This window comes from Flavobacterium hiemivividum, assembly GCF_004349145.1.
Taxonomy (GTDB): domain Bacteria; phylum Bacteroidota; class Bacteroidia; order Flavobacteriales; family Flavobacteriaceae; genus Flavobacterium; species Flavobacterium hiemivividum.
Genome location: NZ_SMFO01000001.1, coordinates 749730 through 807400, shown reverse-complemented (window position 1 = coordinate 807400; position 57671 = coordinate 749730). Strand labels below are relative to the sequence as shown.

48 protein-coding genes and 1 pseudogene (2 of these 49 cut by a window edge) are annotated in these 57671 nt (G+C 34.9%); 29 read left to right on the top strand and 20 right to left on the bottom strand.

Annotated elements, in window-relative coordinates; translation table 11 throughout:
- Both metG and E0F98_RS16005 read right to left on the bottom strand, forming a co-directional pair.
- On the bottom strand, nucleotides 1–526 hold the start of the coding sequence (metG, locus tag E0F98_RS03570; RefSeq protein WP_132109213.1) for a methionine--tRNA ligase. It extends 1532 nt beyond the left edge of the window; the window shows 526 of its 2058 coding nt (coding positions 1–526); its start codon is at nucleotides 524–526; its stop codon lies beyond the left edge, outside the window.
- A 250-nt stretch (nucleotides 527–776) separates the two neighbouring features.
- Nucleotides 777–926, bottom strand: a complete 150-nt coding sequence (locus E0F98_RS16005; RefSeq protein WP_165929274.1) for a hypothetical protein — start codon at nucleotides 924–926, stop codon at nucleotides 777–779.
- Nucleotides 927–976: 50 nt separating this feature from the next.
- On the opposite strand from E0F98_RS16005, the gene E0F98_RS03565 reads away from it, so the two are divergent.
- From E0F98_RS03565 to E0F98_RS03515, 13 genes and pseudogenes are all read left to right on the top strand, one after another.
- Nucleotides 977–1294 (top strand): hypothetical protein, encoded by a 318-nt coding sequence (locus E0F98_RS03565; protein ID WP_132109212.1) that lies wholly within the window; start codon nucleotides 977–979, stop codon nucleotides 1292–1294.
- A gap of 137 nt (nucleotides 1295–1431) precedes the next feature.
- A complete protein-coding gene (locus tag E0F98_RS03560) occupies nucleotides 1432–1794 on the top strand; it encodes a hypothetical protein (protein ID WP_243699189.1) in 363 nt (120 codons plus the stop codon).
- 72 nt (nucleotides 1795–1866) lie between these two features.
- Nucleotides 1867–2040: a hypothetical protein gene (locus E0F98_RS16000; protein ID WP_165929273.1), complete on the top strand. Its 174-nt coding sequence runs from the start codon at nucleotides 1867–1869 to the stop codon at nucleotides 2038–2040.
- 185 nt (nucleotides 2041–2225) lie between these two features.
- Nucleotides 2226–2765, top strand: coding sequence for a DMP19 family protein (locus tag E0F98_RS03555; RefSeq protein ID WP_132109211.1), 540 nt, complete (start codon nucleotides 2226–2228; stop codon nucleotides 2763–2765).
- Between the two features lie 216 nt (nucleotides 2766–2981).
- A complete protein-coding gene (serS, locus tag E0F98_RS03550) occupies nucleotides 2982–4253 on the top strand; it encodes a serine--tRNA ligase (RefSeq protein ID WP_132109210.1) in 1272 nt (423 codons plus the stop codon).
- A 92-nt stretch (nucleotides 4254–4345) separates the two neighbouring features.
- Complete coding sequence (locus E0F98_RS03545; RefSeq protein WP_132109209.1) at nucleotides 4346–6124, top strand: tetratricopeptide repeat protein; 1779 nt, start codon at nucleotides 4346–4348, stop codon at nucleotides 6122–6124.
- A 118-nt stretch (nucleotides 6125–6242) separates the two neighbouring features.
- Nucleotides 6243–6554 (top strand): DUF4286 family protein, encoded by a 312-nt coding sequence (locus E0F98_RS03540; protein WP_132109208.1) that lies wholly within the window; start codon nucleotides 6243–6245, stop codon nucleotides 6552–6554.
- A gap of 169 nt (nucleotides 6555–6723) precedes the next feature.
- Nucleotides 6724–7503: a 16S rRNA (adenine(1518)-N(6)/adenine(1519)-N(6))-dimethyltransferase RsmA gene (gene rsmA, locus E0F98_RS03535; protein ID WP_132109207.1), complete on the top strand. Its 780-nt coding sequence runs from the start codon at nucleotides 6724–6726 to the stop codon at nucleotides 7501–7503.
- Complete coding sequence (gene mgtE, locus E0F98_RS03530; RefSeq protein WP_132109206.1) at nucleotides 7493–8845, top strand: magnesium transporter; 1353 nt, start codon at nucleotides 7493–7495, stop codon at nucleotides 8843–8845. Before rsmA ends, mgtE begins: the two co-directional genes overlap by 11 nt.
- A gap of 77 nt (nucleotides 8846–8922) precedes the next feature.
- The gene (gene proC, locus E0F98_RS03525; RefSeq protein ID WP_132109205.1) at nucleotides 8923–9699 is read left to right on the top strand and encodes a pyrroline-5-carboxylate reductase; all 777 of its coding nucleotides are present in this window, start codon (nucleotides 8923–8925) and stop codon (nucleotides 9697–9699) included.
- Nucleotides 9700–10212: 513 nt separating this feature from the next.
- Nucleotides 10213–11151, top strand: a pseudogene (locus E0F98_RS03520) (2-hydroxyacid dehydrogenase); the annotation flags it as partial.
- A 36-nt stretch (nucleotides 11152–11187) separates the two neighbouring features.
- Nucleotides 11188–11562: a VOC family protein gene (locus E0F98_RS16300; RefSeq protein ID WP_394345843.1), complete on the top strand. Its 375-nt coding sequence runs from the start codon at nucleotides 11188–11190 to the stop codon at nucleotides 11560–11562.
- Nucleotides 11563–11609: 47 nt separating this feature from the next.
- Entirely contained in the window at nucleotides 11610–11891 is a 282-nt protein-coding gene (locus E0F98_RS03515) for a TM2 domain-containing protein (RefSeq protein ID WP_132109204.1), read from the top strand.
- Nucleotides 11892–11961: 70 nt separating this feature from the next.
- Here the strand turns inward: E0F98_RS03515 and E0F98_RS03510 are convergent, their stop codons facing one another.
- On the bottom strand, nucleotides 11962–13764 hold the full coding sequence (locus E0F98_RS03510; protein WP_132109203.1) for a GNAT family N-acyltransferase: 1803 nt from the start codon (nucleotides 13762–13764) through the stop codon (nucleotides 11962–11964).
- A gap of 137 nt (nucleotides 13765–13901) precedes the next feature.
- On the opposite strand from E0F98_RS03510, the gene E0F98_RS03505 reads away from it, so the two are divergent.
- From E0F98_RS03505 to E0F98_RS03495, 3 genes are all read left to right on the top strand, one after another.
- The gene (locus E0F98_RS03505) at nucleotides 13902–14666 is read left to right on the top strand and encodes an exodeoxyribonuclease III (RefSeq protein ID WP_132109202.1); all 765 of its coding nucleotides are present in this window, start codon (nucleotides 13902–13904) and stop codon (nucleotides 14664–14666) included.
- Nucleotides 14667–14706: 40 nt separating this feature from the next.
- Nucleotides 14707–15648 carry an OmpA/MotB family protein gene (locus tag E0F98_RS03500; protein WP_132109201.1) on the top strand — a complete coding sequence of 314 codons (942 nt, stop codon included), beginning with the start codon at nucleotides 14707–14709 and terminating at the stop codon, nucleotides 15646–15648.
- Between the two features lie 169 nt (nucleotides 15649–15817).
- Nucleotides 15818–16855, top strand: coding sequence for an aldo/keto reductase (locus E0F98_RS03495; protein WP_132109200.1), 1038 nt, complete (start codon nucleotides 15818–15820; stop codon nucleotides 16853–16855).
- 76 nt (nucleotides 16856–16931) lie between these two features.
- On the opposite strand, the gene E0F98_RS03490 is transcribed toward E0F98_RS03495, so the two are convergent.
- The 6 genes from E0F98_RS03490 to panC form a co-directional block, all read right to left on the bottom strand.
- Nucleotides 16932–18893, bottom strand: coding sequence for a transglycosylase domain-containing protein (locus E0F98_RS03490; protein WP_132109199.1), 1962 nt, complete (start codon nucleotides 18891–18893; stop codon nucleotides 16932–16934).
- A gap of 199 nt (nucleotides 18894–19092) precedes the next feature.
- On the bottom strand, nucleotides 19093–19506 hold the full coding sequence (locus E0F98_RS03485; RefSeq protein WP_132109198.1) for a hypothetical protein: 414 nt from the start codon (nucleotides 19504–19506) through the stop codon (nucleotides 19093–19095).
- Nucleotides 19507–19588: 82 nt separating this feature from the next.
- Complete coding sequence (locus E0F98_RS03480) at nucleotides 19589–19963, bottom strand: hypothetical protein (protein WP_132109197.1); 375 nt, start codon at nucleotides 19961–19963, stop codon at nucleotides 19589–19591.
- A gap of 154 nt (nucleotides 19964–20117) precedes the next feature.
- Nucleotides 20118–21482, bottom strand: a complete 1365-nt coding sequence (gene radA / locus E0F98_RS03475; protein ID WP_132109196.1) for a DNA repair protein RadA — start codon at nucleotides 21480–21482, stop codon at nucleotides 20118–20120.
- Between the two features lie 112 nt (nucleotides 21483–21594).
- Nucleotides 21595–21945 carry an aspartate 1-decarboxylase gene (panD, locus tag E0F98_RS03470; protein WP_132109195.1) on the bottom strand — a complete coding sequence of 117 codons (351 nt, stop codon included), beginning with the start codon at nucleotides 21943–21945 and terminating at the stop codon, nucleotides 21595–21597.
- Between the two features lie 14 nt (nucleotides 21946–21959).
- Nucleotides 21960–22838 carry a pantoate--beta-alanine ligase gene (gene panC / locus E0F98_RS03465; protein ID WP_132109194.1) on the bottom strand — a complete coding sequence of 293 codons (879 nt, stop codon included), beginning with the start codon at nucleotides 22836–22838 and terminating at the stop codon, nucleotides 21960–21962.
- A 78-nt stretch (nucleotides 22839–22916) separates the two neighbouring features.
- Between panC and E0F98_RS03460 the strand changes: the two genes are divergently transcribed.
- The 7 genes from E0F98_RS03460 to E0F98_RS03430 all read left to right on the top strand — a co-directional run bounded on the left by E0F98_RS03460 (nucleotide 22917) and on the right by E0F98_RS03430 (nucleotide 33948).
- Entirely contained in the window at nucleotides 22917–23729 is an 813-nt protein-coding gene (locus E0F98_RS03460; protein WP_132109193.1) for a glycogen/starch synthase, read from the top strand.
- Nucleotides 23730–23745: 16 nt separating this feature from the next.
- The gene (locus E0F98_RS03455) at nucleotides 23746–25302 is read left to right on the top strand and encodes a DUF4270 domain-containing protein (protein WP_132109192.1); all 1557 of its coding nucleotides are present in this window, start codon (nucleotides 23746–23748) and stop codon (nucleotides 25300–25302) included.
- A 16-nt stretch (nucleotides 25303–25318) separates the two neighbouring features.
- A complete protein-coding gene (gene glmS / locus E0F98_RS03450; RefSeq protein WP_132109191.1) occupies nucleotides 25319–27166 on the top strand; it encodes a glutamine--fructose-6-phosphate transaminase (isomerizing) in 1848 nt (615 codons plus the stop codon).
- 297 nt (nucleotides 27167–27463) lie between these two features.
- On the top strand, nucleotides 27464–30271 hold the full coding sequence (locus E0F98_RS03445; RefSeq protein WP_132109190.1) for a TonB-dependent receptor: 2808 nt from the start codon (nucleotides 27464–27466) through the stop codon (nucleotides 30269–30271).
- 29 nt (nucleotides 30272–30300) lie between these two features.
- A complete protein-coding gene (locus E0F98_RS03440) occupies nucleotides 30301–31827 on the top strand; it encodes an SGNH/GDSL hydrolase family protein (protein ID WP_132109189.1) in 1527 nt (508 codons plus the stop codon).
- Between the two features lie 251 nt (nucleotides 31828–32078).
- Nucleotides 32079–33590 carry a F0F1 ATP synthase subunit beta gene (gene atpD, locus E0F98_RS03435; protein WP_132109188.1) on the top strand — a complete coding sequence of 504 codons (1512 nt, stop codon included), beginning with the start codon at nucleotides 32079–32081 and terminating at the stop codon, nucleotides 33588–33590.
- A 76-nt stretch (nucleotides 33591–33666) separates the two neighbouring features.
- Nucleotides 33667–33948 (top strand): F0F1 ATP synthase subunit epsilon, encoded by a 282-nt coding sequence (locus E0F98_RS03430; RefSeq protein ID WP_132109187.1) that lies wholly within the window; start codon nucleotides 33667–33669, stop codon nucleotides 33946–33948.
- 312 nt (nucleotides 33949–34260) lie between these two features.
- Here the strand turns inward: E0F98_RS03430 and E0F98_RS03425 are convergent, their stop codons facing one another.
- A complete protein-coding gene (locus tag E0F98_RS03425) occupies nucleotides 34261–35760 on the bottom strand; it encodes an aminotransferase-like domain-containing protein (RefSeq protein ID WP_207917081.1) in 1500 nt (499 codons plus the stop codon).
- Between the two features lie 81 nt (nucleotides 35761–35841).
- Between E0F98_RS03425 and E0F98_RS03420 the strand changes: the two genes are divergently transcribed.
- Nucleotides 35842–37665, top strand: coding sequence for a TonB-dependent receptor plug domain-containing protein (locus tag E0F98_RS03420; RefSeq protein WP_132109185.1), 1824 nt, complete (start codon nucleotides 35842–35844; stop codon nucleotides 37663–37665).
- Between the two features lie 149 nt (nucleotides 37666–37814).
- Here the strand turns inward: E0F98_RS03420 and E0F98_RS03415 are convergent, their stop codons facing one another.
- Nucleotides 37815–38288: a regulatory protein RecX gene (locus tag E0F98_RS03415; RefSeq protein ID WP_132109184.1), complete on the bottom strand. Its 474-nt coding sequence runs from the start codon at nucleotides 38286–38288 to the stop codon at nucleotides 37815–37817.
- A gap of 223 nt (nucleotides 38289–38511) precedes the next feature.
- Between E0F98_RS03415 and E0F98_RS03410 the strand changes: the two genes are divergently transcribed.
- Nucleotides 38512–41964: a T9SS sorting signal type C domain-containing protein gene (locus E0F98_RS03410; RefSeq protein ID WP_132109183.1), complete on the top strand. Its 3453-nt coding sequence runs from the start codon at nucleotides 38512–38514 to the stop codon at nucleotides 41962–41964.
- A gap of 658 nt (nucleotides 41965–42622) precedes the next feature.
- Nucleotides 42623–45409 (top strand): T9SS sorting signal type C domain-containing protein, encoded by a 2787-nt coding sequence (locus E0F98_RS03405; RefSeq protein WP_132109182.1) that lies wholly within the window; start codon nucleotides 42623–42625, stop codon nucleotides 45407–45409.
- Nucleotides 45410–45511: 102 nt separating this feature from the next.
- On the opposite strand, the gene E0F98_RS03400 is transcribed toward E0F98_RS03405, so the two are convergent.
- The 4 genes from E0F98_RS03400 to E0F98_RS03385 all read right to left on the bottom strand — a co-directional run bounded on the left by E0F98_RS03400 (nucleotide 45512) and on the right by E0F98_RS03385 (nucleotide 50676).
- The gene (locus E0F98_RS03400; RefSeq protein ID WP_132109181.1) at nucleotides 45512–46315 is read right to left on the bottom strand and encodes an NAD-dependent epimerase/dehydratase family protein; all 804 of its coding nucleotides are present in this window, start codon (nucleotides 46313–46315) and stop codon (nucleotides 45512–45514) included.
- Nucleotides 46316–46383: 68 nt separating this feature from the next.
- Nucleotides 46384–48780, bottom strand: coding sequence for a M28 family peptidase (locus E0F98_RS03395; protein ID WP_165929271.1), 2397 nt, complete (start codon nucleotides 48778–48780; stop codon nucleotides 46384–46386).
- Between the two features lie 22 nt (nucleotides 48781–48802).
- Nucleotides 48803–49150 carry a hypothetical protein gene (locus E0F98_RS03390; RefSeq protein WP_132109180.1) on the bottom strand — a complete coding sequence of 116 codons (348 nt, stop codon included), beginning with the start codon at nucleotides 49148–49150 and terminating at the stop codon, nucleotides 48803–48805.
- Nucleotides 49147–50676, bottom strand: a complete 1530-nt coding sequence (locus E0F98_RS03385) for a carbon-nitrogen hydrolase family protein (RefSeq protein ID WP_132109179.1) — start codon at nucleotides 50674–50676, stop codon at nucleotides 49147–49149. Before E0F98_RS03385 ends, E0F98_RS03390 begins: the two co-directional genes overlap by 4 nt.
- Before the next feature lie 215 nt (nucleotides 50677–50891).
- Between E0F98_RS03385 and E0F98_RS03380 the strand changes: the two genes are divergently transcribed.
- Nucleotides 50892–51224, top strand: a complete 333-nt coding sequence (locus tag E0F98_RS03380; RefSeq protein ID WP_132109178.1) for a single-stranded DNA-binding protein — start codon at nucleotides 50892–50894, stop codon at nucleotides 51222–51224.
- Between the two features lie 323 nt (nucleotides 51225–51547).
- Here E0F98_RS03380 and E0F98_RS03375 read toward each other — a convergent pair whose 3' ends face one another.
- The 5 genes from E0F98_RS03375 to E0F98_RS03355 all read right to left on the bottom strand — a co-directional run bounded on the left by E0F98_RS03375 (nucleotide 51548) and on the right by E0F98_RS03355 (nucleotide 56428).
- Nucleotides 51548–52054 (bottom strand): ferritin, encoded by a 507-nt coding sequence (locus tag E0F98_RS03375; RefSeq protein ID WP_132109177.1) that lies wholly within the window; start codon nucleotides 52052–52054, stop codon nucleotides 51548–51550.
- 339 nt (nucleotides 52055–52393) lie between these two features.
- The gene (gene sufD, locus E0F98_RS03370) at nucleotides 52394–53710 is read right to left on the bottom strand and encodes a Fe-S cluster assembly protein SufD (protein WP_132109176.1); all 1317 of its coding nucleotides are present in this window, start codon (nucleotides 53708–53710) and stop codon (nucleotides 52394–52396) included.
- Nucleotides 53711–53782: 72 nt separating this feature from the next.
- Nucleotides 53783–54535: a Fe-S cluster assembly ATPase SufC gene (gene sufC / locus E0F98_RS03365; RefSeq protein WP_132109175.1), complete on the bottom strand. Its 753-nt coding sequence runs from the start codon at nucleotides 54533–54535 to the stop codon at nucleotides 53783–53785.
- Between the two features lie 33 nt (nucleotides 54536–54568).
- Entirely contained in the window at nucleotides 54569–56017 is a 1449-nt protein-coding gene (sufB, locus tag E0F98_RS03360) for a Fe-S cluster assembly protein SufB (RefSeq protein WP_132109174.1), read from the bottom strand.
- Nucleotides 56018–56098: 81 nt separating this feature from the next.
- Nucleotides 56099–56428 carry a HesB/IscA family protein gene (locus tag E0F98_RS03355; RefSeq protein WP_132109172.1) on the bottom strand — a complete coding sequence of 110 codons (330 nt, stop codon included), beginning with the start codon at nucleotides 56426–56428 and terminating at the stop codon, nucleotides 56099–56101.
- Between the two features lie 252 nt (nucleotides 56429–56680).
- Here E0F98_RS03355 and E0F98_RS03350 point away from each other — a divergent pair, with 252 nt between their 5' ends.
- Together E0F98_RS03350 and E0F98_RS03345 are read left to right on the top strand one after the other, a co-directional pair.
- Nucleotides 56681–57541, top strand: coding sequence for an MBL fold metallo-hydrolase (locus tag E0F98_RS03350; RefSeq protein ID WP_132109170.1), 861 nt, complete (start codon nucleotides 56681–56683; stop codon nucleotides 57539–57541).
- Nucleotides 57542–57615: 74 nt separating this feature from the next.
- Nucleotides 57616–57671, top strand: partial view of a S8 family peptidase gene (locus E0F98_RS03345; RefSeq protein ID WP_132109168.1) — the beginning only. Its footprint extends 1570 nt past the window's final position; only the first 56 of its 1626 coding nucleotides appear in the window; its start codon is at nucleotides 57616–57618; its stop codon lies off the right edge, out of view.

The following is a 57671-nucleotide window of genomic DNA, read 5'->3' as shown; positions in this document are numbered from 1 at the left end:
TTGGATTAATCAAATCAGTAGCGTTCAAGGTAGATCCACATTTTTCGCACTGATCTCCGTATGCTTCTTCGTTACCGCATTTTGGACAAGTACCAATTACAAAACGGTCTGCAAGGAATTGATCCGCTTTCGCATCATACAATTGTTCGGTTACTTGTTCTATGAAGTCGCCTTTTTCATATAATTTTGTAAAAAACTCCGAAGCCGTGTCGTGATGAATTTTTGCCGAAGTTCGAGAGTAATTATCAAACGAAATTCCGAAGTCAATAAACGATTTTCGAATAATTCCATCGTATTTGTCAATCACTTCTTGAGGCGTGATACCTTCTTTTTTTGCTTTCATCGAGATAGCAACACCGTGTTCATCGCTTCCGCAAACAAACAAAACGTCTCTTCCTTGCAATCTCAGGTAACGGGAATAAATATCAGAAGGCACGTAAACTCCCGCCAAATGACCAATGTGAATTGGTCCGTTTGTGTAAGGCAATGCCGCTGTAATCGTATATCTTTTTGGATTCTGTGTCATAAAATTGATTTTAGATTCTGAAATTAATGCAGAATTCGGTGCAAAAATAAGCAATAGAATTTTTATTTGAAGCAATTTCCCGCTATCCGTTGCAATCTTTTCTTTTTTGAAGAAAAAAAGAAAAGGATTTTCTCCCGAAACATCAGGATTATCGGGGCTAGGAATTTGGGATTTCCACCATATATTTTCACAAACTTGTCATTCTAACGAAGGAAGAATCTCGGCAAGGATATCATGCATTGTGAATTGATTATGTGATTCCTCGTCCTTCTGAAAGATCAATATAGCGGGAGTACTCTGAGTTAGAATATGCTGGTTGGAGAATTAAAAATCCCAAGCTGTTGGCGTCCAGTCCGTCTATTGAAACAATACTACTGTATTGAAACAGATTAATTTTCATAACTTTGATTTCAAAAACACAAGGCCGAATTCAGATTAAATACAAGCAGAGTGAGCAAATCGTATATAAAGTGTTTAGAGTGTGGTACAGTTAATTTAAACAATGAGAATTGTAGTAATTGCGGTGCGATTTTAGACGTGGTTCTCAAGCGAAGACTAGAAAGTGAGAAAAAGAGGCTGCAGAAAATCGAGGAACAAGAAAAAATAAATAAAAAGCCAAACAAAATCGAAGCGTTTTTAAAAAACGGTGCGGAACACCCAAATATCTTAATGCGAATTCTGTTTCAAGTAGTTTACTCCATTTGGATTTTCTTTGCACTTATTGTTGGAGGTCTTATTGCATTGTTTACAGCGGCTGTAGCGGGTTAAGATAAAATAGATAGGATGCTATTAAATTAAAATCGTCTGCATTAATATTTTAATAACATTCATGAAAGCTTTTAGTAGGTATGGAGCATTTTTAGTCCTTTTTGCGGTTGTTTCAGCTTTATTACTCAGTATTTTGTATGTCTAAAACGGTTGTTTATATTATAATGTTTCTAACTGCTCTGACAATTTATGTCATGCAGCGATTGAGGGTACCGTTACCAGATTTGGTCAATAATTATGTCAATGATTTGCTGTATCTTCCGTTAGTGCTTGGTGCGATTGAATTTATAATCAGAAGATTAAAAAATGATAATTCGTTTAAATTGCCCATAACAGTGGTCGTTTTTTTAGCCAGCTTCTATTCTTTTTATTTCGAATATTATCTTCCTACAATTGACCCAAGATACACCGCAGACTGGATTGATGTAGTCCTATATTTTTTGGGAGGATTTGCTTTCTTCTTCATTGAAAAGATTGACATTAGAGTAGTTTCAGAATAGGACTTTTAAATTTTTGAGTGACTTTAAGTCCTTTCTTTATATTTGTAAACGTATTTAAATAAAATTTGAAACATGGCAAAAGGACCCGAAAAAAACACTAAAAACAAGGCTTTACATACTAAATTGCTAAATCGGAAAAATGCGAAACTTCAACAAGAAAAGAAGGAAAAGGCACTGCGATTGAAGGCTTTAGTTGCTAAAATGAATCAGAAAAAGAATAGTGAGGATTCTGAAAACAATCTGTGAAATCCGTGGCAAAAAAAATATTTTTATTTTAAATGAAGCAAAAAATAATTTGCGCTAATTTGTGGTTAGAAAAAGCTTTTATACTTAAAAGCACCTCAAAATAATCCTCGTAATTTGCAGTTAAAAGTACACGCAACTCAATTATTTCTCCGAAATTTGCAGTCAACTTTTTAAAATAAAATCTCATGGAATTTGGTAAAATAATTATTTCAGAAACGGCAGCAGCCAGCGAAAACCCGCAAGATGTTATCAACTCAAATATTTCTGTAATCAACTTAATGCGTGAGGAAAAAATTGACGATGATTTGATTCATGAAGATGCGTTGATGAGTTATTATTTAGATTATTACACTTCCCAATATACAGAAGGTAATTTTGCGCAATTTGTGTATAATTCCCGATGGAATACTGAACTTAACGAATTAATAGCAGAAGGATTGCAGTTATTGGGTGCCGAAAAACATTTGGAGTTATTCCAACAACAATGCAAGAAGGTTAAATTGATGAGCAGTGTCAAACGCGATAAATTCTTTAAAGGAAAATTGGAGGGCGTAAATCCAATTAGAGATTTGATGAACAACGATACTTTTTATGAAATTGAAGAAAATTTAGTACAACTTAATGCTGAATTTTTAAAATCTCATCCTGATTTAGAAGTGCTCTCGGTTGATGAAATGTTTGCGACCTTAGAAGAGTTTGTGGGACATGAAATAAAAAGGGCTTAAGAAGCATTTTTCGTACAATTTGTCATTCCGACGAAGGAGGAATCTCATCAAATTGTTCAAGTGAAGGGGGTTCCTCCTTAGTAAGTATGACAAGACAATTCTATTTATTTACTGTTCTACTCTTTTACCCAAAACTTTGTCTCATAAGTCTCAAACATTTCCTTAAATTTGCTTTCTTTATAGAGATAAAAACCCAAGAATTATAAAATTCAAGCTATGTTACAAATTGCATTTATTAGAGAGAATCAAGAGAAAGTAATCCAGGCTTTGGCAAAAAGGAATATGGATGCCAAAAGTGTTGTGGAAGAGGTGATAAAACTAGACGAACAACGTCGTGCTACACAAGTTGAGTTGGAAGGAATTCTATCGGAATCTAATAAATTATCCAAAGACATTGGCGAACTGATGAAAAACGGTGAGAAATCAAAAGCCGCTATTCTAAAAGAAAAAACAATCTTAAATAAGGAGAAAAGTAAGAAACTGGCTGAAACCGCAGATGCAATTACTGCTGAACTAACAGAGAAACTTTATACTTTACCTAATCTTCCAGCAGATATTGTTCCGGTTGGGAAAACGCCTGAGGAGAACCTAAATATTTTTGAAGCGGGCGAAGTTCCTGTTTTGCATGAAGGCGCACAGCCGCATTGGGAATTGGTGAAAAAATACGACATCATTGATTTCGAACTAGGAAATAAAATTACAGGAGCTGGTTTTCCTGTGTACAAAGGAAAAGGGGCGCGATTGCAACGTGCTTTGATTAATTATTTTTTAGATAAAAATGTTGCAGCTGGATACAATGAAGTGCAGGTGCCTCATTTTGTAAACGAAGCTTCGGCTTATGGAACAGGACAATTGCCAGACAAAGAAGGCCAAATGTACCATGATGCGACGGATAATTTATATTTAATTCCTACAGCTGAGGTGCCGGTAACAAACTTGTTTAGAGACGTTATTCTAAACGAAAGCGAATTGCCAGTTCTAACGACAGCTTACACGCCATGTTTTCGTCGTGAAGCAGGTTCTTACGGAGCGCACGTTCGTGGATTGAATCGTTTGCATCAGTTTGACAAAGTAGAAATTGTACGCGTGGAGCATCCTGATAAATCATACGAAGCTTTGGAGGGAATGGTAGAACACATTAAAGTGATTCTTGACGAATTGAAATTACCGTATAGAATTTTACGCCTTTGTGGTGGAGATATGGGATTCACATCGGCTTTGACTTATGATTTTGAAGTATTTTCTACCGCTCAAGACCGATGGCTAGAAATCAGTTCGGTTTCTAATTTTGAAACTTTCCAAGCAAATCGCTTGAAATTGCGTTTCAAAGACAAAGACGGAAAAAACCAATTAGCACACACCCTAAACGGAAGTTCATTGGCTTTGCCAAGAGTTTTGGCAGGAATTTTAGAAAATTACCAAACTACCGAAGGAATTGTAATACCTGAAGTATTGCGCCCTTACTGTGGGTTTGATATAATAGACTAATTAGTGTTCAGTCCTCAGTGGTCGGTGTTCAGTTTGTTTCTGAATAATACATCGGTTCGCAAACTGAACACTGAATACTGAACACTTTTAACATGAAGCACTTTTTTCTATATATCACTTTGTTATTCTCGCTGTTTTCGTTTGCTCAAAACGAGCAGTTAGCACAGTATTATTATGACAAAGGTGATTTTGAAAAAGCGAAATTGGGATATGAGGAGTTGTTACTTAGCGTTCCTCAAAACATGCAGTATTTTATAAGAACGATTGATTGTTACCAGCAACTACAACAATTTGAAAGTGCAGAAAAAGCAATTCAAAACCGACTTGATAAATACAATCAGGGGAGTCTTTTAGTAGAATTAGGGTATAACTTTCAGTTGCAAAAGAATGAAGCTAAAGCTAAAAGTTATTACGATCTAGCAATAGACCGAATCAAGAAAAATCCAAATGAAGTGTATGGCATTGCTGGCACATTTGAGAAAAAAGTATTATTAGAATATGCTTTGCAGGCCTATCAAATTGCTTCAGAATTAGAACCAAAATATAATTTTAATTACCAGAGAGGATTGCTTTACGGGCAATTAGGGAACATCGAAATGATGATTTCCACTTTTTTGGATGAATCGTATGCAAATCCGCAAAATTCGATTTTAATTCAAAATCAATTGTCTCGTTTCATGTCAGATGATAGTGATGCTGCTTTTAATGACCAAATTAGAAAAGCATTGATTGTTCGTGTCCAAAAAAATCAAGACCTATTTTGGAATCATTTTTTAAGCTGGTTTTACGTACAACAAAAGGAATTTTCGAAAGCCTTTATTCAAGAAAAAGCAATCTACAAACGTAATCCTGAATCATTGGGAAATATTGTGAACTTAGTACATCTGGCTGTTGAAGAAGACGATCAGGAAATTGCCGTTGAAATTTTAGGGTTTGTTCTGGAAAACACTAACGATCTCGAATTACTTGTCCAGGCAAATACTTATCTAATCAAAATGAAAATTGAAAAAGCGAAGGAAAAAGACTTTGCAAATATCAATGCCGAAATAGAAGGTTTGCTAGCAGAATATGAAATCAGCCCTTTTACCTTATCTTTGCAAATAATTCAGGCACATTTTGTGGCTTTTAATTTAAAAAATCCGGAAAAAGGAAGGGCAATTATCAAACAAGCGCTTGACTTAGAATTGGATGATTATAAAGTCGCACAGGCCAAAATGGAATTAGCGGATATTTTACTTTTCGAAGAAAAATTCAATCAGGCATTGATCTACTATTCTCAGATTGAGATGGATTTAAAAAATGATGTGGTGGCGCACGAAGCCAGTTTAAAAGCAGCCAAAACGAGTTATTTTAAAACTGATTTTGTGTGGGCATTGAAACAGTTTAAGGAACTAAAATCGGCTAATACACAATTGATTGCAAATGATGCATTAGAATATTTCTTATTGATAAATGACAATACAGTGGCTGATTCGACACAAACAGCCCTAAAAGAATTTGCAAAAGGAGATTATCTTTTATATCAAAATAGAAATCAGGAAGCGATAGATCAATTTCAATCGATCTTGAAAAATCATAAGGGAGAGGAAATAGAAGCGGTCACTCTATTGCGTTTAGGGCAAATTTATGAGAAAACCGCGGACTATAATTTGGCTTTAAGCCAATATCAAGAAATTATTGACCATCACGGTGACGGAATTTACATCGATGAGGCTTTATTTTTTTCGGCAGAGATTTATAATAAAAAACTGAAAGAAGTAGAAAAGGCGAAATCATTCTACGAAAAGATAATTTTTAATCACGAGGACAGTATCTACTTTGTAGAAGCCAGAAAAAGTTTTAGGCAATTGCGAGGCGATACTAATTTATAAAATATCGTAACGTTTGAAGGGAAATTAGGGCATAATAATAGAATAATATAATATAGAATAACGAGTTTGAGTTAGAATGTAAAATCCTAAATCTAAATTCTTAAATCCTAAATATAAAATGATAATATACAACGTTACCACAAACATACACGAAAGCGTTCACGATCAATGGATGATCTGGATGCAGCACAAACATATTCCTGAAATTCTGGCTACGGGCAAATTTACTGCTGCTCGATTAGTCCGCGTTTTAATTGAAGAAGAAATGGGTGGTGTAACTTATTCTGCTCAGTATACCACTGATAGTAAAGAAACATTGGAGAAATATTATCAAGAAGATGCTCCAGGATTTCGTGAAGAAGGAACCAAGTTGTTTGGCGATAAAATGCTTGCGTTTAGAACCGAGTTAGAAGTGATTTCTGAACACTAGATTTAGTGATCAGTATTTTTGCGAGTTTCGACAGCAATCGGAATCAAGTAATATCATGTCATTTTTCAATTGAATATTAAAAGTGATAAATTTTAAAACAAATAATAAATATTTTGGCTCTTAGTGCCTTCGTGGTAAATAAAGATACTGAAATAAATTCAGCATAAAAATGGAAAAAGTAAAAGCCAAAAAACACCTCGGTCAACATTTCTTGAAAGATGAGAGTATAGCAAAGGATATTGCTGATACGCTAAACTTGGAAGGCTATGATGATATATTAGAGATAGGACCTGGAATGGGTGTTTTAACTAAATATTTATTAGACAAGCCGGTTACGACGTATGTGATCGAAATCGACACGGAATCAGTGACGTATTTGGATGAGAATTATCCAAAATTAAAGGATAAAATTATATCAAAAGATTTTTTGAAATACAATATCAACGAAATTTTCGAAGGCAAACAGTTCGCGATCATTGGGAATTTTCCTTATAATATTTCTACGCAAATTGTTTTTCGAGCATTAGAATACCGCAATCAAATTCCTGAATTTGCAGGAATGTTCCAAAAAGAAGTGGCACAGCGCATTTGTGAAAAAAAGGGAACTAAAGCATACGGAATTCTCTCCGTTTTAGTGCAAGCGTTTTATGATGCTGAGTATTTGTTTACCGTAGATGAAAATGTGTTTATTCCGCCACCAAAAGTAAAATCAGGTGTTTTGCGTTTGCGCAGAAAAGAAAATTATAGCTTGCCTTGCGGCGAAAAATTATTTTTCACGGTGGTTAAAACGGCTTTTCAACAACGTCGTAAAACCATGCGAAATAGTTTAAAAACCATGAATCTTTCTGATAGTTTAAGAGAAGATCCCGTTTTTGATCTTCGCCCAGAACAGCTAGACGTAGCGCAATTTATTGAACTTACCCAAAAAATAGAAGCGGATGGAATTTAAAATCAGCAAAAACTTAATACTCGAATTAGAGCAACACATTGTCAATAAAAACGATAAGGAACTGGAAGCCTTATTGAATGACATGCACCATGCCGATATTGCTGAGATTTTGGATGAGCTTGATTTTGACGAAGCGACTTATATATTTAAAGTATTAGACAGTGATAAAACCGCCGAAATTCTTCTTGAACTAGAGGATGATTTGCGTGAAAATATACTAAGCCGGCTTTCGCCAAAAGAGATCGCCGAGGAATTAGATGAGCTGGACACGAACGATGCGGCCGATATTATCGCCGAGCTTTCTCAGGATCTAAAAGCCGAAGTAATTTCGGAGCTGAATGACGTCGAGCATGCAAAGGACATTGTTGACTTATTGCGTTACGACGAGAATTCTGCAGGTGGATTGATGGGGAAGGAGTTAGTGAAGGTAAATGAAAACTGGAATGTGCTAACCTGCGTTAAAGAAATGCGTATCCAAGCTGAAAATGTTTCTAGGGTTCATTCTATCTATGTGGTTGATGATGAAAACAGACTAAAGGGTAGGCTTTCATTAAAAGATTTATTGACGACTTCGACAAAAACACAAATAAGTGATATTTATATCCGTAAATACAATTTTGTCAATGTAGATACTGAAGATGTTGAAGTGGCTCGAATTATGCAGCGATATGATCTAGAGGCTATTCCTGTTGTTGATGAAATGGGCCGTTTAGTAGGTCGTATCACTATTGACGATATTATTGACGTCATCAGGGACGAAGCGGATCAAGATTACCAGTTAGCGGCGGGTATCTCTAAAGATGTAGAAGCAGATGATAGTATTTTAGAGCATACAAAAGCGCGTTTACCTTGGTTGGTTTTAGCGTTGCTTGGAGGTTTTATTTCTGTGAAAGTTCTTGGGTTATTTGAGGGCGCTATGCTTGAACATGGCGAACTATTCTTCTTTACACCGCTTATTGCCGCAATGGCTGGAAATGTTGGGGTGCAGTCATCGGCTATTATTGTGCAAGGTTTAGCAAATAATACCTTAACGGGGTCCTTGTTCAGTAGGTTAATGAAAGAGGTGTCTCTTAGTTTGCTTAACGGATTCATTCTTGCTATTATATTATTCATAGGAAGTCATTTTCTTTTGGATGTCGAAATTGTCATTGGTGTAATTGTCACCACGGCCTTAGTTTCGGTAATTATAATTGCATCGCTCATAGGAACATTTGTACCATTGTTGCTGGATAAATTTGGGATTGACCCTGCATTGGCGACGGGTCCGTTTATTACGACTAGTAATGATATTTGCGGAATTCTTATCTATTTCTCCATCGCAAGAATTATTTTAGGCTTTTAAATACGGAATGAAAATTCGTTTCTAAAAAGCAAATTATTGACTAAAAAAACTAAAAAACCAAAAAACTAAAAATTGAAATGAGAGTACATATAATAGGAGGGGGAAACCTTGGAACTTCGGTTGCAATAGGAATATCTAAATTTTCGAAAAATAATCAGGTTACTATCACTCGAAGAAATACAGCTAGTATTGCCTATCTTGAAAAATCGGGAATAACGGTTTCATCTGATAATACACATAATATTGAAGAGGCTGATGTAATTATCCTAACCATAAAACCCTATCAAGTAGATGTGGTTTTGGCTGATATCCTACTTAAAATCACAAACAAAACGATCGCATCGGCAGTAAGTGGATTGTCTATCGAAGCGCTGCAAGCTAAGATAGGGGATCAAAATCATGCTATAAGAATCATGCCTAATATTGCAGCGCAATTTGGAGAGTCTGCAACCTGTATTTCATTTACCGAAAATAACAAAGCGAAGGCTGAGGATGTAATTTCATTATTTGAAGATTTAGGTACAGCACCAGTTATTGACGAAAAACTAATGGATGCAGCTACAGTTTTGGCAGCGAGCGGAACTGCATTTGCATTGCGTTACATTCGAGCATCAATGCAAGCAGGAATCGAAATAGGATTTGATTGGAAAACGGCTTTGGCGATTTCGGCACAAACTGTAAAAGGCGCTGCGGAAATGCTCATGGAAGAGCAAGTACATCCAGAACAATTAATCGATAGGGTGACTACGCCAAAAGGTTGTACGATTGCTGGACTTAACGAAATGGAGATGCACGGGTTTAGCTCCTCATTGATAAGAGGAATAAAAACTTCCTTAAAGCAAATACAAGGCTGATTTTATGTTCGAAAAATTCAGCTATTAAATAACTAATTATTAGTAGGTTATAATTTACAAAGCTACTTAACAGCCTGTAATTCATCGGATTAAAACGTAGTTAATCGAGAACAATGTGTAGTATTTTTTTTGATATATAATTAAACGTAAATTTGTAATAGCCCTACTAATCTACTCTTTCTTTTCTTATTAATGGTATAATTGAGTATCAACAATAAATATACATTATGATGAAAAAACTACTTTACATGCTTTACGAGCGAATTTCTGATTTTTTATTTGGAGGACAAACTACTCCATTTTAAAAGATTAAAACGGTGTTTAAAAAGACAAAATTTAAATAGTTTTCAATTTGAATGCTATTAGATTGAAAACCATTTCTGAATTTAGATATTTTGGAAATGGTTTTTTTTTATTTATTCAGTTGGTAGAAATAGAAATCTATTTTTTTTCTTAAAACAATAAATTGTGTTTTTTTCGCTAATTTTGATTTCTAACTTAGAAATCATTTTTATGGATATTAAAATTCTTCATATTGACAGCAATAATGCCATTTTAATGAGCCAATTGCAAGATATGGGTTTTGAAAATCACGAAGATTTTACTTCCTCAAAAGAAGAGATTGAGGCCAAAATACATGCTTACCAAGGGATTGTAATTCGAAGCCGATTTAAAATTGACAAAGCCTTCCTCGACAAAGCCACTAACTTGCAGTTTATAGCCCGTGTAGGTGCTGGTCTGGAAAGTATCGATTGCGACTATGCAGTATCAAAAAACATTACGCTCATTGCTGCTCCCGAGGGGAATCGCAATGCAGTTGCTGAGCATACTTTAGGAATGATTTTATCGCTTTTTAATAATCTGAATAAGGCTGATCGAGAAATTAGATCGGGACATTGGAACCGAGAAAGCAATAGAGGTCATGAACTGGACGGTAAAACCGTAGGTATTATTGGCTATGGCAATATGGGGAAATCCTTTGCTAAAAAACTACGTGGCTTTGATGTAGAAGTGCTGTGTTATGATATTCAGGAAAATGTGGCTGATGCCAATGCGAAACAGGTTACGCTCGAAGAATTACAGCAAAAATCAGATGTGTTGAGTTTACATCTTCCCTGGACACCGGAAACTGATAAAATGGTTGATGCTGCGTTTATTAACGCTTATGAAAAGCCTTTCTGGATTTTTAATACCTCTCGAGGTAAGAATATAGTAACCGCAGACTTAGCGAATGCTTTAAAATCAGGGAAGGTTTTAGGCGCGGGACTTGATGTGTTGGAATATGAAAAATTATCCTTTGAAACGCTATTTCAAGATAAGAATACGCCAGAAGCATTTCAATACTTATTAAATGCAGACAACGTTATATTATCACCGCATGTGGCTGGATGGACTTTTGAGAGTCACGAGCGACTGGCTCAAGTAATTGTAGATAAAATTAAAGCGAAGTATTTTACTGAGGATAAAGCTATAGTCAATGAAAAGCGTGTGACAGGAATCGGAGGGTTCTTTTTTAAATGCAAAAATTCTAAAGAGTTGGTTGCTTGGTACGCTAAGCATTTAGGTTTAAAAACGGATGATTATGGTTCTACTTTTTGGTGGAAAGATGGTAAGGCGAATGATTGTTCTACGCAGTGGTCTCCATTTGCTGAGGAAACGACCTACTTTGCTCCAAGCGAAAAACAATTCATGCAAAACTTTAGAGTGGATAATTTAGAGAATTTGCTGCTACAATTAAAAGAGGAAGGCGTGACCATTGTAGGGGAAATGGGGAGCTATGATTATGGTAAATTTGGCTGGATATTAGACCCTGAAGGAAATAAAATTGAACTTTGGGAGCCAATAGATTACATTTTTAAATAAAATTCAATACATTTATTATTCGAATATTGATCAAATAATCAACCACTATGCAAAATTCAAAAAAGGAAGCTTGGAATACGTCACAGCCAGTTCATGAGGACAACAAAAAATTAGCCGCTGGTATATTGGCTATACTTCTAGGTCCATTTGGGATTCATAAATTCCTTTTAGGGTATACCACAGAAGGAATAATCTGGCTTGTAATTAGTCTTGTTACTTGTGGTTCAGTTACTGCAATCCTTGGACTTATTGAAGGAATTATATATTTAACAAAATCAGACCAAGAGTTTTATCAAACTTATCAGGTGAATAAGAAAGCATGGTTTTAGTCATAAAAAAAGTCTCGGAATTCCGAGACTTTTTTTATGACTATTATTGTTTTAAGATGATTAGGCTATACTAATCTTCTTTTTCAGATAATTTTCTTTCTAGTTCTGCCTGAAATTCTTCCATCACTGGTTTCATTGTACTTTCAGGAATATCTGCGATTCTAATGTACATCAGTCCATCAACCGCGTTGTTGAATAAGGGATCGACATTAAAAGCAACTACTTTTGCGTTTTGCTTGATGTATTTTTTAATTAATACAGGTAATCTTAAAACTCCTGGTTCGAGTTCGTCAATAATTTTGTCAAATTTATTTAAATCAGCTTCCGTTTCATTAAAAATAAAATCTTTGTCTGCATCTTTCAGTTTTACTTTATAAGCTTTCTTAGGATAGATGTACTGAGCGATATAAGGATCGTAATAATTCGATTTCATGAATTCAATCATCAGAGATTTTGAAAAATCAGAGAATTGATTACTGATACTTACGCCACCAAGAAGGAATTTGTGTTCTGGAAAACGCAAGGTCGTATGAATGATTCCTTTCCAAAGCAAGAAGAGCGGCATTGGTTTTTGTTGGTATTCTCTGATGATGAAGGCTCGTCCCATTTCGATAGATTTATTCATCATATCATGAAGTTCTGGCTCAAAGCGAAAAAGCTCATTCAGATAAAAACCTTCAATACCATATTTCGGGAAAATCTCTGATCCTAATCCCATTCTATAAGCTCCAGCAATTTTTTTTGCTTCGTCATCCCACAAAAATAGGTGGTGGTAATATTGATCAAATTTGTCTAAGTCGATGGATTCATTGGTTCCTTCCCCCACTTCTCTAAAAGTGATTTCTCGTAACCGTCCAATTTCATGAAGTACTGTTGGGATTTTAGTTGCTTTCGCAAAAAACACCTCATAATTCTTACTTTGTAACAATCTGCAATCGGTATCTCGTAAAGCATCTACTTCGGCAATTATTTTTTCGCCATTTCCTGGAGTCGCTATTTCCTTAGGACTTCTAGGTAGTTTTAAATTTGGCGTAGTTAATAATTTACTTTCCTTCTCGTACGGATTAGCCAACATATAGGTCTTCTTTCTCAAGAATTCTGAATACAATTCGATTGTTTTGTATTCGTTTTGTTCTGCTACAGAAATTGCTTTTCCAATTCTTACTTTGACCACACGATGTTTCTGACTGAAAACCTCTGACGGTAGTTTAGCCGTACGCAAGGTTCCACTAATTTTAGAAAGGAAATAAAATAACCAGCTGTTTTTAGCATGGAAATAAATAGGTACAACGGGAACTTGTGCTTTTCGAATCACTTTAATAGCTCCTTCTTCCCATGGTTTGTCGACCATGTGCTTTCCGTCCTTGTAACTAGAAACTTCTCCTGCTGGAAACATTCCAAGTGGTTTTCCATCGCTTAAGTGACGTAAAGTTTCTTTGATTCCTATTACACTTGACTTTGCATCCTTATGATTTTCAAAAGGATTTACGGGCATGATGTATTTTTTGAGTGGCTCAATTCGATGCAACAAGAAATTGGCTATTATTTTGAAATTTGGCTCTCTTTCGAGCATTAATTTCAACAGCAAAACACCATCTATTCCTCCTAAAGGATGATTAGAAATGGTTATATAAGCACCTTCTTTTGGTAGTCGTTTAAAATCTTCTTCAGGGATCTCAAATTTTATTTGTAGGTCGTCTAATATCGCATTTAAGAAATCAACGTCTTGTAAATGTTTATTGCTATCGTAGAATTGATTGAGCTTCGAAATCTTTAATACTTTCATCAATAGCCAACCGGAAAAAGTTCCCAGCACTCCGTATTTTTCAGTATTTATTGCCTTTGCAACTTCTTTTGCGGTTACTAAACCCATGTAAGTATTGTTTTTGAGCGAGGTACAAAGATAGTTAAAAAGTCCATTATTAGCCTACTGCAGTATTGGATTTTGTGGTTTTTTATATGGTTTCATTTTTATTTTTTAGTACTTTTGAAATTCAAAATTTTAAAAAAATGAAGATTATTTCTTATAATGTAAACGGGATTCGTTCTGCAATTTCCAAAGGATTCATTGAGTGGCTTCAACAAGCAAATCCTGATGTAGTTTGTCTTCAGGAAATTAAGGCGACTCCTGAGCAACTTCCCTTATTGGATTTTGAATTAGCAGGTTATCCTTATCACTATTGGTTCCCAGCTACAAAAAAAGGCTATAGTGGCGTGGCCATTTTATCGAAAATAAAACCGAATAATGTCGTTTTTGGAACTGGTATTGAGCATATGGATTTCGAAGGAAGGAATGTCCGCGTCGACTTTGATGATTTATCAGTAATGAGTTTGTATCTGCCTTCGGGGACAAATAATGAGCGATTAAGTCATAAATTCATGTATATGGATGATTTTCAAAATTACATTACTGACTTGAAGAAAGAGATCCCTAATCTAGTTATTTGTGGTGATTATAACATTTGCCACGAGGCAATTGACATTCATGATCCTGTTCGAAATAAAAAAGTATCTGGATTTTTACCCGAAGAAAGAGCTTGGTTGGATCTATTTCTAAATAATGGGTTTATAGATAGTTTTCGTTTTTTAAATAAAGAACCAGACAATTATACATGGTGGACTGTACGTGTTCCCACAGCGCGACTTAATAACAAAGGATGGCGAATTGACTATTGTTTAGTGAGCGAACCACTCAAAGACAGAATAAAAAGAGCGCTTATTTTACCAGAAGCAAAACATTCTGACCATTGTCCCGTTTTAGTGGAGGTAGAGTAGATTAATAATAAAACAGATTATAATTTTTAAAGAATAAAAAATGATAAAGAAAATTTCACTAGGACTGTTAATTGTAGCGCTTTCAACTTCTTGTGTTTCCAAGAAAATTTACAATGAATTAGAAAATAAGTTCACGGATTTAAAGAAAGAAAATAGAACCTTATCTGACGAGAATTCAGATCTTTTGCAAGCAAAAAACCAACTGCAATTGGAGCAAGATGCCTTAAATACTGAGCTAAGTAAAGTAAAGTCGGAGCGCGACAAATTACTTGCTGATTACGGTGCTTTAAGTAATAAAATGGATGTAATGCAAGAATCGTACGATGCATTAGAAAAAAATAGTAACGAAGCATTGAAGACTAACATGAGTAAAAATCGTGATTTGCTTAGTCAATTAGATGCTAAAGGTAAGGCACTTGCAATTGAACAAGAGCGATTAAGTAAAAGTGCTCAAAGACTTCAAGAATTAGAGTCATTGATTGCTGCCAAGGAAGCAGCTATGAAAAAACTTAAAGAAACGCTTTCAAATGCTTTGAATAGTTTTGAAGGAAAAGGATTAACAGTGGAGCAAAAAAACGGAAAGGTTTACGTTTCCATGGAAAATAAATTACTGTTTAATTCTGGTAGTTGGGCTGTAGGTTCAGAAGGGAAAAAAGCGGTGGTAGAACTAGGGAAAGTATTGGGTGACAACCCTGATATTTCAGTGTTAATTGAAGGTCATACTGATGACGATCGTTTTAGCGCATCTGGGCCTATCGCTGATAACTGGGATTTATCTACTAAAAGAGCGACTGCTATTGTTGCAATTTTAAGCGAAAATAAAAATATCAATAAGCAAAACTTAACTGCTGCAGGAAGAGGAGAATTTTCGCCATTGGCTAGTAATTCCACAGCAGATGGAAAAGCAAAAAACAGAAGAATCGAGATTATCTTAACGCCAAGACTAGATGAAATCGCTGAAATGTTGAATGAAATAAACTAAGCTGTAAAGCTTTTGATTAAGAGAGGTTCAGTGGTAAAACGCTGAACCTTTCCTTGTTTAAAAGCGCAAAGACTTTCTAAAAAATCTGTTAACGCTATATCGTGAACTATCAATAAAAGGTACATTTGTATCATTATGCTTTTTGTTTTTTTTAATTTTAATCCAATAAATGAAATATACTGCCCTACCTAATACTGAAATAAAAGTTAGCAAAATATGCTTAGGTACCATGACTTTTGGTCAACAAAATACGGAAGCCGAAGGGCACCAACAAATGGATTACGCGCTGGAAAAAGGAGTTAACTTTTTTGATACTGCCGAGATGTATTCTGTTCCAGCACGTGAAGAAACCTATGGAAGCACCGAAAGGATCCTTGGAACATGGTTCAAAAAAACGGGAAGAAGAGAAGAGGTTGTTTTAGCTTCAAAAATTGCGGGTCCAAATCCTAATTTTACTTACATGCGCGAAAAGAATGATTTCTCGCCAGCAAGTGTAAAATATGCATTAGACAATAGTTTGCAACGTCTTCAAACTGATTATATTGATTTGTATCAATTGCATTGGCCAGAACGAAAAACTAATTATTTTGGACAAAGAGGTTTCAAAGTGCAAGAAGACGGCTGGGAAGACAATGTCCATGCGGTTCTAGATACTTTGGGCGATTTTATAAAGGAAGGAAAGATCAAACACATCGGACTTTCTAATGAAACTCCATGGGGGATTATGCGTTTTCTGGAAGAAAGCAAATATCACAATTTACCAAGAATAAAAACAATTCAAAATCCTTATAATTTGCTGAATAGGCTTTATGAAGGTGGTTCGGCAGAAATAGGGCTTAGAGAAAATGTGGGTTTATTAGCTTATTCTCCAATGGCTTTTGGTGTGTTATCTGGAAAATTTCTAACGGGAGAAAGTCACCCGAACGCAAGGCTTAATTTATTTCCTCAATATTCAAGATACAATAGCGACCAGTGTACGGAAGCAACAAAACTTTACCAGGAAATTGCTCGTAAAAATGGGTTGAGCTTAACGGAATTGTCATTGGCTTTTATAGAGCAGAAATCGTTTGTAACCAGCACCATTATTGGAGCGACGACAATGGAGCAGTTAAAAGAAAATATTGATACGATTCAAGTTACATTGTCAGAAGAAATACTGAATGCAATTGATGAGGTACAAGCTATTATTCCTGATCCAGCGCCATAATTATTTATATTCACATCATTCTAACAAAAACCCGATATGTTAAAATAGCTATCGGGTTTTTGTATGTAATGGATTTTTAGAATTCAAATTCTTTACTAGTCGAAAGGGAATCAACTGGAATTGAATCTTGCTCTTTTATTCGAAGATAAGACTTAGCAGCACCAGAAATAAGAAGTGGTTGCGATTTGTAAATCGTATCATCAGTAGTTAGTAATCCTCTTTTAATCATGATATTTGTTAAAAAAGATTCTTGTTTCGCAGCAAAATCTCTCAGTTTTCCCTGGTCATTAAACTGATACATGAATTTTCGCGGACTAGGAATAATTCGAGCTAGAAACAAGCATTCGTTGAACGTTAATTCAGAAGGGCTTTTCTGGAAGTAGAAACGACTTGCTTCTCCTATTCCATAAACATTTGGTCCCCATTCAATAATATTAAAATAAACTTCGAGCATGCGTTCCTTACTGACTATTCGATTATTTTCTAAAATGTAAACCAACAAAATTTCTTCCAGTTTTCTAGACAATGTTTTCTCTCTGGTTAGAAATGCGTTTTTTACTAATTGCATGCTTATCGTGCTAGCACCACGGGCGAATTTTTTGGTTTTTATGTTTTTGATAATCGATTGTTTAAAGGCTTCGTTTATAAATCCGTGATGGGAGAAAAAGGAAGGGTCTTCAGTAGTTAAGACACTTTTCCGTAAATAAGGTGAAATTTGCTCTGTTGGCGTGTAATTTGGATTGGATGTTCCAACTAAAATTGGACGTTGCAATACATTATTTATAATTGCTCGGTATACAAACTCTCCATTCAATTTGGTGAGATTTGCTTGTCCGTATTTTGTGATTTTTAAGTTTTCTTTTTTCAAATGACTGTCAAAAACGAGTTGGTCTGGTTGGTTTTGATTGAATTTAAAATCAAGTGTGTAATCGAAAGTGCCTTCGGCCTGCATTCCTTGAAAATTAGTAAATAAGCCATCAGGAAGGGAAGAAATAAACTCCTGCGCTTTCATTTTAGGGATTGTCACTTTGAGTTTGTAAATGGTATCCGTTTCTGTGCTATAAGAGAGGTAAGGTCTAAATTTCACCTGATTGAATTGGGCTGTAGAACTGCTGTCTATTGATATGAAATCAGCGCCTAGCAGGAAGTGATAGTCAAATCGCGCATTTTTTATTACAACATCTTTATTGGCTATTTTTGGGTGGTTTACACTAAAGTTGGTAAACGAAGTGAAGCCGTCAATGTGTAATTTACCACTACTTTTTTCTATATTTTCAACGTTCAGCCTGATGGAATCAAAGCTGGATTTTAAACCGTATCGTTCGTCAAAATAGGGTACTTTTATTGGTCCGGTGTCTTTATTAAAAATTCTAATATCAGCTTTTTTATTTCTTGGATCTGCAAAACCGCTAATTTCCCATCGTTGAGCAAAAGTATTGGTTTGTACGTCAATCGAAGTTTCAAGCTCTTTATTTGAGAGCGTGAGCTTTTTTATGTCAATAGTTGCTTTTTTTCCGTTGTCATCTAATTTAAATTTGAGGTTTTCGACACTCATATCAGTGGGAACTAAGTTTAGCACTTTCGAAATAATTCTATAAGCAAAAGTGGCATAATCTCTTTTGTTATCGCTGCTGGATTCACTATTATCTTTCTTGAGGAATGCGGCGAAATTTTTCACGTTCCCTTTTTTTACAAGTTGAACCCTTCCGTTTTGAATTTCCAAAGTGCCCAGTTGCACATCGCCTAACAGTAAATTCCAAAAGTTAATACTGGTTTTCATTTTTTGAATTCTAAAAAGTGTATCTGCATCTTTAGGGGTCAAGGAGATTTCAGTTAGGCTGATTCCAGAAAATCCTTCAAAACCGGCATTTTTTACAGTTAAATTACTATTGTATTGCTGCTCAATTTTAGTCGAAGTTTTTTCAATTGCTTGCTGTAGTAAATAATCTCTAAAAACATAAAAACCGATAGCGATAAGTAGTAGGAATACTGCAAGCGATTTCAGTACAATAATTATCTTCTGTTTTGTGGTATTCATGAATTGTAGGTTATTTTAGGAGTCGATTGAAACACAAATTTAAATGATAAAATGCTAAACCTCTTTTTTAAGCTGAGTTTATTAGTCGGGCAGTAGTTGATTTTTCGTTTTGGGCATAAAAAAACTACAATAGTTTTTTATTGTAGTTTTATAAAATTACGAATTTTATTGCTGCGACAAATTGCTTGAATAAAGTAATTTATTTTTGATGGTAGAATTTTTTTACCTGTGCAATAATTTGATTCGAAGACATGCTATCTGCTGTTTCGACAGATTTAAGTTTGCTGGCAATAGTTGATTTTTCTTCGTTAATTCTTTTCTCAAGTTTTGTTTTTGTGTCTGCTGGGCCAAAGATGTACAATTCATCTGATTCACTAATAGTGGCTATTACATCTTTTAAATAGTTGTTAATTTGATGTTTCTTTCTTTCGTCAAAAGTTTTTTGAGAATCAATGTGTTGGCCACCAAAAAAACTTCCTTTGTCGCCTTCTTTATCATGATATACACTATTCTCTAAATCAGATTGAATTTCACTTACTGCTTCTTTTCCATCTTCAAGAGTTACAATGACTGCTTTTTTTGAGTCAATCCAAATACCAGTTTGCTTTTTCATGTTTTTTATTTTTTAAAATTATATAGATTAATTTTTAGTAATAGTCGTTAATCCGTTTCTTCAAGGATGCTTTTTAATTGGCTTAGTAAAACCTGTTCCGATTTATTTTGCCAGAAAAAGAGTTAGCAATTGCTGAGGCTGTTTTTAGAATTGAAGCATTTACTACTGGGTTAAACAAGCTTTTATGTTCTAACTTGAAGTTTTTGAATTCAGGTCTGATTTGTTCGTATTCGCAATCATTTTCTACTAGCCAATCAAAAACGATTTCAATTTGATAGGCAGATTCTGAGCCAAAGATATCAGAGCTATCCTCTACAGGAAGCCATTCTTTTTGAACAAGTTCTTTTAATTTTTCTATCTCTTCTTTTTGTACAGTTTTGTCTACCATAGCAATGCTATAGAATGTTTTACCTAATAAGCGGTAAAAACGTACCACTGTATCGTCAGAAAGTTTCAAGATGATTTTTATATAAAGATTAGTAGAATGCTCGAAGCATAAATTTACAACAATACATTGTAATTCACTACTGTGTTAACATCTAAATAACTTTAAATCAGTATTTAAGCTGCGTTTTTGGCAAGCTTCTTAAGTGGTAGTTGGTTTTTTACTTTTATCCAAATAGCATACTGGCAACATCTTCTATTTTTGCGACAAGTTGAATTTTTATTCCGGTATTTTTTAATGTAATTTTATTGTATTTAGATACAAAAATAGTGGAGAAACCCAGTTTTTCGGCCTCTTGAATTCTTTGATCTACACGGTTCACAGGACGAATTTCTCCTGATAATCCTACTTCGCCAGCAAAACAAAAATCTTTATTAACCGCGATATCTTCATTAGAGGATAAAATGGCTGCCACAACCGCTAAGTCGATTGCTGGATCATCAACACTTATTCCTCCCGTTATATTAAGAAAGACGTCTTTGGATCCAAGCCTAAAGCCAGCTCTTTTTTCTAAAACGGCCAATATCATGTTGAGTCTCTTGGCATTATATCCCGTGGTGCTGCGTTGCGGTGTTCCGTAGACAGCAGTGCTAACTAGGGACTGGATTTCGATCATTAAAGGGCGCATTCCTTCCAGGGTGGAAGCAATGGCAGTACCGGAAAGTTCTTCGTCTTTATGCGAAATTAATATCTCTGATGGGTTTGATACTTCGCGAAGTCCGCTTCCTAGCATTTCATAAATACCAATTTCGGCTGTAGAACCGAAACGGTTTTTTAAAGAGCGTAAAATACGGTAAACATGGTTGCGATCGCCTTCAAATTGCAAAACAGTATCGACCATGTGTTCTAATATTTTTGGTCCAGCAATATTTCCGTCTTTGGTAATATGACCAATTAGAATGACCGGAATGTTTGTTTCTTTGGCAAATTTTATCAGTTCTGCTGTGGTTTCCCTGATTTGCGAAATGCTTCCCGCTGTAGATTCTATATAATCGGTATGAAGTGTTTGAATCGAATCTATAATTACAATTTCGGGCTCAATAGCTTCAATTTGTTTGAAGATATTCTGCGTTTTCGTTTCGGTAAGGATGTAGCAGTTGTCACTTGAAGTAGTGATTCTTTCGGCTCTCATTTTTATTTGTTTTTGACTTTCTTCGCCAGAAACATATAAGGTTTTGTAAGGTAGTTTTAGTGAAATTTGAAGCAATAGCGTACTTTTTCCTATTCCTGGTTCACCACCAAGTAAGATTAAAGATCCAGGTACGATTCCGCCACCAAGCACACGATTTAACTCAGAGTCCGTCGTGTCCATACGGATTTCCTGAGTTGAATCAATTTCATTGATTTTTAAAGGTCGCGGTGCTTTACTGGTTGTCGTTGCTTCGCTTTTCCAGGCTACTTTTTCTTGTTTTTGTATAATTTCCTCGGCTATGGTATTCCATTCTTTACAGGAGTTACACTGTCCTTGCCATTTGGCATATTGGGCGCCACAATTCTGACAGAAAAAAGAAGTTTTTACTTTAGTAGCCATAGCGAGTTTAATTGGTTTGTTTATATTGAAATAAAAAAAGACAATAGATAAAGTAACTATTGCCTTTTAGATTGTAATGATAAAATTACATTTATTTTTGAACTTATCTACTTTAAGTTAAAGAGTTGTCATTTTCATTTGGAAAAATAATCCAAGGCTTGAAGGTTTTTGCTTCTTCGAATTCTAATGTGGCGTAGGAAATGATGATAATAATATCATCTTTTTGAACTTTTCTTGCGGCAGGTCCGTTTAGGGTTATTTCACCAGAATTACGTTGGCCTTTTATGGCGTAGGTTTCAAATCTTTCACCATTATTGATATTTACAATGGATACTTTCTCGCCTTCAATAATATTTGAGGCTTCTAACAGGTTTTCATCAATGGTAATACTCCCGATATAATTTAAATCGGCTCCGGTTACTTTTACCCGATGAATTTTTGATTTTAATACTTGAATTTGCATGCTACAAAAGTAAATTAATTTAATGAAATGGTATCAATCAATCGAATGTTATTGACGATAACGGCGATAAAAGCACGGTATTTTTGAGTGCTTATTTTATTTATGCAAGGTGTAAGTGTGGTTTCGTCGGCAATTTGAAAGTATTCTAATTCAAATAGAGCATTTGTTTCGAATGATTTTTCAACCCATTCCTTTACTTCCGCTGCACTATTTGTTTTAAATTTTTCTTTTGCAAGATTTAATATTTCGAAAATTAAAGCTGCGTCTGCGCGGTTTTGCGCTGTCAATCGTTCGTTTCGGGAGCTCATGGCGAGACCGCTCGGCTCTCTGTAGATGGGACAACCAATCACGTTGACACTAAGATTGTTTTTCGAAACCATCTTCTTTACAATTTGGAACTGTTGGAAATCTTTTTCTCCAAAATAAGCATTGGTAGGAGTAACAATTTCGAAAAGACGCTTAACGATTGTTCCAACACCATTAAAATGACCTGGTCTAAACTTTCCTTCCATTTGATTCTCTAAACCGTCAAAATCGAATTCTTGAGATAGTACTTTTCCCTCATAAATATCTTCAACAGAGGGAGCGTATAAAATAATATCAGTACTTAATCCCGCTATTTTTTCTATGTCTGCTTCAAGTGTTCGTGGATATTTTGATAAGTCCTCAGGATTGTTAAACTGAGTTGGATTTACAAAAACACTAACTACTGTATTTTGATTCTCTGCTAATGACTGTTGCATTAAGGAAAGATGTCCTTGATGCAATGCACCCATGGTGGGAACAAAACCAATAGTAGAATTTGGGGTTTTGATAGATTTTAAATAGTCTATCAAAGCTGCTTTTCCATAGAAAATGGGCATAGGTATTTTGTTTAAATTTAGTGCAAACATAATATATTAGTTAATAACTGCATAAATTTTTGTAATTTTGCGTGGTTTTTATTACCAATAAATTAAGCAAATTACAATATGAAAGATAAGAGGATATTATATGTATCATCTGAAGTGGTGCCTTACCTAGCTGAGAATGAGGTCTCTTTGATGTCTTACGACGTGCCAAAGATGATTAACGATCAAGGTGGGCAAATCAGAATTTTTATGCCAAGATATGGGAATATTAATGAGAGAAGACACCAATTGCATGAAGTAATTAGGCTTTCAGGGATGAATTTAGTTGTGAATGACCTGGATATGCCTCTAATAATTAAGGTGGCAAGTATTCCTAAAGAAAGAATTCAAGTCTATTTTATTGACAATGATGAATATTTTAAGAGGAAAGCTACATTTACTGACGAAGAGGGAGTGATGTATGCTGACAATGACGAGCGCGCGATTTTCTTTGCGAAAGGAGTTGTTGAGACCGTTAAAAAACTAAACTGGGTTCCTGATATTATACATGTTCATGGCTGGATGGCGGCAATGTTGCCTATCTATATGAAACATTATTATAAAAATGAGGCCTTATTTTCTGATACAAAGATTGTTACTTCTGTCTATAGTCAGTCCTTTGAGGGGACTTTAGATGTAGAAATGATTAATAAAATAAAACTTGACGGAGTTCCTTTGGATGCGATTGCTGATTTAGAAACGCCAGATTATGAAAGTATCATTAAAGCGACAATTAAACATTCTGATGCTGTTATTATCGCATCGGATAGTCTGTCTCCAAGTTTAACAAAATATATAGAATCTTCAGGAAAACCTTTTTTACCTTTCGTCCCTAAAGATGAATTCGCAGAAGCGTATACTAATTTTTACAAAGACGTAGTCCTATCAATTTAAACATTTATTTTCGAATATGTACAATAATTTTTTTAAGAAAATTCTATTAGTTTCGTGTGTTGTTTTTCTTTATTCCTGTGATAAAGATTATAATTCAATTGGAGGTGACTTAATAGGTGAAAATCATTTTGATTTTGCAAAATACACTTCAAATGTTGTCGCTTACAATCAAAAAATAGAGCCTATACAGTCAAATAATCTCAATGTTAACGCATTAGGGATTTTTGATAATTCTGCTTTTGGTACAACTACAGCAAGTTTTGCAACACAAATAGTGTTAGAAAGTGTTAATCCTACGATAGGTAAGAACCCTGTAATTGAAAGTGTTGTTTTAAGCATTCCTTATTTCAGCACCTTAAAATCTACGGATACAAATGGAGACAGAACGTTTCAGTTAGACTCAATACAAGGTCCTTTAGACGGTAGAATTAAATTGAGCGTTTACGAGTCTGGTTATTTCATGAGAGATTTAGACCCTGCTGGAAGTTTTAAAGAGACACAGAAATATTATACCAATCAAAATGCTGATTTTGACAACGTGAAAGTAGGAAGTCGTTTGAATAATTCTACTAGTATTGCTCAGAATGATGCTTTTTTCTTTAGCGCTGCCGAATATAAGACGACAACCACTACAGATGGAAAGGATGTAGTAACCCGTGTAGATCCAGAAATGCGTTTAGATTTAAACGCTGCTTATTTTAAAACTAAAATTATTGACGCTGCTGCTTCAGGAAAGTTAGTAACTAATGATGTGTTTAAAGAATACTTTAGAGGACTTTATTTTAAAGTGGAAAAATCTGGAAGTAGCCCTTCAAATATGGCTTTGTTAGATTTTAAGGAGGGAAAAATTACCGTTAAATACAAAGAAGACACTTCAGATACAGATGCAACAAGAGTTGAAAAGTCAATCGTACTTAAATTTACTGGCAACACGGTGAGTTTATTAGAGCAAAGTAATACTAATGCTGCTTACGCTAGTGCAACGACGACTGCAAACATTAATACAACACTAGGCGATGAGAAATTATACCTTAAAGGTGGTGAGGGATCAATGGCTATTTTGGAAATTTTCAAGGGAGATGAATTAAAAACGATTAGAGAAAATGGATGGTTAATTAATGAAGCGAATCTTGTATTTCATCTTGACGCTACGGCTTTAGGAACTGTACCGAAGCCTAATAGAATTTATCTCTATGATTTAAATAATAATCGTCCAATTGTAGATTACAGTGATGGAACTACAGGGACGAATGAAAAAAACGGAAAACTTGTTTTTGGAGGTATTCTAAATACGGATAAGACAGATGATAATACTTACAAAGTAAGAATTACAAATCATGTTAGAAACTTAATTAAAAATGCTGACTCTACAAATGTGAAATTAGGTGTTGTTATTACAGAAGATATAAATATTTTTAATTCCTATAAATTAAGAACGGCTAATAGTACAATCTCGCAAGCGCCTAAGGCGTCAGTTATGAGTCCATTGGGAACAATTTTGTACGGAAGTAAAGCAACCGTTGCTGATGATAAAAGATTAAAATTAGAAATTTACTATACCAAACCTAATTAAATAAACTAGAAATTATATGTGTGGAATTGTTGGATATATTGGTTACAGAGAGGCTTATCCTATTGTAATAAAAGGATTAAAAAGGCTTGAATATAGGGGGTATGATAGCGCTGGAGTTATGATATATGACGGCGAAGCTGTTAAATTGTGTAAGACAAAAGGAAAGGTTGTGGATCTTGAGGAAAGAGCTTCAAAAGAGATTACAACTAATGGAACAATAGGAATTGGTCATACACGTTGGGCAACACATGGTGTGCCTAATGATGTAAATTCACATCCACATTTATCTAATTCTGGAGATTTAGTAATCATTCACAATGGGATTATTGAGAATTATGCTCCGTTAAAGGTAGAATTGATAAAAAGAGGTTACGTTTTTCATTCAGATACAGATACTGAAGTACTTGTTAATCTTATCGAAGAAGTACAAAAGAACGAAAATATAAAATTAGGAAAAGCAGTTCAAATAGCACTTAATCAAGTGGTAGGTGCATATGCGATTGCTGTTTTTGATAAAAAAAATCCTGATGAAATTGTAGCGGCTCGTTTAGGTAGTCCGCTTGCAATTGGAATTGGAGAAGGGGAATATTTTATTGCTTCTGATGCTTCTCCGTTTATAGAATATACTTCTAATGCGGTATATTTAGAGGACGGTGAGATGGCTAACATTAGATTGCATAAAAAAATGAAAGTAAGAAAAATCCAAGATGACTCTTTGGTTGATCCTTATATTCAGGAGCTTCAAATGAATTTGGAGCAAATTGAAAAAGGGGGTTACGATCATTTTATGTTAAAAGAGATATACGAGCAGCCTAATGTAATAAAAGATACTTACAGAGGTCGTTTACATCCTAATGAAGGAATTATTCAGATGGCCGGTGTGGAGGATAATTTAGAAAAATTCTTAAATGCAGACCGAATTATTATCGTGGCTTGCGGTACATCATGGCACGCTGGATTAGTGGCTGAATATATTTTTGAAGAGTTCGCGAGAATATCTGTAGAAGTAGAATATGCTTCAGAATTTAGATATAGAAACCCTATCATTAATAGTAAAGATGTGGTAATTGCAATTTCTCAATCTGGAGAAACAGCTGATACAATGGCAGCTATTAAATTAGCAAAAGAAAACGGAGCTTTTGTTTTTGGAGTTTGTAATGTTGTAGGCTCTTCCATTTCAAGAGAGACTCATGCTGGTGCTTATACACATGCTGGTCCAGAAATTGGAGTTGCGTCTACTAAAGCGTTTACAACGCAAATTACAGTTTTGACGATGATTGCTTTGCGTTTAGCAAAAGCTAAAGGGACATTGTCTCATTCTGATTTTAACAGGTATTTGCAAGAATTAGAATTGATTCCTGAGAAAGTAAAAGAGGCGTTGAAAACTAATGATCGTGCAAAAGAAATTGCGGCTGAATTTAAAGATGCACCTAATTGTTTGTATTTAGGACGTGGTTATAATTTTCCAGTAGCATTAGAGGGAGCATTAAAACTAAAAGAAATATCGTACATTCATGCTGAGGGTTATCCTGCTGCAGAAATGAAACACGGACCAATTGCTTTGATTGATGATCAAATGCCAGTTATCGTAATTGCTCCAATACAAGGACATTATGATAAAATTGTAAGTAATATACAGGAAATTAAATCTAGAAGCGGAAGAATTATTGCTGTTGTAACAAAAGGCGATACTCAAGTAAGAGAATTAGCAGACTATGTGATAGAGATTCCTGAAACTTCAGATGCTTTGTCGCCATTAATCACGACAATACCATTGCAACTTTTATCATACCATATAGCAGTGATGAGAGAATGTAATGTTGATCAACCAAGGAATTTGGCGAAATCAGTAACAGTGGAATAAGAAATTAAATATATTAAGTTAAAAAAATGCAAGATGTAAATCTTGCATTTTTTTTTGCTCAAAATTTTTTGAACACAATACTTTTATGATAAATGCATTATTTTAACTTAAATTATATGTATGCATAGTATTTTTATGATTTTCGACCAAAATATTAAATATAATTTATAATATTATAATATTGAATATGTTAAAATAGAATTAAAAAGATAACAATAATGAAATATTTTTAACGTTTTTTTAATAATATTAAAATTAATTGTACTTTGGTGATCTAAATCAATAAAATCTAGCCAAATGAAAATGTATTTTCTTTTTTTGTCATTGTTTTTTTGTAGCATAAGTTTTGCTCAGACTTCAATTTCAGGTGCCGTTACTGATAGTGACAACCAACCAGTTTTTGGAGCTAACATTAAAGTCATTGGAGGTGCCGCTGGCACAGTTACTGATAATGATGGAAAATTTAATTTAACAGCTTCGAGTAAACTGCCTTATGTTATTGAGATTTCAAGTGTAGGGTTTGTTTCGGTTAAAGTAACGATCACTTCAAATAATCAAAAGGTAAATGTTGTTCTAAAAGATGAGTCGAACTTACTAAATGAGATTGTAGTATCAGCTTCAAGAACTCCTGAAAGAGTTTTAGAATCTCCAGTTACGATTGAGAGAATGGGTACTGCTGAAATAAAGAAATCAGCTTCGCCTACCTTTTATGACGGTCTAGAGAATTTAAAAGAAGTACAAATGAATACTAGTAGTATGTCATTTAAATCTATAAATACTCGTGGTTTTGCAACTGTAGCTAATACTCGTTTCATGCAGTTAGTTGACGGAATGGATAATTCCTCTCCTTTACTAAACTTTGTACTTGGAAACTTAATAGGTGTTTCTGAAATTGATGTTCAAAGTGTGGAGTTGTTACCTGGTGCTTCATCTGCATTATATGGTGCGAACGCTTTTAACGGGATTTTGTTTATGACAAGTAAAAGTCCATTTACAAGTCCTGGAATTACCGCTTATGCAAAATTTGGGCAAACAACTCAAAAGGCTGCAGGTACTAATGATTATGTTGATTATGGTATTCGTATGGCACATGCTTTTAGCCCTAAACTTGCGGCTAAAGCTAACTTCACTTACATGAAAGCAACTGATTGGTATGCTACTAATTATGATGATAGAACAATTGAAGGTAGAGATAGAAGTCATCATAATTATGATGGAGTAAATGTTTATGGTGATGAGGTTAGTACTAACTTAAAAGGCGTTGGTCAATCATTAGCGGTATTAGGTTTAATTCCGGCGTCGGCAGTGAATTTATTACCTAGCTATAATATAAGTAGAACTGGTTATAATGAAGTTGACTTGACGGATAATAAGGCAACCAATACAAAAATTGATTTCTCAGTTCATTATAGACCTTTTGGAAATGAAAATGTGGAGGTTATTTTCCAAAGTAAATTTGGTTTTGGAAATGCAGTTTATCAAGGAGCTAACAGGTATTATCTAAATAATTTTTTTATGCAACAGCATAAAATTGAGGTAAAAGGTAAAAACTTTTTCTTAAGAGGTTACACTACCACAGAAGATGGAGGGCAATCTTATGACATGTTGTTTACAGGTATCAACATTAATAGAGAGTGGAAAGACGATAAAACTTGGTTTGGTCAATATGCGGGAGCTTACGTTCAAACGGCATTAGCTGGCGCGACTCCTGAAAATTCCCATTTAATAGCGAGGCAAACAGCTGATCAAGGGAGATTTCTTCCAGGTACGCCAGAATTTAAAACAGCATTCAATAAAGTAACGAATGAAGCAAGTGTTTTGACGGGCTCTAAACTAGTGGATAACTCTAAAATTTACCACTCAGATGCTAATTACAACTTTAAACATCTTATTGATTTTGCCGAAATCCAAGTGGGTGGATCGTACAGACAATATCAATTAAACTCTAGTGGTCGAATTTATACTGACGCTGATGGACCAATATTATATAACGACTATGGTGCTTACACTCAGCTAACAAAAAAATTTATTGATGATCGTTTGAAATTTACAGGATCTGTACGTTATGATAAATCACAAAATTTTGATGGTAATATCTCGCCAAGAGTATCTTTCGTGTATTCAGGTGGTGAAAGTAGGAGACATAACTTTAGAACTTCGTTTCAAACCGGTTTTAGAAATCCATCTACTCAAGATCAATACATAGGATTTAATGTAGGAAGTGCTATTTTATTAGGGTCAGCGCCAGATAACTTGACCCGATATACTGAAACATTACCAATCGCTACAACTGTAGGTCAGGGATTTGCAAATGGTACTTCGGTTACTATTAATGGTACAAACGCTTATAATAATTCTTACCTCGCTTCTTCGGTTATCGCTTTTGCTGCAGCTGGAAATCCTGCATTATTAAAGAAAACAAATGCTAATCTTGTAAAGCCGGAAGAAGTGAAAGCTTTTGAACTTGGATACAGATCATTTATAAATAAAACATCGATCGATATCAATGGTTACTACAATATCTACAATAACTTTATTGGTAATTTAAACGTTGTTACACCTTTATATGGAGATGCTTTAGATGGAGGTGGATTAACAAATCCAGAGGGTCAAAAAGCTTTACACGCTATACAAAACGGTAACACAAGAACTTTTCAATTGTACACTAATACAGAATTGGAGATTAAATCTTTAGGTTTAGGTATTGGCTTGTCTCGAAAAGTATACAAGGATTTTGAAGTAGGAGCAAATTATAACTATGCTGAATTTAAATTCGACCAAGCGAAAGATCCTAGTTTTGAAGCTGGATTTAATACACCAAAACATAGAGTTAAAGCATCATTTGGAAACGAAAAATTATTTGAAAACTTTGGTTTTAATATTAGTGGAAGATGGAACAGTGAATATTTATGGCAATCAACAATGGTAGACGGTATGATTGATGCTGCTACGGTAATCGATGCTCAAATCAATTACAATATTCCTAAATTAAAATCAACTCTTAAAATAGGAGCTTCAAATCTTGGTGGAAAAGAGTATGCACAAGTTTTAGGTGCTGGACTAATTGGGCAACAATATTTTGCTTCTTGGACGCTTAACCCGTAATTCTTACAAAAATTAAAAAACACATAACCATGATAAAAAATTTCAAATGGCTACTACTGGTTTCCTTAAGCTTTGTAGCATGTAATAATGATGATGCCGTAGTTGTAGATGCAAATTCATCTGACGGATTGCCTTTGACGGCTGGGACTGCAGATTTTTCAAAATTTGTTTCATTAGGAAACTCTTTAACAGCAGGTTATTCTGACAATGCCTTGTTTATTGAAGGTCAAAAAGTATCGTACACTAATATAATGGCGCAACAATTTGCTGAAGTTGGTGGTGGAACTTTTAAAATTCCCTTTATGGCAGACAATGTTGGAGGATTTAAAATTAACGGTACTGTAATGGGTTTTCCTAGGTTAGCTTCGACAGGTGGTGTAGCTCCAGTGGCAGTTGTGGGAACTCCTTCAACAGAGATATTAACCTCTATAGTTTCAGGAGGTCCTTACAATAACTGTGGTGTGCCAGGGGCTAAAAGTTTTCATTTGTTATCGCCAAGCTACGGTAGTGCAGCAGGTCTTTCTCTTGGAACTGCTAATCCATATTATGTTCGCTTTGCTCCAAATGCTACGACTTCTGTGGTGGCATATGCGATGTCTCAAACACCAACATTCTTCTCTCTTTGGATAGGAAACAATGATGTTTTGGGGTATGCAACAACAGGTGGAGATGGGACAAATCCAATCACGCCTTCGGCAGGTCCTGCAGGAGCTGGTTTTGATGCTACATACGATGCTTTAGTAAATACTCTAACTTCTGGAGGAGCGAAAGGAGTTGTGGCAAATATTCCTTATGTAAATACAGTACCTTTTTTTACGTTCATCGCGACAAATCCAGTTCCATTAAACGCAACGCAGGTAGCGCAATTGAATCCGCTATTTGGAGCAATGAACAGTATTTTAGCCATGGCCTCACAGCCTGCTCGTTTTCAAACACTAACAGCAAGTTCTACAAATCCACTTTTAATTGCTGATGAAATGTTAGCTTATGATGCTACGGCCTTATTTACTACCGCTTTTCAAGGAGCTCCGTTTAATTATCCGTTAGCAACAGCTAGTTTTTTAGGGACTCTTTATGGGAAAGCGCGCCATGCTAGTAATGCGCCAGCAACAAGAGATTATATATTATTAACCGCAGGCGGTTCAATAGGGGCAGCTCAACCAGGATATCCAGCTAATAATAGTACTATTGGGATAACATTTCCTATGGAGGACAAAGCAACTTTAACAGCCAGTGAAGTAGCTTTGGTAAAAACAGCGACGGATGCTTACAATGCAAAAATTAAAGCCGTTGCAACAGCAAAAGGATTGGCTTTTGTTGATGCTAATGCTTTAATGACCTTAGTTGCTGGCGGTGGATTTTCGGCAAATGGATTTAGTGTAACAGGCGCTTTTATTACAGGTGGTGGATTCTCAACAGATGGGGTACATCCTTCTCCAAGAGGTTATGCAATGATTGCAAACAAATTTGTTGAAGCAATTAATATGACTTACGGTTCAAATCTAAAAGGAGTTAATTTAGGTGATTATCGTATCTTGTTTCCAAAATCACTTTAATTTAAAGTTGTTTGTTTAAGATATGAGAAGCCATTCGTCGAAAGTCGAATGGTTTTTGTTTTTTTGCCGCTTTATTGGGGTATTTTTACATTTTTAAACACCTTTTTATTTTTTACTGTTTTTTATATAAAAAATTATTGATTTTTTATTTTAAAAAATTATCTTTGCAAACTGAAAAAAGCATGTAATCGATACATTTCGGTTGATACTAATTCATAAACCTAAATAGCTATTTAATAAACACATAAGTAATGTCAAAAGTAATAGGAAAAGTTGCCCAAATCATTGGACCAGTAGTTGACGTAGTTTTCAACGGCGCAGATGTTGAACTTCCAAAAATTTATGATTCATTAGAAATCACAAAAAAAGATGGTACTTTATTAGTACTTGAAGTGCAATCTCACATTGGTGAAAACACAGTTCGTACCATTTCGATGGACTCAACAGATGGTTTGAGTAGAGGTTATGAAGTAGTTGGAACAGGAAATCCTATCCAAATGCCGATTGGTGCCGATGTTTACGGTCGTTTATTCAACGTAATCGGAGATGCAATTGATGGACTAGGAGACTTGCCAAAAACAGGAGAAAACGGAATGTCAATTCACCGTCAAGCTCCAAAATTTGAGGATCTATCAACTTCATCTGAAGTTTTATTCACAGGTATTAAAGTAATTGATTTAATTGAGCCTTACTCAAAAGGGGGTAAAATTGGATTGTTCGGTGGTGCAGGTGTTGGTAAAACAGTATTGATCCAAGAATTAATTAACAATATCGCAAAAGGTCACGGTGGACTTTCTGTATTCGCAGGAGTAGGAGAAAGAACACGTGAAGGAAATGACTTACTTCGTGAGATGTTAGAGTCAGGAATTATAAAATACGGTGATGAATTCATGCACTCTATGGAAAATGGAGGATGGGATTTATCTAAAGTAGATATGCCAGGAATGAGAGAGTCTAAAGCTACTTTCGTTTTCGGACAAATGAATGAGCCACCGGGAGCTCGTGCTCGTGTAGCACTTTCTGGATTATCTATCGCTGAATATTTCCGTGATGGAGCAGGAACAGATCAAGGAAAAGACGTTTTGTTTTTCGTTGATAACATCTTCCGTTTTACACAAGCAGGATCTGAGGTTTCGGCACTTTTAGGTCGTATGCCATCTGCAGTAGGATACCAACCAACATTAGCTACTGAAATGGGGGCGATGCAAGAACGTATCACATCTACAAACAAAGGTTCTATTACATCTGTACAAGCGGTTTACGTACCTGCAGATGATTTAACTGACCCGGCACCAGCAACAACGTTTGCTCACCTTGATGCAACAACAGTATTGTCTCGTAAGATTGCTGAGCTAGGTATTTATCCAGCGGTTGACCCGTTAGATTCTACTTCTCGTATCTTGACACCACAAATTCTTGGTGATGAGCATTATGACTGTGCACAAAGAGTAAAAGAAATTCTTCAAAAATACAAGCAATTGCAAGATATTATAGCGATTCTTGGTATGGAAGAATTATCAGAAGAAGATAAATTAGCTGTTTCTAGAGCACGTCGTGTACAACGTTTCTTATCTCAACCTTTCCACGTTGCTGAGCAATTTACAGGATTAAAAGGAGTGTTAGTAGATATCAAAGATACTATCAAAGGATTTAATATGATTATTGACGGTGAATTAGATCACTTGCCAGAATCAGCTTTCAACCTTAAAGGTACTATTGAAGAAGCTATCGCAGCTGGAGAAAAAATGTTGGCAGAAGCTTAATAAGTTATGAGTTATGAGTTATGAGTTTTTTAGTAAACTTATAACTCATAATTTATAGTTCATAACTCAAAAAATTATGATTTTAGAAATAGTATCACCGGAAGCATCATTATTTAAAGGGGAAATAACGGCAGTATCTGTACCAGGTGTTGATGGAAGTTTCCAAATTTTAAATAATCACGCACCCATAGTTTCGTTACTTAATAAAGGAACGATTACTATTACGGCTCCAAATTTAGTATTTAGTAAAGAAGTTGCTGCTTTGTTTACAAAAGTAAATGACCAGAATTACACGCTAACTATTGCATCTGGAACCTTAGAAATGAAAGACAATAAAGTAATTGTTTTAGTTGACTAAAATAATACTTTCGATTTTAAAATAAAAGAAAGCCTAACGGAAACGTTAGGCTTTTTTTGTGTCCAGAATCTTGCGATAGACCCCATAAACCGAACTACTAATTGTATACTAAATTTTCACGAACACAATTCTAATCACCGAAGTAAATTCCCCTCCTTTGGAGGGTTGCCCGTAGGGTGGGGTGGTTTTTCTATGCTAAATGTCAATACTTCTTCAACTGCTTTTGCGGGGTGGTTTTTCTATTTTGAATGTTAATACTTCTTCAACTTATAAGGCGGGCGCATTTTTCAATTTCAACCCAAACCCCCCAATTCATATTCTTCCCACTACAGTATCATACCCTAATTTCAACTTTTTAATTACAATTTCAATCTCTTCTTCATCTAAACGACCAAAACCAAAACGAATCGCACAAGTGTTTTTATTCTGATAAAGAATAGTTTTAGGAAGTAATAAATCAATTTTAAGGACTTCCTCAGCTAATTGAACTAAAGATATTTTGGGTTCAAATTCTAGCCAAATCGCCAATCCACCACTTGGTTTTTTCCACTGTATCGTTTCTTTAAAATAGTGTGTTAGCATCACGCACAAAAAATCTCTTCTTTTCTTATAATTAATGATGTTTTTCTTGATTAATCGATGAATTTCACCTTCGTAAATTAGTTCCGATAACATTTGTTCTTGGATGACATCACCTTGCTTATCTAGCATCTGCAAGTAGTTTTTAGCTTCAATAATTAAATTAGTTGGAGCGACTACAAAACCGGTTTGAAAACTAGGAAAAAAAGATTGCCCTAGTTTCCCCAAATAAATAACATTTCCATTCGCATCAGAACTCGCCATGGGTAACATGGCTGAACCTTCAAATTGAAAGTCATAATCATAATCATCTTCAATTATGGCAAATTCATATTCTTTGGCCAATTCTAATAACTCTAATCTTCGTTTTGCACTCAGCGTATTGGTAGTTGGATAATGGCGATGTGTACAAACATAAACGCAGCGAATTGACTTTTTTACATAATTTTTTCTGATGTAATCTATGTCTAAACCATTTTTATCAATTGGAATAGTTCGAATACTTGCTCCAACTTGTTGAAAAATCATGTTTGCTGCATAATTACTCCAGTTTCCTACCAATACAAGATCTTTAGGTTGTAATAGGAGCTGCGAAACGATGTATAAACTCATTTCGGTACTTCTGGTGCTGATTAAGTTATTTGGTTTAATATGAAAGCCACGCGTTGCATTTAAGTAATTACACAGTTGATTTTCATAAACGGAATAGGAACTATTTGAAGTTTGATTCCATTTTGACAGTACCGTTTTTCGTTTCATTGAGGCACTATACCATTTAGAAAATTGATGTGTGGGATGCAATCTCAAATCGGGTTGACCATCGTTTATACTATATTTTGTTTCTTTAGTTTCAATAGTGGAAGCCAAGTGGAAGGAGGGTTTAAAATCAAATCCTGTTGTTTCTATGTATCTATTTGCCTGGTTTTCAGGATAGGTTATGGCTTTGATTGGGACTGTTTTTTGTTCTGGGACAATTACAAACGTTCCCTTGTTTGGTATGATTTCTACCCAACCTTGCGAGGCCAGTTCGTCGTAAACAGCGACGACAGTGTTCCTGTGAATGTGTAATAACTGACTCAGCGATCTACTTCCCGGTAAAGCCGTTCCTTTTGTTAAATAACCGCGCTGAATGGCATCAATAATTTGATGTGAAATTTGAATAAATACTGCTGTTAATGTATTTTTTTCGAACTGAATTAATTGTTTTAAAAGTGTTTCAACCGGACTATTCATAATTTAAATACTGGACTAGATTACTCGTCCGGAAAGTTACGAATTTTGCAACGGTTTAAAAATAAACAAAAAATATAATTTATGAAAAATACAATGGCAGTAGCTTCTTTAGTACTTTGTGCTTTAGTTGGAAAAGCACAAGAGGCAAAACAGAAAATGGACTCACTGAATGAAGTTGTAGTGACTTCCTCAAGAATTGATTTGCCTTTTGATGAAAATTCAAGAACTATTCAAATTGTTACCGCTAGTGACATAAAAAAATTAGGTGTGACAAATGTGGCGGATGCTTTACAGCAAGTTGCAGGTGTTGATGTAAGAAGACAGGGTGTAAACGGAATGCAAGCCGATTTATACATTAGAGGTGGCAGTTTTGATCAAACATTATTGCTGATTGATGGAATAAAAGTAGATGATGCTCAAACGGGACATCACACTTTAAACTTGGCTTTGCCAATTGAAGTGATTGAAAGAATCGAAATTATAAAAGGGCCGGCTGCACGTGTTTTCGGACAAAATGCTTTTTCGGGAGCGGTAAATATTGTTACTAAAAGCGCTCCTCGAAATGCTTTGGTAACCAAATTGCAAACGGGTTCTTATGGACAATTTTTAGGAGAAGCCACTGCTTCTATTAATTTAGATAATAGCAGTCATATTGTTCATTTTAGCAAGAACTTTTCAAACGGGTACAGAGAAAATACTGATTTTGACAATCAAAACTTATTTGTAAAAAGTCAGTTCAATAAAAGCAAACTTCCTATTAATTTTATCGCAAGTCATTCTGAAAAGAAATTTGGAGCCAATGGATTCTACGGAATTCCATCAGCTACAAAACAATATGAAGAAACCCAAGCGACTTTAATTGGATTTTCGACTGTTATTAAAAACGGAAATTTCACTTGGAAACCAAGAGTATATTGGAAGCGAAATCAAGACGAATATTTATATGTTAGGAACAATCCCGCTGCGTATAGGAATTTGCATTTAACGAATAAAATGGCGGTGGAGCTAAACGGTTCTTATACGTCAAATGCTGGAATTACTGGTTTTGGTGTTGAATTTTCAAAATATTTTATCACAAGTAATCGATTGGGAGACAATCAAAGGGAAATTGCAACTTTGTTTCTAGAGCATCGTTTTCAGTTTTTGGATGATAAATTAGATGTAACTCCTGGTGTTGCTGCTTCTTATTTTTCAGACTTTGATAATAAATTATTTCCTGGAGTCGATGTAGGTTATGCGGTTTCTGATGATGTGAGAGTTTACGGAAATATCGGTTACACCTACAGAGTTCCTACTTACACTGATTTATATTACATAGGTCCGCAGGCGATAGGAAATCCGAATTTACAAGCAGAAGATGCCTTAGCGCAAGAGATAGGAATTCGATGGAGTACCAATCGTTTTGGTCTTTCGGTAGCTGGTTTTAATAGAGATTCAAATAATTTAATTGATTATGTAAGAGTAAATGCTAGTGATGTTGTTTTCTCTCCACAAAACATTCAGGATGTGAATACCAAAGGTGTTGAAACACAATTGGATTATAAGTTTACATTGAATAATCTAAATCAAAAAATCAGCTTTGGGCATACTTTTATTGACGATGAAATCAAAAAAACAACAGCTGTTGAATCGAGATATTCCATCAATTCCTTGAAGCATCAAATGGTTAGTTCGTACCAAATGCAATGGTTTGAAAACTTCACTAATTCAATTGCGTATCGTTATATGGAACGAACTTCTGGAACGAGTTACAATGTGGTAGATCTTAGTGCGGCTTATAACTGGAACGACGTGGAGTTGTCAGTTTATGCTAATAATATCTTTAATACAGACTATTCAGAAAGTAGTTTGATTCCAATGCCAAAAGGGAATTTACTTTTTGGATTAAAATACACGTTTAAGTAGTAAATGGCTTTTCTTTTATCATAAGATCGCTTAAAATTTATTTTATGCAGACATTGCCTTGTTAGTTCAGGGCAATGTTTTTTTATAATACTAATGGGGATTTTCTTTTCAAAACCTAAATTTCACAACACACAACAGAAAACCACTCACTACTCACTACTCTCCATTTCCTTCATTTTCTCATAAACGAGATTACTCTCAAATCCCTTTCTTAGCAGAAAATCGCAAAACTTCTTTTTCTTTTTTAATGCGTCACTTTCCCGTATCGCTTCCCATTGCCTTTCGGCAAAGGAATGAAATGTATCTAGATATTCCTCCGGTGGTATTTCTTTGAGTGCCAAATTAATATTATAGGTCGTAATCTTGCGAAATTTTAATTCGTTTACAATTCTAATTTTTCCCCAATGCTTGATGCGGTGTTTTCCTCTGGTAAAACTACAAGCAAACCGACTCTCGTTAAGAAAATTAGATGAGATTAGATGGATAATAATTTCATCAATTTCGCTAGAATCCAGTTTCATGGTACGCAATTTACTAACTACTTCCTCATGGCAACGCTCTTGATAAGCACAGTAATGCTCAATTTTATTGATAGCTTCTTTTATGGAATAGACTTCTTTCATTTTAGTATTTCGAAAAAGTGAATTTAAGAATTAAAATTGGTAAGTTATTTTAATTAGTTAGATGTTAAAAAAAACTTTAAACATAAGTAAATGAGTTAGTTGGCGATAAAACGAACATGTGAACGAGTTTGTTTTGTTAGGGTTGTTATTTTGTTAAACTTAGTATTAAAATCGAAATGTATGCTGCAACACAGTATTGTTTTATTTATAAAAAAACTAAGGTATGAAGATAATATTTACCATTTTTCTTGTTTTATGTCAAACATTTGTTTTTGCAGTACCAAAAACTTATAGCGGAGCAAATGGGCTTTGGAATACTGCAGCGAATTGGAGCCCAAGTGGAGTTCCAACAGGTTCTGATGATGTTGTAATACCAAGTGGGAAAATCGTTGCTATATCTGTTAATATAGAGGTAAAAAGTATCTCTGTTTCAGGCGCATTGAAAATTAACGATGGATTACTTTTCACTGTTGGGAGCAATTTAACTTCAGGTAGTTTTACGGTTAATTCCGGAGGAAGTTTCACAATGGGTTCAGGTAATGATGTTGCGACTCTAGTAATTTTTGGAGATTATAGTAATAGTGGGATAACCGACTTTTGGAAAAGTACAGTGGTAATTAGTGGTAATTTGTTTAGTTCTTCAACCTCGGAACTACAAAAACAGGGTAATGTCGTTGTAGGAGGTAATATAATTGGACAATTTGATACGACTGGCGGTAATGGAGCTGGGCAGATTTATGCAGTAAACCCTAATGCAACAGTAATTATAGCACCAACTTCTATAGACAATAATGTCATTCCTGGAACTCAGGTTGTAGTTCCAACTGAATCGCAAATTTTGGTGGATTTAGTTAATAATGCAATTTATGGAGGAAGTTGTTCGTTTACTATTAGTGATACATCTAATATTAACGTTTGCACTTCAAGAAATGTGGTATTTACTTCTTCGGCTACTGGAACTTCACCTACTTTCATTTGGCAGGTTAATATGGGTTCTGGTTGGATAGACTTGAGTGAAGGAAACCTTTACTCGGGAGTTACAACTTCTACTCTTACAATTACTGGGGTTACTGCTGGAATGAATAATTATAAGTACAGGACTAAAGTAACGGTTGCTTCTTGTAGTAAAAATGGAAACTATGGGGTTTTAACTGTAAGTTCGTCCCCGATAATTTCTACACAACCTATTAATCAATTAGATTGTGAAGGTGCTTTTGTGAGTTTTAATGTTGTCGCTATTGGAAGTGAATTGAGTTATACTTGGCAGTATAAAAAAACTACTGACGGTAGTTTTCTTGCTATGCCCACTACTAATGTTACTTATCCTTCTGCAGGTAAAATTACTATCGCAAATGTAGGAAGTAGTCAGTATCCAAATGGGACACAATTTCAGGTAGTTGTGTCAAATGGTACTTGTAGTGTTACTTCAAATACGGTTGTTCTTTCAGTAAATGAAATAGTGGCGATAAATTCACCTGCCCTTACTCCTTCTCAATCTGTAGTGGATGTAAAACTTTGTTATGGATCTAATTATTCCTATACAGCAGTAATTTCAAATCCATCAAACGGTCCTGTTACATACCAATGGAAAAGTCAAATTCCATCTGGTTCTTGGAATAATGTTGTAGATGGACCTCATTTTTCAGGAGCAACAACTGCTGTTTTAAAAATAATTAATGGTACACCAGCTGAGTCAGGTAAATACCGAGTCGATGTTGTTTATGATAGGACTGGTGGTAATTGTAGTGTCAGTAGTTTTGCAAAAGTTAGGTCATTAACTTTCTATCCTTTGTTAACGAATCCAGTTGCAACGATTTCTCAACCAGATTGTATCACAAATACAGGTATTATTACTGTAATGGTGCAAAGTGCAACTGATGTTTATAGCTTTGATAATGGCGCAAATTATCAAGCAAGTAATATTAAATCAGGACTTACAGCAGGTACATATAATGTAATTATAAAAAATATAGGAGGGTGTATTTCTCCAGTTTCCACCAATGTATTAATTCCATCAATTATTTCAACATGGAATGGGGGATCGTGGTCGCCAAGTGCTCCTACCATAAATGACAAAATAGTCTTTAATGGGAATTATACAGCTAGTCAAAATTTGCTAGCATGTTCTTGTGAAGTACAGTCAGGTAACGTTGTTTTTTCAAGTGGAAAAATATTGACTTTGACAAATGAATTAAAAGTGACTAGTGGTGCTTTGATTTTTGAAGACAAAGCGAGTCTCGTTCAGATTAATAATGTAACTAATTCAGGAAATATAACTTATAAACGGTCAACGAGTCCAATAAGCAATTTCGATTATACCTATTGGTCTTCTGCTGTTTCACCACAAACACTTTATAATGTTTCTCCCAACACTCTTGGAGATAAATTTTACTCTTTTGATGGGGTTGGAAATAAGTGGGTTCAAGAAAGTACTTCGGCAATAATGGATAAAGGGATTGGCTATATTATAAGAGGACCGCAAAGTTATGCAGCTCCTATTCTTCCTTCTCCATATCTAGCTTCTTTTATTGGGGTGCCTAACAATGGTACTATTTCTATACCAATCACAACTTCCGGGAATGCGCTCTATTTGCTTGGAAATCCCTATCCTTCCGCACTAGATGCAGATGCTTTCATATTAAATAATCCCGTACTCGAGGGAACGCTTTATTTTTGGACGCACAATACAGCTATTGGTGCAAATGTATCTAATCCGGGTTCGGGGGTATACGCTTATTCTGGGGATGATTATGCGTCTTATAACTTAACTGGTGGCGCAGCAACTAGTACTGGAGTAAAAGCGGGCAGTGCTAGTATACCGGGAGCTATTAATACAGCTATTCCCTCAGGAAAAATTGGTTCAGGCCAAGGTTTCTTTGCGGGAACTAAAACCTCAGGAAGTGTTAATTTTACAAATAGTATACGAGTTGGTGTAGGAACAATCTCGGGAGACAATTCTCAGTTCTTCAAGTTTAGCGCTAGTAAAACGGCCGAAGTAGTTGAAAAAAACAGGGTGTGGCTTAACTTGTTTAATAATGAAGGAGCATTTAAACAGACGCTGGTGGGTTATGTTACTGGAGCAACAAATGAAATCGATAGTCGATATGACGGAGAGAGTTTTGACGGAAATAAGTTTGTCGATTTTTATAGTATCAGTAACGAAAGGAAACTTGTTATCCAGGGTCGAGCTCTGCCCTTTGACAAAGAAGACAAAGTGTCTTTAGGATATAAAACGACTATTGAAGGAGCTTTTACCATAGCGATTGATCAAGTAGATGGTTTATTTCAGGACCAAGAGGTGTTTCTTGAAGATAAAGAAATAAATATTCTCCATAATTTAAAAAAGGGGCCTTATACTTTTAATACCGCTAAAGGTATTTTTAATAATAGATTTGTTTTAAGTTATACCAGTAAAACCTTATCGAATAAAGAGCATGTTTTTTTAGATAAAGAAGTTGTAGTTTCGAATAAAAATAAAGAAATAAAAATAATATCGTCAGTTGACTCTATTGATTCTGTATGTGTTTACGATATTACGGGCAAACAAATCTATAAGAAATCCAAGGTTGATAGCAATCAATTGCTGATTCATGGTTTACTTCCTGGAAATCGAATTCTTATTGTAGAAGTTGTACTTCAAAATGGAAAGCGCAGTTCACAAAAGATTGCTTATTAAACTAAATATCTTGTTTTTAGGATCTAAAAATTTTCACACTGCAAAGTCGTAAATTTTAAGATAATTATAATTTGAATAATTTGGACTAAATATCAGTAATTCAACCTTTCAGACTTTAAGTTTGCTAAACCAAATCGATAGACTTTCGGTCCATAGCGGTTTAGTTTATTCATAATAGCACCGTTTAAAAACGATAACTATAGACAATAGGGTTGAGAAGTACTGCTAAGAAAATTAGATAGACCATAATTTTATCGTTTTCATTCATCCGATCCCTCCTTTCGGTAGCAATTTGGTATCTAGGTCTTCATTCTAACACTTCTGATAATTATCGTAAACCTCCATTTATTCGTTTCTACTGTTATCGAAAAACACCTTACATTTTTAAAACCCTAAAGAAGAGTTTCTCGTACTTAAGAGTCTGAAGGCAAGCAATTGACAGCTGTCGAATCTTAATGTGTAAGTAAGAATATTATTTCATTAAATTTTCAGTTTTGTAAGTTTATTATTAAGAATAAATGCGACAAAAACTGTAGTTAAACGGTGAAAAATGCCGATAACCGACAATATTTTATTAAGTCTTTTTTTTGATGTTTTTTCGCGTGTGATCTAATTGTTTTTTAACAGATAAATAATACGATTTTTAATAAAAACCTATATGAAAATAAAATTACCCAAATCTACAATTTTTACGGTTTTAATGTTGTTGTTGAGTTGTGTTATGTTTGCACAGTCTGCTGGGGATTATCGCTCAGCTGGAAATGGAAACTGGACTGACCGCAATAGTTGGGAACGTTTTAATGTTCCGGGAGGATGGTTAACTCCAACAGCGGCTCAGGGATATCCAGGGCAAAATGTAGGTACAGGTGCTGTTTTGATTCAGGCAGGAAATACAATAACTATTGGCACTAGCGCTTTAACAACTCAATCAATGGGCACGCTGACAATTAGTGGATCGCTGGTTTTGAAAGGAATTGGCACAGGGAGTAACGGAACAGATTTTCTTTTAAATACTAATAAAGTCATTGTTACTTCTGGTTTAAATCCAGCAGCCAATATTAATTTCCAAGATAAAGTTGATTTAAAGTTGCCTTCTAATTCGAGTTTAGAAGTCAGTATAGGTGGACTTGAAGGAGATTGTAGTAATAATCAAGATATTTATATAGGATCAAATGTATATTCCTATTGTAAAGGTGGTGAAAGTGTCCTTCCAACCTTCTCGGATCTTATGATAAACGGTGGCTCATTGACTGCTACTCCTTCTTCAAACTCTCCAGTTTGCCAAAACAACACAATAAATTTGAATGGAAATTACTCAGGGTTTAGTGGCAAAAAAACTTCAGGGGGTTCAGATGGTGTAAATTATTCATGGTCAATCGTTTTAGCGCCAGCAGGAACAATTACAGATAGTACTTCTAAAGACGCAAGTATTACAAATGTAAGTGCTGGTACTTATCAAATTCAGCTTACTTGTTCTACCTATTATGGAACCAATTTATATGCAAATTCTAAAACAATTTCTGTGGTGGTTAATGATTTACCATCAACTCCAGCAGCAGAAATTGTAACGCAACCTACATGTTCTGTGCCAACAGGAAGCTTTATGATAACTAATTATAATGTGTCATACACATATACTTTTTCTCCATCTACAGGAGTAATTGTTAATGCTGATAAAGTAACAGCACCTCCGGGGACTTATACTTTTACAGCTTTTAATGGAAACTGTATGTCTACAGCTTCAGCAAACGTGGTTATTAATAATCCACCAGACACAAAAAGATGGAATGGAACTGCTTGGCAAAAATGGAATGGTACAATATGGGTTTCGACTGGTAATCCAACGATTGATAATCCAACAATTGAAAACCCTATAATTTTTACTGGAAATTATGATTCAATTGTAGATATAGATGGTTGTTCATGTTTGGTTAACGCTGGAGTACATGTTAAAATAGCTTCAGGAAAAACCCTAAAACTTCAGAACGAATTAGTAGTAAATGGTACACTTACCTTTGAAGACACAGCTAATCTTGTACAAATAAATAGTAGTGCTGCAAATAGTGGTAATATTACATATAAGCGAACAGCAACAGGGATAAAGGTTAATGATTATATTTACTGGTCCACTCCGGTAGGAGGTCAAATATTGGGAGATTTCTCTCCATCGACTAAATATCTTTGGAATACAGATGTATCAAATTGGAGAGTGCCTGTGGCAGGAGATATGGTACTTGGAAGAGGGTATATAATAAGAAGGTCAATAGCTGGCGATTTTACGGGCTCTTTTACAGGAACTCCTAACAATGGGGCTGTTTCTATAGCTATAGGTAGTTCAGGTACCTTTAATCTAATAGGGAATCCTTATCCATCGGCCATAGACGCTGATAAATTTTTGAACCATAATAGCGCGGTGTTAGGTGGTACTATTTATTTCTGGACTCATATTACGGCAATAACCGAAAGAGAAAATCTTGAGCAAGGGACAGCGGGCTCGGGAAATTTAGCCTACACTTCAAATGATTATGCATCTTACAATGTTAGCGGCGGTGTTGCTACAAAAGCTAAGAGTGATAAGACAACAGACGCTGATAACAAATATAAACCTACGGGTAAAATTGCCGCTGGTCAAGCCTTTTTTGCAACTAGTAGAGCAACGGGTGAAAGTGCAAAATTTAAAAATGAAATGCGTCATGATGCTGCTATTAAACCATATAATAACACACAGTTTTTTAAAATTAAGGCAAATTCGAAAACGAATAGTACTATCGAGAAAAATAGAGTGTGGTTGAATTTAACTAATGCTGGTGGTGCTTTTAAACAAACCTTGATAGGTTATATTACTGGAGCCACTAATGAGTATGATAATGTTTATGATGGAGTTAGCTTCAATGCAAATGCTTTTATTGATTTTTATAGTATTAACAAGGATAAAAATCTTGTAATCCAGGGAAGAGCCTTGCCATTTGAGGATAATGATAAAGTGCCCTTAGGTTATAAAACAACGATTGTAGGAGAATTTAAAATCGCTATCGATGAAGTGGATGGTTTTCTTACTGGCAAAAAAATTATTTTAGAAGATAGGTTATTGAATAAAATCCAAGATCTAAGTGAAGCAGCTTATACTTTTACAACTCAAAAAGGGACTTTTAATGATCGTTTTGTTCTAAGTTATGCTAATAAAACTTTAGCAACAGAAGATTTTGAAGCGGTAGAAAATAAGGTTGTAATTACCAATAAAAATAGAGAAGTAAAAATCAGTACGCCGGAAAACGAAATCGACGCGGTATCTATTTATGATGTATCAGGTAGACAAATCTATTCTAAATCAAAGGTGGATAAAAATGAGTTAATGATTACTACTCTTATAGCCCGTGATCAGGTATTAATAGTAAAAGTGGTAATGAAGGATAAAAGCATAGTAACTAAGAAAACTATTTACTAGAGCTACATTTCAATTTATTATAAAGTCCCATTATGATTTTGCATAATGGGGCTTTCTTTTTTTTATGAAGTGAGATAAACTAATGCCATTCTAGGTTCCCTCTTACAGGTTGATTACTGTAAATCTATAGTCAAGTTTTTCTATTAGTTTGTCAGCGACAATTGTTTTTCGAATCGATGGTTGCTCATGATTAAAAATAGGCGGAGCTATGTTAAGCTCTAGTGCTTTTTGTGTATAATATATTTCGCGCGAAGGATGTGCAGGTGCTGCCGCATTATATATTTCGCCCCAGGATTCTTTCTTAATGATTCTAAGAATAATCCCAATACAATCTCTCTGATGGATTAGATTAATAGGCGCGTCTGGGTTATCAATATTATCGCGGCCTGACAAAAAGTGTATTGGATGTCGGTCTTCTCCAATCAAACCTCCAAAGCGGAGGATAGTGGTTTTAAAATGAGTGTTGCTTTGTAAAAGCGTTTCCACGACGGCTAATTGTTTTCCCCCTTCTGAATCAGGGTTTAAAGGAGTTTCCTCAGTTACTAGTTCGTTATCATCGCCATAAACTGAGGTCGAACTAATGAATAAGACGTTTTCTACAGTTGATTTTTCGATAAAAGGGATTAATGCCTCGATTTTACTAACAAAATTTTCCTTGTTGGTTCCTCTTAATTTGGGCGGAATATCAATGATTAATATCGAACTGTCTCTTAAAAAGTTTTCAATCGCACCATGAACAGCATCGGTTTCAAGTGCAATTATAAAAGGATTAATTCCTGCTTTTTCTAATTTCGAAATCTTATCTGCAGAAGTAGTCGAGCCTTTTATGTAAAATCCTTTTTCTAATAAAGCTTTCGCCAAAGGGAATCCTAACCAACCGCAACCTAAAATACTTATGTTATTCATTTTGATATTCTATTTTTTTATAACGTTATACCGCGTCCAAAGATTTGATTCTACTAATCACAACACCATTATCTGATTGTTGTCGTATCAGTCACGATCCTTACACGTTCTTTTTTGAGAACTTTAGTAGTAGGAACTGTAACGGGCATTTTGCTTACTTGTGGCGCTAGTTTTATCGATTGTTTGAGCACAACCGCATCTGTCAATACAAAAGGAGTTGGCATCATCCAAGGCTCTCTTTTTACAATTGAAAATAGTGGATTGTGCAGTAAGTCAAAGGAACTTTCTAATAATTCCATATCAAAAACCGAGCTGATATTGAGATTAAATTCTATTTCTAAAGGCGCATTGTCTACTACGTAATAACTTAATAGTTTCTTCCCTTTTCGATTAAACGGCGTTCCTTTTTGATTGATATGAGTGGAGCCATTTGCTTTCAAAGAATAGAATTCCATTTTTTCATTGGCAAAAATATCATAACGATTTACCGCTCGGTTGGGCGATATTCGAATTTTTAAATAGCGTTTATTTCCAGCAACGCTGTCTTTTAAGAATACGACTGCGGGTTTTTGGAGTGCTTTTATTGGAGCTGGAGCAGCATAACTAAAACCAGAGTTGTATTTACTAAACAACGGACTTTGATTTAAAGCTGTCGCAGGCGTCGGGTTTTTAGCCAAATAGGTTTTGGTCCAAGAGTCAAGATTTACATCATAAGTCGCCCAGTTTGCCGTGTCAGTGTCTGCATCATAGATATACACTAAGCTGTTCGATTTTGCCTTTCCCGCTTCATAACTGGATTCGAAATGTGCTTTAGCAAAAAAAACCATAGAGAGCACTAGAAAAAGAAACGACCACCATCCTTTTTTGGAGAAATTCCCTAAAGTTGGCAGCAATAATCCAAAAGTTAGAACAGTAAGAATAGCACTTCCGAATAATACTTTTAAGCCTAGACCTATAGGGAACATTTGTATAAAGGGAACTAATAGCAATAAAGCAGGAATACTGAAAATGAGATTTATCGCATTATTAGACTTTTGAGTGACGACATAATATCCAAGTAAGAATAGTGCACAATAAACAGGAATAATCAAAAATCCGGCGCCTTTTAAGTAAAAAGCCAAAAGGCTATTTAGAACTAACCAAATAAATAATGGTGCTACAAAGTGATTTATAGTTGCTTTTTTGGACGAAAAAAACTGATAAAATAATAAAGTAATAGCCAATGCCAGTAATATAAAAGCGGCTATGTAAGCATGTCCATTATAGGTAAAGCCATTAAGTAAATCATTGTACTGCGGATAGAGTTTTAGTAATCCTTTCCAACCAAAAAAAGTAATAAGTCCGCTTAGAATCAATGAACCTAAAAAAGGTATAAATCCTCTGGCAATGCTTTGAATGGTCAATATTTTTTTAGCAATTCCGAGGAAAACTAATATTAAAAACAGAATAAATGCTACAATAACCATTGGTAAAATCCAACTAAAAGGATAGCTTACAAAAGTAAAAGGAATAGTGAAATAGACATAATCTTCTTCGGACACAGTGGTATTCAAATCAGCATTCGAAAAATAACTAAGCAAAGGCATTAAGTAAGTTCCTTGATGTGCTAATGTGTTTTTGTTTAAATGTTTGACGTCGTCCTGGGCAGTATGGTAATTATAATGGTCGTCTATAAAAGCGAAATTGTATCCTTGAATGTTCTTTTGTTCTCTAAAAACCGTTAGGTCAGTATCATTAGGCAGCATTTTATAGATACTGTACATTAATGAATTAGATACTGGAAAAGTCGCGTTTGCTGCGGCAAACTCTTTTACCAGACCAGCGTTTCCGCCATTTGTTTCCATCAGCATGTAACTAGGGCCGGAAGTACCACGAGCTTCAAAATTAAGAACGAGTCCCACTTCTTTTGCCCAATTATGTTGCGTTACAAAAAGTGCGGCTCCATTTAATCCTAATTCTTCTGAGTCCGAAAACAGAATGATAATGTCATTTTTATGTGTTTTCTTAGTGTGTAAAAAGGCGCGTAGACTTTCTAATATTGTTGCTACTCCAGAGCCAGCATCGCTTGCTCCCGGAGAGAAAGAATGTGGTGCACTGTCATAATGAGAAAGTAAAAGTAGTGCTTTCGGATTAGTAGAACTGCCTTCTATTCGAGCCAAAATATTTTTAGACTTTACCAGATTTCCCCATTCTGTCAAAGTATATCCTTTTTGGATAGTCGTTTTTAGGCCTAAATTTTGTAATTCTTTTTGCAGATAATTAGCAACTTGCGCATGATTTTGAGAACCAACATAGTGCGGTTGTTTCGAAATTGCTTTTACTTTTTCTAATGCTCTTGCAGTCGAAAATTCAGAAAGCGGAACAGCTTTGTTTGAAGTCCACTGTGGCATCATCGTAAAGAAAAGTAGTGCAAGAATGCCTAAAATAAAAATAACGGCAAAAAGAGAGGAGAGGCTTTTTTTCATAATCTGGAAGTTGGGGCAGGCGTTAAATGTCTTTTTTGACTAACATATAAAAATCATTATCTAATAACATATAGCCTTGATCATAGAGGAAATAGTAGGTGTTTCCAGTTTTTGTATTCAAGATGTTAGTGAAAAATTCAAAATCAAAACCTTTGCTAAGCAGTTTTGCTCGCGTTGTTTTAGATTTACCTTCGGTATTTAGACCAGAAAGAATGCGATAATTTTTGCGCAACTTGTTGTTGATGTTGCGCATATAATTATTACTGTCTTTGTTAATCTTGTTATTATAGGCATTGCGGCAACCATCGCTGCAGAACTTTTTGTCCTCTCGGCCTATAATCTTCTCGCTACATTCTAAACAGATTTTCATGATTTTAATTTTTTCAAACTATATAAATCGTGTCTTCTGTCTTTCATGGTATTTACGCTTCCGTGTTCGTGCAGCTCTTTCAATAAATTAATATCTACATCTACAATTAAAGTCATCTCAGTATTAGGAGTTGCTTCGGCTTTAATTCCGTTACTTGGAAATGCAAAATCCGAAGGCGTATAAACAGCCGCTTGTGCATATTGAATATCCATATTATTTACTTTTGGTAAATTTCCCACACATCCTGCAATTGCAACATAGCATTCGTTTTCAATTGCTCTAGCTTGCGCACAATGCTTGACACGAGTATAGCCGTTTTGAGTGTCTGTTAGGAAAGGAACGAATAAAATGTTCATGCCTTGGTCTGCCATTAGACGGGAAAGTTCTGGGAACTCTACATCATAACAAATCATAATTCCTATTTTTCCGCAATCAGTATCGAATGTTTGAATGGTGTCACCGCCCGTAATTCCCCAATGGAAAACTTCGTTTGGTGTAATATGAATTTTGCGGTACATTTCATTTGTACCGTCCCGTTTGCAAAGAAAACCTACGTTATACACGTGTTCATTTTCGATAAAAGGCATGCTTCCTGTGATGATATTGATGTTGTACGAAATAGCAAATTCCTGAAACTTTAATTTTACAGCTTCGGTATGTTTTGCTAATTCTCGAATCGCTTCTGCTTCTGACAAATGATTGAAATCAGCCATTAATGGCGCTGTGAAAAACTCTGGAAATAAAGCAAAATCACTTCCGTAGCCAGAAACGGTATCAATAAAAAATTCTGCTTGGTCAAAAAGGGATTCTAAATCAGATAGGGAACGCATTTGCCATTGGATTAATCCAAGTCTGACAATGCTTTTTGTAGTGTTTATTAATTTTGGGCTGTCATCATAGTATATATTGTTCCATTCTAATAAAACAGCATATTCTAAAGATTCCGTATCTCCTTCTAGATAATTTTTAATTACACGAAGTTCATGGAAGTCATTACTTAATTGAAATGACAAAACAGGATCGTAGATTTCTTTTTTCTTTACTTTTTCAATGTAAACTTTAGGAGTTATCTCATCTTTAAATTTTCCGTAGTTTGGGATTCTTCCCGCAAAAATGATGGACTTCAAGTTCAATTGCTCACATAATTCTTTTCTAACGTCATATAAACGACGACCTAGGCGAAGTCCACGGTATTGCGGATTGATAAAAACATCAATTCCATATAATACTTCTCCTTCAGGATTGTGAGTAGAAAACGTAAAGTTTCCAGTTATCGCTTTGTAAGATCTTGTTTTAAACGCGAAGTCTTCTGTAACTAAAAGTGATAGTGCTGAACCAACTACAATTCCATCTACTACGATTACTAATTGTCCTTCGGGAAATTTTTGTAATAAAAGTTCGATTTGATTTTCTTTCCAAAATGATTCTGCCATCTCAGGATAAGATTGAATCATCGATTTTTTTAATTCTTTATAATCTTCAATTTGTAAGTTGCGTAACTCAATAGATTTAATAGTCGCTGGCATAAATAAGTTTTAATTTTCGCTAAGATAGGGAAAATAATATCCGTTTACAAACGGTTACAAATATTTACAACCGAAAGTAATTGAACGTTAACCGAATAAATTTCAGTAAGCGTCTAATCTTTGCAATGTCGGAATCAAACAACAAGCATTTCGATTCTATAAACCACGAAAAATCTGAAACGAGTTCAGATAAAAACTTTTAAATTTTACACGCCATGAATGCATTAAGAAATAAAGTACAGTTGATTGGACATTTAGGAAATGATCCAGAAATCAAAAACTTCGATGGAGGGAAAAAATTAGCCAACTTTACATTAGCTACAAATGAGAGTTACAAAAATGAAAAAGGAGAAAAAGTAGAGGAAACCCAATGGCACCGATTAATTGCCTGGGGGAAAACTGCCGAAATCATTGAGAAATTTGTTGCTAAAGGTAAAGAAATCGCAATTGAGGGAAAGTTAACACATAGAAGCTATGATGATAAAAACGGCGAGAAACGCTATGTTACTGAAGTGGTCGTATCAGAAGTACTCTTGCTAGGAAAGTAGGCTAATATGGCTTAAAAAGAAGTCCCGGTGCATCGTTATTTAAAACGTGTTGACCGGGACTTTTATTTTTATGGAGATTTCACTATTTGTAGTCATCGTTACTCCTTAGGCAAATCAAATCTAGGGCATCGTTTGCATCTTTTGTCTTCATTTTTCAGATATTTTTCACAACATTCAGACTTAAGACCTTTTGCAAATTCGCCATTTTTAAGGAGCTTATTTTTATCCTTTTTGGATTCTTTATTTTTTTTCTTTTTACTCAATTTGTAAAAAATTAAAACTTGAATATAGCGCTCCTATTTTTCGAATTTTCTAAAAGGTAATTACTTTTTAGTTCCATTTATATTTGGTTGTTGAATATCCCTGTCGAATAAGTACAAACCACCTTTGTCATCGCCTATCAAGTTGATTTTATCTAGTATTGTTTTAGCTACGGCTTCTTCTTCGATTTGTTCTGCTACGTACCATTGTAAAAAGTTATGGGAAGCATAATCTTTTTCGGTAAGGGAAATATGAACTAATTCGTTAATTGAATTGGAAACGAATACCTCATGTTTGTATAGCTCTTCAAACATCTCTTGAAATGTTTCGTAATTTGTTTTTGGAGATGTAAGTTCCGTAACTTGAGCGTGACCTCCACGTTCATTTATAAATTTCATTAGCTTAAGCATGTGTACGCGTTCTTCATCAGACTGCGCATACATGAATTTTGAAATTCCTTCTAAACCATTAGTCTCAGACCAAGAAGCCATTGAAAGATAGATTTGGGAAGACTCTGCTTCAATGCGAACCTGCTTATTCAAAGCTGTTTCAATTTTTTTCGATAACATAATAAAGTGTTTCTTGTAAAGTTACAAAAAAGCAATTAGTATTGGCTCATGATTGTTTGAAAAAACCCTAGTAATGGCATCAAATTAACACTTTTTATTGGGCCGTGATGGGATGAGTGTAGAAATGGAGATCGCGCTTTTGTTGTTTTCAATAAGCATTCATTTGCTGAAAGAAAGGTAAAAGTTGGATTCTATAAGTAAACGAATTGTAAAATGTAAAAGTGTATTAATTCTAAAGTAAAAAAGAACCTTAAAAAGAAATGAGCCCGATACAATATCGAGCTCATGATTCTAAAAGAAATTAAAATTAGCTAGTATAGACTTTGATTCGAAGTCTGGCTACAAATCAAATCCAATTTTTACGCCTAATTTGTCGGCTATAATTTTGGTAATTCTTTGTTTTAATTCAGGTATTTTGATGCTTTCGATAACAGCATTCGAGAACGCATACATCAATAAAGCCTTAGCTTCTTTTTCTGGAATTCCACGTTGACGCATGTAGAACATAGCCGTTTCATCTAATTGTCCGATGGTACAACCGTGTGAACATTTTACATCATCTGCAAAAATTTCTAGTTGAGGTTTAGCGTTGATAGTCGCTTTATCACTCAATAAGATGTTGTTGTTTTTTTGAAATGCGTTTGTTTTCTGCGCCTCTTTTTCTACGAAAATTTTCCCGTTGAAAACACCGATTGAACGGTCAGAGAAAATTCCTTTGTAGTCTTGGTGGCTTTCACAATTTGGAGTCGAATGTTGCACTAATGTATAATGGTCAACATGTTGTTTTTCGCCAATAATAGTGATTCCGTTTAAGTAACTTACTATTCTTTCTCCAAAGTGGTAAAAATTCAAGTTGTTTCTTGTTAGGTTTCCACCAAAAGAAAAAGTGTTTACTGCAACGCTACTTTCTTGTTTTTGCGACACAAAAGTATTGTCAATTAAGTTAGCAGTTAGCTTGTCATTTTGAATTTTATAGTAATCTACAATGGCACGTTTTTGAGCAAAAATTTCAGTCACTGAATTGGTCAATACTGGATTTTCATTCAAACTTTGGTGGCGTTCCATAATTTGCACATGTGAATTTTCACCCACAATCACTAAGTTTCTCGGTTGTACCATCAAAGCAGATTCATTTCCTGTTGAGAAATACATGATCTCAATAGGTTTATCAGCTACCTTACTTTTCGGAATGTTGATGTAAGCTCCTTCACTAGCAAAAGCTGTGTTCAATGAAGTTAAACTATCCTCTTTGTTAGCAATTTGATTATAGTAATTGTCAATAATCATTTTGTATTTTGGTTTATTCAATGCCGATGACATTAAACAAACATCGATTCCTTCGTGTGTCGTTGATGATAAATGCGAACTGAAAACACCGTCAATAAACACTACTTTATATGTGTCTATTTCATGTAAAAAGTATTTTTTTACGTCGTTAAATTCAACTGAGGTTTCCTGCTTTGGAAAAACAGTAAAGTCATTTTTCAAGAGCGCATTTAGCGAAGTATATTTCCAGGCTTCCTCTTTTTTTGTTGGAAATCCTTTATCTTCAAAGTTTTTCATGGCTGCCGCACGCACATCATAAAGTTCTGTGTGAACATCGATGCGCTCTTCAAAAGCCATAAAAGACGAAATTAATTTTTCTTTCAAATCCATTTTATTTAGTTATGAGTTGTGAGTTATGAGTTATAAGTTTTGAAAACCGCTAACTGAAAACTGTTAACTAATTTATGCTTCTTGTTCTTGTTTGATCCAGTCGTAACCTTTTTCTTCTAGTTCATGCGCTAATTCTTTTCCACCAGATTTTACGATTTTTCCATTGTATAAAACGTGTACAAAATCAGGAACGATATAGTCTAATAATCTTTGGTAATGTGTAATAACAAGGATGGCGTTTTTGTCACTTTTCAACTTATTAACTCCATTAGCAACAATTCGAAGTGCATCGATATCTAAACCAGAATCTGTTTCGTCAAGAATTGCCAATTTTGGCTCTAGCATGGCCATTTGGAAAATTTCATTACGTTTTTTCTCTCCGCCAGAAAATCCTTCATTAAGAGAACGAGATAAAAATTTTCTATCAATTTCTAATAATTCTGATTTTTCACGAATCACTTTTAGCATTTCGTTTGCTGGCATTTCCTCTTGACCGTTTGCTTTTCGCGATTCGTTAATCGCTGTCCTAATGAAATTAGTAACTGATACTCCAGGAATTTCAACAGGATATTGAAACGAAAGGAAAACGCCTTTGTGTGCTCTTTCTTCAGGAGCTAATTCTGCTAAGTCTTCTCCTTCAAGGCTTACAGATCCTTCAGTCACCTCATAAGTTTCGTTTCCAGCAATTACTGCCGAAAGCGTACTTTTTCCAGATCCATTTGGGCCCATTATAGCATGAACTTCACCTGCTTTAATTTCTAGATTGATTCCTTTTAATATTTCTTTATCCCCAATTGAGGCGTGTAAATTTTTAATTGATAACATAAACGTTTTGTTTTATATAAAGTCTTAAAAAGATTATCCTACAGATCCTTCTAATGATATTTCTAATAATTTTTGTGCTTCAACAGCAAATTCCATTGGTAACTTATTCAATACATCTTTACTGAAACCATTAACGATTAAAGCAATTGCTTTCTCAGTAGGGATTCCACGTTGGTTGCAATAGAACACTTGATCTTCACCAATTTTAGATGTAGTTGCTTCGTGCTCAATTTTTGCAGACGGATTTTTACTTTCGATATAAGGGAAAGTATGTGCGCCACAGCTGTTACCCATTAATAAAGAGTCACATTGAGAAAAGTTTCTTGCGTTATCAGCATTTGGCGAAATACGAACTAACCCACGGTAGCTATTTTGTGATTTACCCGCGGAAATTCCTTTAGAAATAATAGTAGATGAGGTATTTTTTCCTAAATGGATCATTTTAGTCCCTGTATCAGCCTGTTGGAAATTATTGGTAACGGCAATCGAGTAAAACTCCCCAATTGAATTGTCACCTTTTAATATTACAGATGGATATTTCCAAGTTACGGCAGAACCAGTTTCTACTTGTGTCCAAGAGATTTTTGCGTTTTTCTCACAAATTCCTCTTTTAGTCACAAAGTTGAAAACTCCACCTTTACCTTCTTTATTTCCAGGATACCAGTTTTGAACAGTAGAATATTTAATTTCGGCATCGTCTAGTGCAATTAATTCTACTACTGCAGCATGTAATTGATTTTCGTCACGACTTGGTGCGGTACAACCTTCAAGGTAACTTACATAGCTGCCTTCATCTGCAATTAGTAATGTTCTTTCAAATTGACCTGTTCCGGCTTGATTTATTCTAAAGTAAGTCGAAAGTTCCATTGGACAACGAACTCCTTTTGGAATATAACAGAAAGAACCGTCAGAGAAAACAGCTGAATTCAATGCGGCATAAAAATTATCTTTTTGAGGGACAACAGTTCCTAAATGTTTACGAACTAATTCTGGATGCTCTTTAATAGCTTCAGAAATACTCATAAAAATAATTCCTTTTTCTCCTAATGTTTTCTTGAATGTAGTAGCTACTGAAACGGAATCGACAACGATGTCCATCGCCACATTATTCATCATCTTTTGTTCATCAATCGAGATGCCTAACTTTTTATACATTTCTAAAAGTTCAGGATCTACATCGTCTAATGTCTTATTAGGATCTACCGCTTTTGGCGCAGAATAATAAGAAATAGCCTGAAAATCTGGTTTTGTATAATGTACGTTAGCCCATTCTGGCTCGGTCATTTCCTGCCAAGCACGAAAAGCCTCAAGGCGCCAGTCGGTCATCCATTGTGGCTCTTCCTTTCTAAGGGAAATGGCGCGAACAATATCTTCGTTTAAGCCAATAGGGAATGTATCCGATTCTAATTCGGTATAAAACCCGTACTTGTATTCTTTAGTTTCGAGTTCGATTTTTAAATCGTCTTCTGTGTATTTTGACATATTTTTTTTGTCTTAAAGTTTTAAAGTCTAAAGCTATAAAGTCATGATGAGTCTTTCGACTTTCTGACTTTCAACATTTGACTAAAGAGAGAAACTCTCTCCGCATCCACACGTTCTATTTGCATTAGGATTGTTAAAAACAAATCCTTTTCCGTTTATTCCGCCTGAGAATTCTAAAATTGTCCCAGCTAAGTAAAGGAAAGATTTTTTTTCCACTGCAATTGTTATTTCGTTGTCAATGAATATTTTATCGTCTTCACTTTTAGCTTTGTCAAATTTTAGATCATAAGACAAACCGGAGCATCCGCCACTTTTCACGCCTACTCTTACATAGTCTGTAGCAGCATCAAAACCGTCCTCTTTCATCAAATCGATGATTTTCTTTTTGGCAGTATCTGAAACCTTTATCATTGTTATATTGATTTTGTCTAAATTAAGCACAAAGATACTATATAAAAACGTTTTTCCATAATGGAGAACATTTTTATAATATATGACAAAATAGAAAAAGACTATAGAATTTGAATTAAAGCAGATCAATTTTCATAAATTGCAGGCTCTTTATGATAAATGTAAATATTCAGCTAGAAAGTTGTTATTTGTTAAAATGTAAGGCATTGTAAATAGAATCGTAGAATTCTTTAATCTTTTTAACTCAAAAAAATGAAATTATATCCTATAGAAACCGGCAATTTTAAATTAGATGGTGGTGCGATGTTTGGCGTGGTGCCAAAAACCATTTGGAATCGTACCAATCCAGCTGATGAAAATAACTTAATTGACATTGCCGCAAGATGCTTGCTTATCGAGGATGGCAACAAGTTGATATTGATTGATACCGGAATGGGGAACAAGCAATCAGAGAAGTTTTTTGGATACTATTCACTTTGGGGTACACATTCCATGGATCAATCTCTAGCTAAATATGGTTTTCATCGTGATGACGTTACTGATGTTTTTATGACGCATTTGCATTTTGACCATTGTGGCGGAAGTGTAGAATGGAACAAGGACAAAACGGGCTTCGAACCAGCTTTCAAAAACGCCAAATTCTGGAGCAATGAAAATCATTGGGAATGGGCAACAAAACCCAATCCTAGGGAAAAGGCTTCTTTCCTGACTGAAAATATTTTGCCAATGCAAGAAAGTGGACAGCTGAATTTTATCAAAAGAAGTGAGGGTGATTTCCTAGAGCAATCAGAGCTAGGTTTTGGCATATTCTTTGCTGATGGACATACCGAAAAACAAATGATTCCACACATTCGATACAAAGATAAAACAATCGTTTTTTGTGCTGATTTATTGGCGACAGCCGGGCACATCCCGGTTCCCTATGTGATGGGTTATGATACGAGGCCATTATTGACAATGCCTGAGAAAACAAAATTTCTCCATGCCGCAGCCGATAACGATTACTATCTGTTTTTAGAACACGATGCGCACAATGAGATTATTACTGTGCAACATACTGAAAAAGGAGTGCGATTGAAGGAAGTTTTTAAAGCGGACGATATCTTAACTTAGTGTTAAACCAACGTTTTTTTGTAACAAAATCATATATTTTAGTCTAATATTTCAAACATAAATAAATTAATAGAATGAATAGTATTAAACCCATTTGTCTTTCTGCTTTTGCAGTATTGGTTCTAGCTGG

Excerpts from the sequence above, each read along its gene's own strand:
- E0F98_RS16005 (WP_165929274.1), bottom strand. The coding sequence starts at position 926 with ATGAAAATTAATCTGTTTCAATACAGTAGTATTGTTTCAATAGACGGA.
- E0F98_RS03560 (WP_243699189.1), top strand. The coding sequence starts at position 1,432 with ATGTCTAAAACGGTTGTTTATATTATAATGTTTCTAACTGCTCTGACA.
- E0F98_RS16000 (WP_165929273.1), top strand. The coding sequence starts at position 1,867 with ATGGCAAAAGGACCCGAAAAAAACACTAAAAACAAGGCTTTACATACT.
- E0F98_RS03555 (WP_132109211.1), top strand. The coding sequence starts at position 2,226 with ATGGAATTTGGTAAAATAATTATTTCAGAAACGGCAGCAGCCAGCGAA.
- serS (WP_132109210.1), top strand. The coding sequence starts at position 2,982 with ATGTTACAAATTGCATTTATTAGAGAGAATCAAGAGAAAGTAATCCAG.
- E0F98_RS03545 (WP_132109209.1), top strand. The coding sequence starts at position 4,346 with ATGAAGCACTTTTTTCTATATATCACTTTGTTATTCTCGCTGTTTTCG.
- E0F98_RS03540 (WP_132109208.1), top strand. The coding sequence starts at position 6,243 with ATGATAATATACAACGTTACCACAAACATACACGAAAGCGTTCACGAT.
- rsmA (WP_132109207.1), top strand. The coding sequence starts at position 6,724 with ATGGAAAAAGTAAAAGCCAAAAAACACCTCGGTCAACATTTCTTGAAA.
- mgtE (WP_132109206.1), top strand. The coding sequence starts at position 7,493 with ATGGAATTTAAAATCAGCAAAAACTTAATACTCGAATTAGAGCAACAC.
- proC (WP_132109205.1), top strand. The coding sequence starts at position 8,923 with ATGAGAGTACATATAATAGGAGGGGGAAACCTTGGAACTTCGGTTGCA.
- E0F98_RS03515 (WP_132109204.1), top strand. The coding sequence starts at position 11,610 with ATGCAAAATTCAAAAAAGGAAGCTTGGAATACGTCACAGCCAGTTCAT.
- E0F98_RS03510 (WP_132109203.1), bottom strand. The coding sequence starts at position 13,764 with ATGGGTTTAGTAACCGCAAAAGAAGTTGCAAAGGCAATAAATACTGAA.
- E0F98_RS03505 (WP_132109202.1), top strand. The coding sequence starts at position 13,902 with ATGAAGATTATTTCTTATAATGTAAACGGGATTCGTTCTGCAATTTCC.
- E0F98_RS03500 (WP_132109201.1), top strand. The coding sequence starts at position 14,707 with ATGATAAAGAAAATTTCACTAGGACTGTTAATTGTAGCGCTTTCAACT.
- E0F98_RS03495 (WP_132109200.1), top strand. The coding sequence starts at position 15,818 with ATGAAATATACTGCCCTACCTAATACTGAAATAAAAGTTAGCAAAATA.
- E0F98_RS03490 (WP_132109199.1), bottom strand. The coding sequence starts at position 18,893 with ATGAATACCACAAAACAGAAGATAATTATTGTACTGAAATCGCTTGCA.
- E0F98_RS03485 (WP_132109198.1), bottom strand. The coding sequence starts at position 19,506 with ATGAAAAAGCAAACTGGTATTTGGATTGACTCAAAAAAAGCAGTCATT.
- radA (WP_132109196.1), bottom strand. The coding sequence starts at position 21,482 with ATGGCTACTAAAGTAAAAACTTCTTTTTTCTGTCAGAATTGTGGCGCC.
- panD (WP_132109195.1), bottom strand. The coding sequence starts at position 21,945 with ATGCAAATTCAAGTATTAAAATCAAAAATTCATCGGGTAAAAGTAACC.
- panC (WP_132109194.1), bottom strand. The coding sequence starts at position 22,838 with ATGTTTGCACTAAATTTAAACAAAATACCTATGCCCATTTTCTATGGA.
- E0F98_RS03460 (WP_132109193.1), top strand. The coding sequence starts at position 22,917 with ATGAAAGATAAGAGGATATTATATGTATCATCTGAAGTGGTGCCTTAC.
- E0F98_RS03455 (WP_132109192.1), top strand. The coding sequence starts at position 23,746 with ATGTACAATAATTTTTTTAAGAAAATTCTATTAGTTTCGTGTGTTGTT.
- glmS (WP_132109191.1), top strand. The coding sequence starts at position 25,319 with ATGTGTGGAATTGTTGGATATATTGGTTACAGAGAGGCTTATCCTATT.
- E0F98_RS03445 (WP_132109190.1), top strand. The coding sequence starts at position 27,464 with ATGAAAATGTATTTTCTTTTTTTGTCATTGTTTTTTTGTAGCATAAGT.
- E0F98_RS03440 (WP_132109189.1), top strand. The coding sequence starts at position 30,301 with ATGATAAAAAATTTCAAATGGCTACTACTGGTTTCCTTAAGCTTTGTA.
- atpD (WP_132109188.1), top strand. The coding sequence starts at position 32,079 with ATGTCAAAAGTAATAGGAAAAGTTGCCCAAATCATTGGACCAGTAGTT.
- E0F98_RS03430 (WP_132109187.1), top strand. The coding sequence starts at position 33,667 with ATGATTTTAGAAATAGTATCACCGGAAGCATCATTATTTAAAGGGGAA.
- E0F98_RS03425 (WP_207917081.1), bottom strand. The coding sequence starts at position 35,760 with ATGAATAGTCCGGTTGAAACACTTTTAAAACAATTAATTCAGTTCGAA.
- E0F98_RS03420 (WP_132109185.1), top strand. The coding sequence starts at position 35,842 with ATGAAAAATACAATGGCAGTAGCTTCTTTAGTACTTTGTGCTTTAGTT.
- E0F98_RS03415 (WP_132109184.1), bottom strand. The coding sequence starts at position 38,288 with ATGAAAGAAGTCTATTCCATAAAAGAAGCTATCAATAAAATTGAGCAT.
- E0F98_RS03410 (WP_132109183.1), top strand. The coding sequence starts at position 38,512 with ATGAAGATAATATTTACCATTTTTCTTGTTTTATGTCAAACATTTGTT.
- E0F98_RS03405 (WP_132109182.1), top strand. The coding sequence starts at position 42,623 with ATGAAAATAAAATTACCCAAATCTACAATTTTTACGGTTTTAATGTTG.
- E0F98_RS03400 (WP_132109181.1), bottom strand. The coding sequence starts at position 46,315 with ATGAATAACATAAGTATTTTAGGTTGCGGTTGGTTAGGATTCCCTTTG.
- E0F98_RS03395 (WP_165929271.1), bottom strand. The coding sequence starts at position 48,780 with ATGAAAAAAAGCCTCTCCTCTCTTTTTGCCGTTATTTTTATTTTAGGC.
- E0F98_RS03390 (WP_132109180.1), bottom strand. The coding sequence starts at position 49,150 with ATGAAAATCTGTTTAGAATGTAGCGAGAAGATTATAGGCCGAGAGGAC.
- E0F98_RS03385 (WP_132109179.1), bottom strand. The coding sequence starts at position 50,676 with ATGCCAGCGACTATTAAATCTATTGAGTTACGCAACTTACAAATTGAA.
- E0F98_RS03380 (WP_132109178.1), top strand. The coding sequence starts at position 50,892 with ATGAATGCATTAAGAAATAAAGTACAGTTGATTGGACATTTAGGAAAT.
- E0F98_RS03375 (WP_132109177.1), bottom strand. The coding sequence starts at position 52,054 with ATGTTATCGAAAAAAATTGAAACAGCTTTGAATAAGCAGGTTCGCATT.
- sufD (WP_132109176.1), bottom strand. The coding sequence starts at position 53,710 with ATGGATTTGAAAGAAAAATTAATTTCGTCTTTTATGGCTTTTGAAGAG.
- sufC (WP_132109175.1), bottom strand. The coding sequence starts at position 54,535 with ATGTTATCAATTAAAAATTTACACGCCTCAATTGGGGATAAAGAAATA.
- sufB (WP_132109174.1), bottom strand. The coding sequence starts at position 56,017 with ATGTCAAAATACACAGAAGACGATTTAAAAATCGAACTCGAAACTAAA.
- E0F98_RS03355 (WP_132109172.1), bottom strand. The coding sequence starts at position 56,428 with ATGATAAAGGTTTCAGATACTGCCAAAAAGAAAATCATCGATTTGATG.
- E0F98_RS03350 (WP_132109170.1), top strand. The coding sequence starts at position 56,681 with ATGAAATTATATCCTATAGAAACCGGCAATTTTAAATTAGATGGTGGT.